The following is a 48,238-nucleotide window of genomic DNA, read 5'->3' on the forward strand; positions in this document are numbered from 1 at the left end:
CCATGATCGGAAGGCCGACAGACACGGTGAACGACGCGATCGCCACCATCGCGAACCGCACCGACTGGCACGCGACGCCTTCCTCGGCGCTGTCGGTCATCCGCGTGACGAGAGCGCAATAGGGAACGTTGTTGAGCGAATAGGAGAAGGCGAGCAGGAAATAGGTGATCGCGGCATAAGCGACCTTCCCGTCCTCTCCCAGATCGGGCGACTGGAAGGTCAGGAAGCAGCTAAGCCCCACCGGAATCGCGGTCCACAGCAGATAGGGGCGAAATTGTCCCCAGCGCGTCCTGGTCCGATCGGCCATGATCCCGATCAACGGATCGGATATCGCATCGAAAATGCGCAAGGACAGGAACAGGATGCCGACCACGCCGGGGGCGATCCCGAAGACGTCGGTATAGTAGAAGGTCAGGAAGTTGGCGATCAATCCGGTGATGATCGTACCGCCCGCGTCGCCAAAGCCGTAGGCGATTTTCTCGCCGAATGAAACGCCCGGCCTCGGTGCGTCACGCGGCACGATGGGGGCGGCGTCGCCCTGTTGCATGATCGTCGTCATGCTAGGGAATCCGCGAAAGCCTGCGCCACCAGGGCGCCGGCACGGACGAACACGGGCAACCGTTCGATCGGCGCGGCGCACCTGGTCGTCTTGCCGCCCGCCTCGGGCCTGCCGGTCCAGGCATCTATCCAATCGCCCTCGGGCAGCCAGACCTCACGCTCGACAATCCCGGCCGCCATGACGGGGGCCACCAGCAGGTCGGGACCGAACATATATTGGTCGTCCACCTCCCAACTGCGCGGATGTTCGGGAAAGTCGTAGAACATCGGCCGCATCGGCGGATCGCCCGTTTCGTGCGCGGTCCGCATCAGTTCTGCGACATAGGGCCGCAATCGCTCGCGCAGCGCCGCGAGACGACGGAGGATAGCAAAGACGTCTTCGCCGAAGCTCCAGAGTTCGTTGCCCGCGCCCGTGTCGCACTGCGCCACGCCGTCGCGGAACGGCTCGGCCGGCGGGGTGATCGGATCGCGATGGCCGTGCATCCGCAATACCGGCGTGAATACCGCCCATTGGAACCAGCGGATCATGAGTTCGTGAAACGCCGGATCCTCGACATGCCCGCCGTGGAAGCCGCCAATGTCGGTCGTCCACCACGGGATGCCCGCCATCGCCATGTTCAGCCCCGCGCTAAACTGGTTGCGCATGGCGGTGAACGAGCTGTGTATGTCACCCGACCACACCAGCGCGCCGTATCGCTGGCTGCCTGCCCAGGCGCAGCGCACCAGGCTGACCATCTCCGTCTCGCCTTGCCCGCTCAGCCCGTCGTGCAGCGCCTGGGCGTAATGGAACGGATAGGCGTTGCCGACCGCGAGCACTTCGCCCGCGTGATACCGGTAATTGTCGAAATCATAGGCGCCATATTCCGGCTCCGCCTCGTCCAGCCAGAACAGACGGACGCCCTTGTCACCGTAATTGCGCTTCAGCGTCTGCCAAAGAAAGTCGCGCGCGCCGGGATGCGTGACATCGAGGAAGCGCGTGTTGCCGAGAAATTCCTGCTGCACGTCGACCCCGCGGTTCGCGCGGACCAGATAACCCCGCTCGACCAGTGCCTGATAATTTTCGGAGCGGGCGTCGACGGTCGGCCAGACCGATACCATCAGTTCGGTGCCCATGGCCTTCAACTCGGCGCACATGGCGGCCGGGTCGGGCCATTCCCGACTATCAAACCGCCAGTCGCCCTGCACCGGCCAATGGAAGAAGTCGGCGACGATCACCGCCAGCGGAATGCCGTGGTCGCGATAGGTGCGGGCAACCGCCAGCAACTCGTCCTGCGTCCGGTAGCGCAACTTGCTCTGCCACAGTCCCAGCGCGAAGTCGGGCATCATCGGTGGGGTGCCGGTTACTTGTGCATATTGGCGCACAATCTGGGCAGGCGTGTCGCCGGCGGTGATCCAATAGTCGATCTCATGCGCGGCATGGGACGTCCATACCACACCATTGGCGGCGAAACAGGCTTCGCCGATCGCCGGGCTGTTCCACAACAGGCCATAGCCATGGCTGGACACGACGAACGGCACGCTCGCCTGCGAATTGCGTTGCGCCAGCTCAAGCACGCAACCGGCCAGATCCAGGTTCGGCTGTTGATACTGGCCCATGCCGTACAGCCGCTCGCCAGGCTTCGCCTCGAAGCGGACCGTGATCCTCGCCGCGCCGCCGGGCAGTGGCCGGAACTCACGGCCCGCCAACCCAAGTGCGCTGATCGTATCGACCGTTTCGCTGCCGATCGTCCAGAACTTGGCGACCGTATCGCGCTGACGCCATTTTTCTTCCAGCAGCAGGCGGCCATGGCCATCCAGGAAGCGCACACGCCCCTGAAGATCGAGTTCGGCGGTGATTCCACCATTGCGGATCCGGGCTACCGCGCCATCGCGCTCGATCGTCGGCGTGACCGGGGCGATGTCGAGCAATGCGCCGGGCGAGGCCGGGCGCTGTGCGAATGTGGAGGCGCGAAGTCGCAACCCGTTCGGGCCATAGGCTTCGATTCGGACCCAGTCGCCGTCATAAGTCCAGGCGATTGCTCGCTCTTCATGCGTCAGCGTTTCCACGCTTTCCTCCTCCCCGTCTCGGCCTGTTTGGTCCGTAAACGTTTACGGATTTGTGCGTTTCAACTAATCTCCTGTCAAGCCCCTTGCGTTGCCGTCGTTCGGCGGCGATCAGATGGACATGGACATTCGGGCTCTTGCGGGTCGTCTGGGCTTGTCGATCGGTACCGTGTCACGCGCGCTGAACGACCGCAAGGACGTCAGCCCCGTCACCCGCCAGCGCGTGCTGGAGGCGGCGGCGGCCTTTGGCTACACGCCCAATCAGTTCGGTCGCACGCTGCGAATCGGTCGTACCGCGTCCATTGGGTTCATGCTGACGCTGGAACATGACAGCGCGGTGCACGGCGATCCCTTCTTCATGGCGCTGATGGCAGGCGTGCAGGCCGGACTGGTCCCGCATGGCCTCGATCTGGTGATCCTGCTGGCCCGCAAGGGCGAGGATGGAGAGACGTTCCTGCGCCGTCATGTCGCGCGTGGGACAGTGGACGGCTGGGTTCTGTCCGGCACGCAGTATGAGGATGCACGCATCACCTTGCTATCGGAGCGCGGTATCCCGTTCGTCGCGCTCGGACGCACCGCGTCGGTCCAGGATTATGCGTGGATCGACCTTGATTTCGAGGGCGTGGTGGCGGAAGCGATGGCACTGCTACTGACCAACGGCCATCGCCGTATCGGCTTGGTGACCCCGCCGGTCGCGATCAACAACAGCCATGTCGTGGTCGCGGAATATCGCGCCGCCCTTGTGAAGGCCGGGCTGTCGATCGATGAGGCGCTGATCCATCGCGGCGATACCGACGAGCATGACGGCGAGGCGGCTACCCGGGAGTTGATGGCCCTCCGCCACCCGCCCTCCGCCTTGTTGCTGATGGGCGAGACAGCGCCCGTTGGCGCTTATCGTGCGCTGCGCGGGTTGGGGCTGGAGCCGGGACGGGATATTGCGGTCATTGGACTGCGCGACAATCCGATGTGTCAGGCCTTGTCACCTGACCTCACCTGTTTCACCCTCGACCTGAACGCGCTTGGTGTAGCGCTGGCGCACGAACTGGTTGCGGTCATCGCGGACAAGGGAGGCGGAACGCGCCAGAAACTGCAAATGCGATGGCCGCTGGAATTCCGGCTGCGACGCAGTCATGAGGTCAACAGGTTCATCTTGGATCGGGCGGGTGACCGCCCCTGACGCGAGGGGATTGAGGGCCTGTCACTTGCCCCCTGGCGAGGTGGTTTATACCAGTGTTGCCTTAAGTTGATGGCTCAAGTATTTGCAAATACGATGTTTTATGAACTGGCGCTGCCATGTAAAACCTGTCCCATAGCGCTTGCCTCGATTCATGGCGGGTGAACGCACAACTACTCCGCGGGACCAAACACCTAGTTCCAATCAGACCGGCGTGCTGAGCCGCTTCGCGAAGGTGGCGGCGATCAGTCTGCTCTCGGCTACCCCCAGATCGGCCGGGTTGTAGCGGTCGCTATGGGGCCTGTTGGGACAAATCCATCCCCTCAAGTCGTGGCTTGCTGGGGCTTTATGGGACATTTGGAAATAACGTGGTTGTGGACTTTGGTGGGCCCGGCAGGACTCGAACCCGCAACCTAGCCGTTATGAGCGGCCAGCTCTAACCATTGAGCTACAGGCCCCACCTGAATGCGTCCGTAGCGTGACGCGTGCGTATTTCGCAACGGCGGATCGATGATCCTTGCAAAGAAAAAGGGCGCCTCCACGAGGGAAGCGCCCTTTCCTGACATAGCAGTCGGCGCTTCGGACCCGAGGGTCCGAGGCAGCATTACTGCATGTTGTCGGCCTTGGCGTCGGCAGCGTCACGGACGTTGTCGGCGGCGGCGTTGATGTTGTCGGCAGCGTTCTCGAGCGAGGCAGCGGCAGCACCGTTCGAGGTGTTGTCGGCAACCGCTTCGAGGTTGTCAGCCTGCAGTTCCATGTTGTCGGCCAGCATGTCCGCGTTGTTTTCAACAGCGGCCGCTTCCGGCGACTTCGTGCAGGCGGCCACGGACATCAGGCCGGCGGCAGCGAGAACAAAGGCAATCTTCTTCATTCGAATGCTCCCAAGCATAAGCAATCATCGCGGCCGACCCGAATGCCGTCGCGAAGCGGCTCAAATAACGCGCGGTTCATCGCGGTCAATCCGCAAAATTCACATAACCGCAAGGTTCGCGACGAACCGATGGCAGGGATCGGGCTTTTTCAAGGCGTTGCCTTCGCCGAACGGTTGCCGTCGAGCCGACAGTTTATCGCGGTTTTACAGGGTCGATCGGTTCCGGCGCATTGGCCACGACGGCCAGCATGGCGGTCCAGGCGGCGACATTCTGGCGCAGCGCGGGCAACGCCACCCGGTCCAGCACGTCGTCGGGCGTGTGATGGGTATCGAAATAGTCCCATCCCGACTGGTTCAGGTCGATCGCGGCGGTGCCCAGTTGCAGGGTCGGGCCGATATCGGTGCCGTCGCCGCCAGGCGCGCTTCCCCGGGTGATGCCGAGCGGCGCCAGCGCGGTCTGCAACCGGTCGGCGACCGGCGTCGCCTCCTCCGGCAGGTTGACCTGGAAGCGCCAGATGCGATCGGCGCCGAAGTCGCTTTCCGAGGCGGTGGCGTGACGCTCGGCGGCATGGGCCTTGGCATAGGCCGCGCCGCCCATGCCGCCGACCTCTTCCGCGCCGAACCAGACAACGCGGATCGTGCGGCGGGGCGTGCCGGCCTCCATGATCCGCTTGGCGGCCGCGGTGGTGATCGCCAGGCCGCTGGCATCGTCGATCGCACCGGTGCCCAGATCCCAGCTGTCGAGATGGCCGCCGACCAGCACGATGCCGGCAGACGGATCGCTGCCCGGAACCTCGGCGATGACATTGCCCGATTCGCGCATCCCGACCATGCGCGGCGTCAGGACGAGTTTCATTCGGACCGGGCGCCCGCGTGCGGCGACCCGCTCCAGTTGCTCGGCATCTGGGACCGACAGCGCGGCGGCGGGGATGGGCTTCACGCCCTGGGGAAAGTTGGTGGTGCCGGTATGGGGGAATCGGTGATGATCGGTCCCGATCGAGCGGATCACGATCGCGAGCGCGCCCCGGCGGGCGGCCAGCGCCGGTCCGGTGAACCGCGCCGTGCCATAGGCGCCGTAACCCGCGCCGTCCTGCGTCCGGGGCATGGCATTGCCGATATAGACGATCTTGCCCCTGATCGCGTCATCGGGCGCAGCCTGGAAGGCGGCCATGCTGGGGAAGACGGCGACTTCGGCGGTCAGTCCGGCGGCGGGCGTCGCGCCCGAATTGCCGAGCGCCGCCAGGGTCAGCTTCTGTGGAAAGGGCGCCAGGATTTCCGCGCTCTCGGCCCCGCGCTCCCAGACCGGCATCTGATAAGGCTCGACCCGGACATTCTTGAAGCCGAGCGCGGTCAGCCTGGCAACGGCCCATTCGCGGGCCCGCGCCTCCGCCTCGGTGCCCGCCAGCCGCTGTCCGACTTCGGTCGTCAGCCCCTCGACGATGGTCCAGGCGACGTCATCGGTCAGCGCGGCGTCGCGCAGGCGTTCGACCTCGGGCGAGACGGCGGCGGGCAGGGGAGGCGGCGTGCGCTGGGCGAGTGCGAAGATGGGAGTGGCGAGGGCGGAGGCGGCCAGGGCCGCGAAAAGGAAGCGGTTCATGCGCCGGACTGTTGCCCAGTCGGTCCCGTTTGCCAACCGCCTGCCCACCGACTACATGGGCGGAAAATATCCAATAGTCGCAAAAAAGCACGGAGCTCCGCGCCGCCATGGCCGTCCAATATACCTATGTGATGAAGGGTCTGACCAAGACCTTCCCCGGCGCCAACAAGCCTGTCCTCAACAACATCCACCTCCAGTTCCTGCCGAGCGCGAAGATCGCGATCATCGGCCCGAACGGCGCGGGCAAGTCCACGCTGATGAAGGTGATGGCGGGCATGGACACCGACTTCACCGGCGAGGCCTGGGCCGCCGAAGGCGTCCGCGTCGGCTATCTGGCGCAGGAGCCGCAGCTCGATCCGGCCAAGGACGTGATGGGCAACGTCAAGGACGGCGTCCGCCCGATCGCCGATCTGGTCGATCGCTTCAACGCCATCTCGGCGGAAATGGGCGATCCCAAGGACGACACCGATTTCGACGCCCTGATGGAAGAGATGGGCGAGCTTCAGGCCAAGATCGACGCGGTCGACGGCTGGTCGCTCGACAGCCAGCTCGAACAGGCGATGGAAGCGTTGCGCTGCCCGCCGGGCGATGCCGATGTCACCCGCCTGTCGGGCGGTGAAAAGCGTCGCGTCGCGCTGTGCAAGCTGCTGCTCGAAAAGCCCGATATCCTGCTGCTCGACGAACCGACCAACCACCTCGACGCCGAAAGCGTGTCGTGGCTGGAAAACTATCTGAAGGAATATACGGGCAACGTCATCCTCGTCACCCACGACCGTTACTTCCTGGATAACGTCGTGAACTGGGTGCTCGAGCTGGATCGCGGCCGCTACTACACCTACGAATCCAACTATTCCGGCTATCTGGAAAAGAAGGCCAAGCGGCTGGAGCAGGAAGAGCGCGACGAGGCGGGCAAGCAGAAGGCGATCGCCGACGAACTCGCCTGGATGCGTCAGACGCCCAAGGCCCGCCAGACCAAGTCGAAGGCGCGTATCCGCGCGTTCGAGGAACTGATGGAGAAGCAGGAGAACCGCGTCGCTGGCAAGGCGCAGATCCTGATCCAGATCCCCGAACGCCTGGGCGGCAAGGTGATCGAGGCCAAGGGGCTGACCAAGTCCTATGGCGACAAGCTTTTGTTCGAAAATCTCGACTTCATGCTGCCGCCGGGCGGTATCGTCGGCGTGATCGGGCCGAACGGCGCGGGCAAGTCGACGCTGTTCAAGCTGATCACCGGCCAGGAACAGCCCGACGCGGGCACGATCGAGATCGGCTCGACCGTCAAGCTCGGCTATGTCGACCAGAGCCGAGACGAACTCGATCCCAACAAGAATGTCTGGCAGGAAATCTCCGACGAGCTGGAGGTCTTCCGCTTCGGCAAGCAGGAGCTGGGGACGCGCGCCTATGTCGGCGCGTTCAACTTCCGCGGCCCCGACCAGCAGAAGAAGGTCGGCCAGCTGTCGGGCGGTGAACGCAACCGCGTCCATATGGCCAAGATGCTGAAGGAGGGCGGCAACGTCCTGCTGCTCGACGAACCGACCAACGACCTCGACGTGGAAACGCTGCGCGCGCTGGAAGAGGCGCTGGAGACGTTCGCGGGCTGCGCCGTGGTCATCAGCCACGATCGCTTCTTCCTCGACCGCCTCTGCACCCACATCCTGGCCTTCGAGGGCGATAGCCATGTCGAATGGTTCGAGGGCAATTACGAATCGTACGAAGAGGACAAGCGTCGCCGGATGGGCGATGCCGCCGATCGTCCAACGCGTCTGGCCTATAAGAAGCTGACCCGCTGATCCCTGACATCACCGGCTCGCGCGACGCCCTTTCCGAGCGATCGGAAAGGGCGTCCTCATGTCCGGCTCCGGCGATCGGGTTTAAATGGATGGGACGAATCCCCATTTCGGCCGTTATAAGCATAGGGAAATAAAGGGTTCGGTCGGGAATGGCGGTAGTCGAGCAGGCGCAGGGCGAGGATCAGGAGATCGCCGGCGCGGGACAATTGCATTATCGGCTCCGTCAGCAATCCGTCCTGGCCGCCTTTGGTATCGAAGCGCTGCGGGCGCGCGATCTTGATCCCATGTTGCAGCGGGCCACCGAATTATGCGCAGAAGGGATGCGATCTTCTTTCTGCAAGTTCCTGGAATATAGGCCGGATCGCGATTCGTTGCTGGTCCGTGCCGGGGTCGGTTGGGGGGCGGGCGTGGTCGGATCGACCGAGATGCGGACCGATATGGGTTCGCCCGCCGGCTTTGCGCTCCAGACGGGGCAGGGGGTGATCTCCAACCATCTTGAGCAGGAAGAGCGGTTCCGCACGCCGCAGTTCATGGCGGAGCACAAGATTCGCCGCGCGATCAATGTCCTGGTCGAGGCGTCGGGCCAGCGCTACGGCGTGCTGGAGGTCGACAGTTCCGATGAGGGGCGGTTCGAGGAGGCGGACCTGGCCTTCATGCAGGGGTTCGCCAACCTGATCGGCGTCGCGATCGAGCGGCAGGAGGCCGAGCGTCGCCTCGCCGAGGCTGTCGAGCATCAGAGGCTGTTGACCCGCGAGGCCAGCCACCGCGTGAAGAACAGCCTGGCGCTCGTGTCGGCCATGCTCAACTTGCAAAAGCAGGAGGATGACGACCCCCGCGTGCTGCGCATGCTGAACGATGCGCAGGCGCGGATCACCGCGATCGCCCAGACGCATGATCAACTATGGCGCGGCGAGCGGGTGGGTATCGTCTCGCTCGACGATCTGGCCTGCGGCATCGCGCATCAGCTAGCCGAGCAGGCGCAGAACCATCACGTCCATTGTGAGATCGAGGCGATCGAGATGAACGCCGACACGGCGATTCCGATCGGCCTGATGCTGACCGAGTTGCTCACCAATGCGATCAAATACGCCTATGACGAGCGCGGCGGCAGGATCGACGTGGCATTGCATGTTCGCGACGCGCACCTCATCCTGTCGGTTCGCGACCAGGGCAGGGGGCTGCCGGCCGATTTCGACATGAAGGCGGCGTCGCGCCACAGCCTGGGCATGCGGATGATCGCCAGCCTCGCGCGGCAGTTGCGGGGTGAGGTCCGGTTCGAGGATGCCGCCCCCGGCACCTGCGCGACCCTGACCATGGCCTATCCGCAGGGGTGACGGGTCGGTCCGGCGTATGCCGGGATGTCAGCGCAGTCTCTTTACGAACGTCCGCCCATCCTCGCGCCGTTCGGTCTGGAAATTGGGGATCGCCTCGATCAGGTCGGAAAGCCGCTTGAACCCATAGTTGCGGGTATCGAAGCTGGATCGATTGCCCGCAAGCTGCCCCATCGCCGACAGGCTGGCAAAGCCCCGTTCGTCGCGTTTCACCGAATTATACGCATCGACCAGCAGCTTGAGCAGCTCTTCGTCGATCGGGCGCGGATTGCCCGCCGTCCGCTTCGACGGCTCGATCGAGGGCGGCAAAGAATCGGCGAGCGGCACGTCGGCGGCAACGGGCTTCGTCGTGGGAATGGCGGCGGAGCGGGTCGCCTCCGCGATCAATGCGCCGACATCGATGAAACGGCTGCACGCCTGCTTGAAGGCCTCGGGCGTGCGCGAATTGCCGAAGCCATAGACGGGGAAGCCGTCCTGTCGGATGCGTGTCGCCAGGGGCATGAAGTCGCTGTCCGACGACATGATGCCGAACCCGTCGATCCGCCCCCGGAACAACAGGTCCATCGCGTCGATCGTCATCTTCATATCGGTGGCGTTCTTGCCCTTGGTCAGGTCGAACTGCTGCTGTGGCTCGATGCCGTGCTTGACCATGACGTCGCGCCATCCTTTCAGGCCCGGCTTGGACCAGTTGCCATAGGCGCGGCGGACATTGACCGTGCCCAGCTCGGCCAGCACCGTCAATACGGGGTCGATGGCGGCGGACTGGGCATTGTCCGCGTCGATGAGCAGGGCGATGTTGCGGGTCAGGGCGTTCATGTCGTCCGTCTAGCAAAGCCGGGACGCTACGGCCATTGCGTCCGAATGCCTTATTGGCGATCGAATTTCGTGAGCTGGACACTGGGCATGTCGCCTCCCTTCGCCATCGAGGATCGGAGGTATCGTCCTCAATCTGATGGATAAGTTATAGAAATAACCTCATATTCCCGTTCGCCAGCGGGGAGGGTGACGCGGCGGAGATCCCCGACGGCGGCGCCCCGCAGCGCACGGGCCAGCGGCGCGTTCCAGCCGACGCGCCCCTTGCCCGCATCGGCCTCGTCATCGCCGACAAAGGTCAGTATGCGCTCCTGATCGTCTTCGTCGGCGATCGTCACGGTTGCGCCGAACCAGATTTTGGATCGATCCTCCTGCCGGGCGGGATCGACGACCTTGGCGGCCTTCATCCGCCTGGAAAGCCAGCCCAGCCGCCGGTCGATCTCGCGCAGGCGCTTGCGGCCATAGATATAGTCGCCATTCTCCGACCGATCGCCATTGCCCGCCGCCCAGGCGATGGTGTCGACCAGCTTGGGGCGCTCGACCGCGAACAGCGCCTCATATTCCTGACGAAGCGCGGCATAGCCGGCGGGCGTGATATAGTTGGGACGGTCCATGACCCCGCTCTATCGCGCCCGCCCCAGCGATCAACCCGGTCGAGAGGACTTGCCGAGATACCAGCTCAGCGGGGTCGGCCCCCGGCTGGTGGCGCGCGCGGGGTTCATCAGGTCATAGACGACCGCGTTCTCCAGCACCCGCTGCACATAGTTGCGGGTTTCCGAATAGGGGATCGCCTCGATCCAGTCGACGATATCGACGCTGCCGGTGCGTGGATCGCCGTTCAGGCGAAGCCACTTGTTCACATTGCCGCCGCCGGCATTATAGGCCGCGATGGCCAGCGGATAGCTGCCGAAATTGTTGCGGATCCGCTCGAAATAGCTCGCGCCCAGCCGGATCGACATATTGGGGTCGGTGGTGAGCGAGGCGGGGGAGTAGGCCAGGCCGATCTTGCCCGATTGCTCGGCGGCGGTGCCGGGCATCAACTGCATCAGGCCGCGGGCACCCGCCTGGCTGACGGCGGCGCGGTCGAACTGGCTCTCCTGCCGGGCGATGGCGTGGATGATCGTCCAGCTCGATTCGTAACCGGCCGGAACGGGCACGGTCGGGAAGCCCGCCGCCGAATAGTCGGTCAGCCCGTTCTGCATCGCGCTGCGCCCGACCATCACCGCCAGGTCGGGGCGATTGAGGCTGCGCGACAGATCGGCGGCGAGCAGATGGTCGGTTTCGTCCTCCGCATCGGCGGCGATCTGGCGGATGAACGCGGTCTGGTCCTGCCACTGGCCGATCATGCCCAGGAAACGTGCCGCCCGCACCGTCTCGCGCGCGTCGAAGGCCGCCTTGGCGGCCGGCGAGATACCGTTCGACGCGATGGCGGGGGGCGCGACGAGCGGGCGGCCCGTCCGCTCCAGCGCCAACTGGCCATAGAATTGATCGCGATACTGCGCCGCGCGATTGTAGAAGGCGGCGGACTCGGCCGAGCGACCCGCTGCCTCCGCCGCGCGTCCCGCCCAGTAGAAGCCCTTCGCCCGGGTCTGCGGCGACTGGCTGCCGCGACCATAACGGTCGAACAGCGTCATGGCGTCGGCCGGGCGCGCCAGCTTCATCGCCGTCTGGCCCGCGAGCCAGACCAGGCTGGTATAGTCGTCACGCTCGCCATAGGGCTTGGTCGACACATCGGTCCCCGCCGGATAGGCGTCGTCGACCTGCCGCGCGATGTCATAGGCGGTCTGGAGCTGATTGTCCGCCGCCGCCGCACGGGCGTTGACCAGCAGCGTCTCGTAGAATTTCTCGACATTGCCTGGGCGGGTGGTCAATTGCCGCGCCCGCGCCAGCCAGGCGCGCGCCGTCAGGCTGTCCCCCGTATTGCGCAGCCAGGCCGCACGGTCGGCGACATAGCCCGCGTCATTGGCATAAAGTTCGGCCGTGGAAGCGGACAGGGCGGCGGCATCCGCCGACTGGGTGCGGAAGGCGAGGCGCGCGGCGAAGATCGGCCGACGCGCGGTGCTGGTATAGCCCAGTTGTCGCGCGGCCGCGCTCGTCTGCCCGCTCCAGAGCAGGGCATCCATGCGCGCATCGTGATCCTCGGGGCTGAGAGCGGCCGCGAAGGTCGACATCACCAGCGCCTCGTCGGTGGGCGACAGGGTGCCGCGCCGCCAGGCTGTCCGCGCCGCCTGCGCCGCTTCGGCCGACGCGCCGGTCGCCAGCAGCGCGCGGGCATAGGCGACGCCGCCGGTGGCCGACTGGGGCGGGAAGCGACGGAAATAGGCGACGATGCTGGCCGGCGCGGACGTGAAATTCGCCGCCTGTCGCTCGGCCGCGCGACGGAAACCCGCCTCGCCAGGCCAGCGGGGGTGCGCCATCACGAACCCGGCATAGCTGTCGAAGGGCAGCGAATCGGTCTGTTGCAGCGCCCGCCACTGGGCCAGGGCGGCAACGATCGCGCCATCGGCGGGCGCGGGCATGCCCTGTGTCTCCGTGCCGGGGCTCATATTCGCCATCTGGGTGCGATAGCGGTCGAGTTGATCCTGCCCGCCCGGCGAGATCAAGGAGCCTGTCAGCGTCGCGAGGATCGCCCCCGCCTTCGTCAATGCCATCATAGTGGACAGAATAGGGCCTCTACCCGTACATGTCCTGAACAAATTGCTGATTTCGGCGCAACGGGAGCGCATTTCCTCTCATGTTTTCAGGGTCCATACCGGCGCTTGTGACGCCGTTCGACGATCAGGGCGATCATATCGGCGGAGCGTTCGACGAAGCCAGATACCGCGATTTCGTCGAATGGCAGATTGCGGAGGGCTCCACGGCGCTTGTCGCCTGTGGCACCACGGGCGAAGCCGCGACCATGCCCAAGGACGAGCATTTCCATGTCGTGCGTGTCTGTGTCGATCAGGCGCGGGGGCGTGTGCCGGTGATCGCCGGGGCCGGATCGAACGATACCATCGTCGCGATCGACAATCTGAAGGCCGCGCAACAGGCCGGGGCGGATGCGGCGCTGATGGTCCCGCCTTATTATAACCGGCCGAGCCAGGACGGCATCGTCCGCCATTTCGCCGAACTGGCCAAGAACGCACCGCTGCCCATCGTCCTCTACAATGTGCCCGGTCGTACCGTCACCGATATCCAGCCCGCGACGCTGATCCGGGTGGTGCAGTCGGCGCCCGACGTGTTCGTCGGTGTGAAGGACGCCAGTGGTGTCCTGGCGCGCGTATCGCATCATCGCTCCGCGCTCGGCCCCGATTTCTGCCAGTTGTCCGGCAATGACGATCTGTCGCTGGCCTTCAATGCGATGGGCGGCGTCGGCTGCATCTCGGTTACCGCCAATGTCGCGCCGCGCCTGTGCGCCGAGTTCCAGGCGGCCTGCGCGGCGAGCGAGGGTGCGCGCGCGCTCGAACTGCATGACCGGCTGTTTCCGTTGCACGAGGCCATGTTCGCCGATGCGTCGCCGGGGCCGGTGAAATATGCGATCAGCCGGATCATGCCGCATTTCCCGACCGGGGTCCGCCTTCCCATGACCTGGCCGTCCGAGGCGGCTCGGGCGCAGGTCGATGCGGCACTCGCCCATGCTGGATTGATCTGAACCGAAGAGGCGGGGTCGGTCGGCACCGGCCCCGCTTCCGCCGCAATTGTCGCCCACCTTCCCGCCAGGTATCTGGACAGGGAGATCGGGGTCGATGTGGGTCGCGGTGATGATCGCCATGCAGGCCGGTGCGGTCGCGGGGCCGGTCCTGCCCGTCCCGCGCCGCCCGGAGGCGCCCACCCGCTGTCCCGTCGGTGAGACGGGCGACGACGTCGTGGTCTGCGCCCGCTCGGCGGAAGAGGACCGGCTGCGGCCCGTCCCGGACTATTCCAAGCCGCTGTCCTTGCCCAAGGCGCGGACCGAGATTCCTGGAGTCGGCACCCTGTCGGGCGAGGTCGAGCAGGCCGGGGTGGGCGGTTTCCCCAGCAACCGGGCGATGATCCGACTCAAGATCCCGCTCGGCGGACGTCGCCGTCCATGAGGAGGTCGGCATCATCGCCACGTCGGGACACGCCGCCGCGATATGACGCGGAAACGGGACAATGCGTCGGCAGCGGCTTTTCAGGACAGATTTGAACGCCTACATCGGCCCATCCATGCGCCCGAAACCCCAGACATTCGACAAGAAGAAGATCGTCGCCGAGAACCGGCGCGCCCGCTTCGATTATGCCATCGAGACGACCTATGAGGCCGGTATCGCCCTGACCGGGACCGAGGTGAAATCGCTTCGTTTCGGCGAGGGATCGATCGCCGAATCCTATGCCGAGGTCCGCGGCGAGGAGGTCTGGCTGGTCAATTCCAATGTGCCGGAATTCAGTCATGGCAATCGCTTCAACCACGAGGCGAAGCGTCCGCGTAAATTGCTCCTTCATGAGCGCGAAATAAACAAGCTCCACGGTGCGGTGGCGCGCGAGGGCATGACCCTGGTGCCACTGATGATCTATTTCAACTCGCGCGGTCGCGCGAAGGTGGAGCTGGCATTGGCGAAGGGCAAGAAGGCGCACGACAAGCGCGACTCGATCAAGGAACGCGATTGGAAGCGTGAGCAGGGCCGTATCCTGCGCGATCGCGGCTGATGGCGTCGGCCGTGCCCACCATGTGGGGCCGCACCATGGGCTGGGTGCGGCGGAACATGCCGACCCGCGATTCGATGGAACGGAACCGGTTGCTCCGTCCGGTGGCGCACCGGGTGCTGGCCCCCGAACTGTGGCGCTTCACCCGCCGGTCGGTGCCGCGCGGCGTGGCGCTGGGCATCGTTGCCGGGTTTCTTTTCCCGGTCGCGCAGATCGCGATCGCCGCGGTGTTCGCCTTGCCGTTCCGCGCCAATGTGCCGGTCGCGGCGCTGACCACCTTCATCACCAATCCGCTCACCACGCCGATCCTGTGGCTGATCGCCTATCGGATCGGCACGCTGCTGTTGCGCAGCGACACGCCGATCAACACCCAGCCCGTGGCGGAGGCCGCGACGGGATGGTTGCAATGGTCGACCAGCGCCTTTCACTGGCTCTGGGAACAGGGCCCTGCCTTCGGCCTGGGGCTGTGCGTGCTGACGGCGGGCGGCGCGGTGCTGGGCTATGCGATCTCGGCGCTCGGCTGGCGGCTCTGGATCGCACGGAAATGGCGTAACCGTCGCAGAACAGCCGCAATTTAGCACGGCGTACCGATTTGACTGAGCGTATCAGCCCGCTACAACGGTGGCATCACTGTCCTATTCGGGAATTCAGATGCGCTCCGTCCTGATCGCTGTTCTTCTCTCCTCCACCGCCGCCACCGGCTTTGCCCAGACCTCCGCCCCGATCGACAAGGCGGCCGTCGGCCCGGTCAAGCCGGGGGCCCGGAACGGCCCCGAGATCGGCGATTTCGGCTATGACATGGCGGGGCGCGATACCTCGGTGAAGCCGGGCGACGACTTCTTCGATTACGCCAACGGCACCTGGTACAAGAACACGACGATCCCGACAGATCGGTCGAGCTATGGCATGTTCCACGTCCTGCAGGACCGCTCGCTGGAACAGACCCGCACCATCCTGGACGAAGCCGCGAAGCGTCCGGGTGACAAGCCCGGCGATTTCTATGCCAGCTTCATGGACGAGGCCGCCGTCAACGCCAAGGGTGTCGCCCCGGTCAAGCCGTGGCTGGCCGCACTGCGCGCCACCCGCGATCGCACCGCGCTGGCGGTGGAGATGGCCAAGCTCCAGCGGCAGGGCGTCGGCGCCCCGTTCGGCGTCTATATCGGGCAGGACGACAAGGCCCCCGACACCTATATCGCGAATTTCGGCCAGAGCGGTCTCGGCCTGCCCGACCGCGACTATTATCTGAAGGCCGACGATAAGCTGGCGACGATCCGCACCGCCTATCAGGCCTATCTCGCCAGGATGCTGACGCTGGCGGGTGAGCCCAATGCCGAGGCGCGCGCGGCGGCCGTCTTCAACTTCGAAAAGGCCCTGGCCAATGTCCACTGGACCCGGATCGAGAGCCGCGACGCCGACAAGACCTATAACAAGTGGCTGGCGGCCGATTTCACCGCCAAGGCCCCCGGCTTCCCCTGGGCGCAATATATGCAGGCGCTCGGCGTCTCCGGCCGCCCGGCCTATCTCGTCGCCCAGCCGAGCGCGGTGACCGGCGAGGCGAAGGTCTATGGCGAGACGCCGCTGAATGTCCTTCAGGACTATGCGATGCTGAAGGTGCTGCGCAGCTACGCGCCGTATCTGTCGAGCGATTTCGACAAGACCAACTTCGCTTTCTACGGCACGACCCTGTCGGGCACGCCCGAGCAACAGGCGCGGTGGAAGCGCGGCGTCACCCTCGTCTCCAACGGGCTGGGCGAGGAAGTCGGCAAGCAATATGTCGCCAAATATTTCCCGCCGGAATCGAAGGCCGCCGCCGATGCGCTGGTCAGGAACCTGATCTCGGCGATGGGTGACCGGCTGCGCAATCTGGAATGGATGGCGCCCGAAACCAAGCAGAAGGCGCTGGCGAAGCTCGCCGCCTTCACGCCGAAGATCGGCTATCCCGACAAGTGGCGTGATTATTCCGCGCTGCAGATCCAGCGCGGCGACCTGGTCGGCAATGTCGCGCGCTCCAATGCGTTCGAGTACCAGCGTGACCTGAACAAGCTGGGGCAGCCGATCGATCGCGGCGAGTGGTTCATGACGCCGATGACGATCAACGCCTATGCCAACCCGCCGATGAACGAGATCGTCTTCCCGGCGGCGATCCTCCAGCCGCCCTTCTTCGATCCGAAGGCCGACCCGGCGGTGAACTATGGCGGTATCGGCGCGGTGATCGGGCATGAGATCAGCCATCACTTCGACGATCAGGGGCGCAAGTACGACGCCACCGGCAAGCTGACCGATTGGTGGACGCCGCAGGACGTGGCGCGGTTCAAGACCTTCACCGATGCGCTGGTGAAGCAATATGACGGCTATGAGCCGCTGCCGGGTCAGCATATCCAGGGTGGCCTGACCCTGGGCGAGAATATCGCCGATCTGGCGGGCCTGACCGTCGCGCTCGACGCCTATCACAAGTCGCTGGGTGGGAAGCCCGCGCCGGTGATCGATGGCACGACGGGCGACCAGCGTTTCTATTATGGCTGGGCGCAGGTGTGGCGGACCAAGTGGCGCGATGCCGCGCTTCAGCAGGCTTTGCTGTCGGACCCGCACTCGCCGGGGCACCAGCGCGTGCTGACCGTCCGCAATCTCGATCCCTGGTATGCGGCATTCGGCGTCCAGCCGACCGACAAGATGGCGCTGACCCCGGAAAAGCGCGTCCGAATCTGGTAATCGCCTTTGGGCCGGGCGGTGGTCGGGCGCGGATGCAGGAACGCGCTTGACCGCCGGGCGGTCGCCGGATGAAGAGTTTCATCATGGCGATCGCGTCCCCCGAACGTTTCTCTCCCGTCCGTGTCGCGGCCGTCCTGTCGATTGCCAGCGGCGCGATGGCGGCGGCCCTGCTGTTCCTGGCGATCCGAAGCTGGATCGTCGCGGCGGGATTCCTGGCGGCGGCGCTCATCGCGTTCGGTGTCGTGCTGACCTACCGGGCGCTCCGCCCAAGGGTTGAGCAGGCGCGGCGCACGATCGACTGGGATTTCGCCCGCGTCGTGGCCGACGCCAGCCCGGATGCGATCGCGGTGACCGATCGGGCGGGGCGGCTGGTCTGCGCCAACGACGCCTATGCCTCGCTGTTTCCGATGATGCCGACGCCGCCGGGCGTGCCACTGGACCCCACCTATGTCGAGGCGCTGGCGCAGGCCGGGCGTACCGCGTGGCGCGACGGGCTGGGCCGTGCGGACCGGATTGCGGTGATGGGGACCGAATTGTCCGTCGTGGTCACGCGGGCGGGGGACGAGGGCGACCTGCTCGTCTGGCGTTTCGCGGTGGCCGCCGAGCAGGATCTGGCCGAGATGGTCGAGCGGCTGATCGGCGGGATCCATGGCGACCGGCTGGGCAGTGCCGGGATCATGGCCGCGCTGGTCGCGCCCGATGGTCGCGTCCGGGCCGCCAACAGGGTGTTGTGCGCCCGCGCGATGGGTGGCGAAATGCGGTCGATCGTCGGCCGCGACTTCGCGACCTTCCTGGCGCACGATCAGAATGGGCAGGTCCGCTTTTCGGCGGAGGTGGCGGCCGGCTCCGGCCACGCGCTGCGTATCCTGCAAATTCCTTTTGTCGAAGGCGAGGGCGCGCCGATGCTGGTCGTCCTGCTCGATGAGGAAGAACCGCTCGTCGCACCGATCGGCACCAGCGTGGGCAGCCATGTGCGGGGCCTCGTCTCGCTCATGCCCTTCGGCATCGCGCTGGTCGATCGTGACGGGCGCTTCCTGCAGATGAATTCCGCCTTCATGCGTGCGGCGGGCGTCAACGCCTCTTCGCCGCCGCTCTACCCGGGCGATCTGGTCGTGCGCGAGGACAAGGCGGCGGTGGCCGACGCGATCCGGCGTTTCGCAAGCGGTGCGACCCATTCGGCCGATATGGCGGTCCGGCTGAAGGAGCATCCCGAGGAGCCCGTCGCCCTGACGATCGCGGGTGCGCGGGGACTGGGCGATGCCGCCGTCCTGCTCAGCCTCAAGGACAATTCGGAGGAGAGCCGCCTGAAGCGCGAAGTCGCCCAGGCGACCAAGATGCAGGCGGTCGGACAGCTCGCCGGCGGTGTCGCGCATGATTTCAACAATATCCTCACCGCGATCATCGGTCATTGCGACCTGATGCTGATGCGCCATTCACCCGGCGACAGCGACTATGACGATATCCAGCAGATCCGCACCAACTCGAACCGCGCCGCCAGCCTGACCCGGCAATTGCTCGCCTTTTCCCGTCAGCAGACACTGCGCCCGCAGATCCTGCAACTGCCCGATGTCGTGTCGGAGGTGTCGAATCTGCTCAAGCGGCTGCTGGGCGAGCGGGTGCGGCTGGACGTGACCCATGGCCGCAACCTGGGGCCGGTGCGCGCCGATCCGGGCCAGTTGGAGCAGGTGGTCGTCAATCTGGCGGTCAATGCGCGCGACGCGATCCTGGAGAATGAACCGGCGGGCGGCGGCATCCTGACCATCCAGACGCGCGCCGTGTCGATGGCCGATGCGCGGGCGATGGGGAACGACATCCTGCCCGCGGCCGACTATACCGCGCTGATCATCAGCGACAACGGCACCGGCATTCCGCCGGAAATCCTGGGCAAGATCTTCGAGCCCTTCTTCACCACGAAGGAACTGGGCAAGGGGACGGGGCTCGGCCTGTCGACCGTCTATGGGATCATCAAGCAGTCGGGCGGCTATATCTTCGCCGACTCGCCCGCCGGGGGCGGCGCGCGCTTCTCCATCTATCTGCCAGTCCATGCTGCGCCGGCCGTGCCCGCCGTCCGAACCGCCGCCGGCAAGCCCGCGCCCAAGGCGGCCACGCCCTGGGGGTCGGGGACGATCCTGCTGGTCGAGGACGAGGATATGGTCCGTGCCGTCGCCGAGCGTGCGCTGACGCGACAGGGCTATACCGTGATCGCGGCCGAAAATGGAGAAGCCGCGTTGGAGATGCTCGACCGCCACGGCAAGCCCGACCTGCTGATATCCGACGTGGTGATGCCCACCATGGATGGACCGACCATGGTCGGTCATGTCCGCAAGCGATACCCCGACCTCGCGGTGCTGTTCATGTCGGGCTATGCCGAGGAACAGTTGCGCAAGTCGATCACCCTGCCCAATGTCGGTTTCCTGCCCAAACCCTTCTCGGTCCAGCAGCTTGCCGAGGCGACGCAGGCGGCGTTGTCGCAACAAGCCGCTGGCGGATGACACAAACCATGATATGGCAGTGTCGATGACAGCAGAGCCCGTGCAGATCCTCATCGTCGAGGATGAACCCCTGATCGCCATGATGCTGGAGGACTTTCTCGACGTCCTCGACAAACAGGTCGCGGGCACCGTCGATAGTGTCGATGACGCGCTGGCCCGCGTGGCAGAGGGGGGTATCGACGCCGCGATCCTCGACGTCAACTTGCGGGGCGGCCAGAAGAGCACTCCGGTCGCCGAAGCGTTGGCGGAGCGCGGCGTGCCCTTCGTCTTTGCCACCGGCGGTTCGGACGACTCGGTGGACGAGCGGTTTCGCGATCGCCCCCGCCTGCAAAAGCCGTTCACGATGGACGGCGTGGCCAAGGCACTCAGTTCGCTCTGAACCCCGACGGAATGGCAGGGACGCCATTCCGATCTCGCGTCTGCGAAATTTGCTTGCGTCGAAGGGGCCTGTCGCGACATAGGGCTGCGCCATGACACGCCAATTCGACAAGTCCCGCCTGCCGTCCCGCCACGTTTCCGTCGGCCCGGAGCGTGCGCCGCACCGCAGCTATTATTACGCCATGGGTATCCAGGAAGAGGATATCGCCAAGCCCTTCGTCGCGCTGGCGAGCGCGGGCAACAACTCGGCACCCTGCAACACCACGCTCGATGCGCAGGCCGATGCCGCGCAGGGCGGGGTGATCCGTGGCGGCGGCATGCCGCGCCGGTTCAACACCATCACCGTCACCGACGGCATCGCCATGGGTCATCAGGGGATGAAGGCGTCGCTGGTCAGCCGCGAGGTCATCGCCGATTCGGTCGAACTGTCGGTCCGCGGCCATTGCTATGACGCGCTGGTCGGCTTTGCCGGGTGCGACAAGTCCCTGCCCGGCATGATGATGGCGATGCTGCGCCTGAACGTGCCGTCGATCTTCGTCTATGGCGGCTCGATCATGCCGGGCCGCCATCAGGACCGCGACGTGACCGTGGTCGACGTGTTCGAGGCGGTGGGCCAGCATGCGGCGGGCAATTGTCCGCTCCACGACCTGATCGCGCTGGAAAAGGTCGCTTGTCCGGGCCACGGTGCCTGTGGTGGCCAGTTCACCGCCAATACCATGGCGTGCGTGGGCGAGGCGATCGGCCTGTCGCTGCCCAACAGCAACATGATGCCCGCCCCGTTCCTGGATCGTCATGGCATTGCCGAGGCGGCGGGGGAGCAGGTGATGGAGCTTATTGCCCGCAACCTGCGCCCGCGTGACATCTGCACCCGGGAGGCGTTCGAGAATGCCGCGCGCGTCGTCGCCGCGACCGGCGGATCGACCAATGCGGGCCTTCACCTTCCCGCGATGGCGAACGAGGTCGGGATCGATTTCGATCTGTTCGACGTCGCCGAGATCTTCAAGACGACGCCCTATATCGCCGACCTCAAGCCCGGTGGCCGCTATGTCGCCAAGGACATGTATGAGGCGGGCGGCGTCTATATGCTCATGAAGACCTTGCTCGCAGGCGGCTATCTGCACGGCGATTGCATCACCGTCACCGGCAAGACGCTGGCCGAGAATATCGACGAGGTGACGTGGAACCCCGACCAGAAGGTCATCTACGATGTGAAGACGCCGCTCAGCCCGACCGGGGGCGTCGTCGGCCTGCGCGGTTCGCTGGCGCCCGAGGGCGCGATCGTGAAGGTCGCGGGGATGAAGCGCCTCCAGTTCGAGGGGACAGCGCGCGTCTTCGACTGCGAAGAGGAAGCCTTCGCCACCGTGGAGGCCCGCGGCATCACCGAGGGCACCGTCCTCGTCATCCGCTATGAAGGGCCGAAGGGCGGTCCGGGCATGCGCGAGATGCTGTCCACCACCGCCGCGCTCTATGGACAGGGGCTGGGCGAGAAGGTCGCGCTGATCACCGATGGCCGCTTCTCGGGCGGCACGCGGGGCTTCTGCATCGGGCATGTCGGGCCGGAAGCGGCCGATGGCGGTCCGATCGCACTGGTCGAGGATGGCGACACCATCCGTATCGATGCCGAGGCTGGAACGATCGACCTCGACGTGGCGGAGGATGTCCTGGCCGAGCGGCGCGCCCGCTGGGTGCCGCGCATGAACGATTATCAGTCGGGCGTGTTGTGGCGCTATGCCCAGAATGTCGGTCCCGCGCATCAAGGCGCCGTCACCCACCCCGGCGCCAAGTCCGAGCGCCATGTCTATGCGGACATCTGATCCGCTTCTCCTGACGGCGACGCTGCTGCTGGCGGGCTGCTCCGGCGGCACCGAGCAGCAGCAGGCGTCGGGAGACGGGCAGGCTGTCCAGCCGAAACAAAATCCGGGTCTGGCGATCGACTGCGCGCTGGCGGGGGCGCAGTCCTTCGCGCGTGATTGCACCGTCGAGCAGGCGGACGGCGGCGATGCGGTGATCCTGACGCTGCGTCATCCCGATGGCGGTTTTCGCCGATTGCAGGTAACGCATGATGGGCGTGGCGTGGCCGCCGCCGATGGCGCTCTGCCCGCACGGATATCGGTCGAGGGGGATCGGGAGATCGGCATCGTTGTCGGCGATGATCGATATCGCCTGCCCGCCACGATCGGTGCGAAATGATCCCGATCGAGGGGCGCCCTGTCCTGACCGCCGCGCGGATGAGGGCGGCGGAAGCGGCGGCGATGGCGGCCGGCACGCCGGAAACCGAATTGATGCGCCGTGCGGGCGAGGGGGTCGCGAAGGCGGTCGCGCGGCTGGCGGGTGGACGGGCGGTGCTGATCCTCTGCGGGCCTGGCCATAATGGCGGCGACGGCTTCGTCGCGGCGTCGGCCCTCGCGCGGCAGGGGTGCGCGGTGCGGGTGGCGGCCTTTGGTTTGCCCCGTAGTGACACGGCAAGATGGGCGCGCTCGCTCTGGCAGGGGTCGGTCGAGTCGCTCGACAGCGTGGAGCCCGCGCCGGTTCTGGTCGATGCGGCATTTGGAACCGGGCTGTCGCGCGCGCCGGACGATGGGGTCCTGTCGGCGCTTCGACGCCTGGCGGATGCGGCCTGGCTGCGGATCGCCATCGACCTGCCGAGCGGGATTGAGAGCGATCGGGGCATCCCGCTGGCCGACCATGCCGGCTGTGACGTCACGCTGGCGCTCGGTGCGCTGAAGCCCTCTCATCTGCTTCAGCCCGCGCGAGGACATATGGGCGAGGTTCGCCTGATCGAGATCGGCCTGTCGATCAACAGTGACTGGCGCGCACAGCATCGCCCGACGCTACCCATGCCCGATGCCGGGTCGCACAAATATAGCCGGGGCATGGTCGCGATCGTCGGGGGCAGCATGGCGGGGGCGTCCGAACTGGCCGCGACCGCCGCACTCCGCGCGGGGGCCGGATATGTCCTGCACCTGAGCGATGCGGCGGAGAAGGGCGGTGCCCCTCATGCCGTGGTCCGCCGGGCCTTTGATCCCAGTGCGATGGACGACGAACGGATCGGTGCGCTGGTCATCGGCCCGGGCCTGGGCCGAGACGACAAGGCGCGGGCACGGCTCGACGCGGCGCTGGACAGCGGCCGTCCGCTGGTAATCGATGGCGATGCCCTGAGCATCTCCGATGTCGCCGACCTGAACCGGACCGGCGGTACACGGATCCTGACCCCCCATGGCGGCGAGTTCGCGCATCTGTTCGGCGCATCGAGCGACGCCAAGCCCGATCGGGCCCGCCGCGCGGCCGAGGCGACCGGGGCGATCGTCGTCTTCAAGGGTGCGGATACGGTCATTGCGGCACCCGATGGGCGGACCATCTTCTGCCCGCCCGCCAGCCCCTGGCTGTCCACGGCGGGGACGGGCGATGTGCTGGCGGGGGCGATCGGCGCGATGCTGGCCGCCGGACTGGAACCGCTGGCGGCGGCTGAGGCGGGCGTGTGGCTTCATGCCGAGGCCGCGCGGCGTTGCGGGCCGGCTTTCATCGCCGATGACTTGGCAGATGCGCTTTCCGCCGTCAGAGGCTGAGGGCATGAGCGATATCATCATCCGCGTCGCCGCGCGTGGCGACGGCGTGACCGAAAATGGCCGTCACGCCGCCTTTGCCGCCCCTGGCGACACGTTGTCGACGGACGGCAGCGTCTTGCCCGGCCCGCATCACCAGACGCCGCCCTGCGGCCATTTCCCCCGCTGCGGCGGATGCCAGCTCCAGCATCTGGACGATGAGAGCTATGCGGGGTTCGTCAGCGATCGGATCGCCTCGGCGCTGGATGCGCAGGGGCTGGCCGTACCGCTTCGTCCTGCGCATCTCTCGCCACCCCACAGTCGCAGGCGCGCGACGCTCCATGCCGAGGCCAAGGGCGGGCGCGTCCAGATCGGCTTTTCGGAGGAAAAGAGCCACGCCATCGTCGACATGGCGGAGTGCCATATCCTGGACCCCGAACTGTTCGCGCTGGTCGCGCCTCTCCGTGGCCTGCTCCAGCGGCTGGGCTTCAAGCGGCGCGGCGACGTGCACCTGGCGCTGGCCGATCAGGGGGCCGATGTGCTGGTCACCGGCTTCTCGCCCGACGGGCTGGAGGCGGCGGAGACGATCATCGGCTTTTGCCAGCGACACGGCGTCGCGCGGTTCGCGGTCGATGACGGGCTGGGGCCGGAAACCCGCTGGGAGCCGGAGCCGGTCACGATGACGCTCGGCGGGGTCGCCGTGCCGCTTCCGCCAGGCGCCTTTCTCCAAGCGACGCGTGACGGTGAAGAGATGCTGGTCGCGGCGGTGCGCGAGGCGGTCGGCACGCCGCGTTTCACGGCCGACCTGTTCGCCGGGCTGGGTACGTTCGCGCTGGCGCTGCCGGGCAAGGTCTATGCGGCCGAGGGCGCGCGGGACGCCATCCTTTCCCTCAAGGCCGCGGCCAATGCGCATGGCCGCCCGGTGTTTGCCGAGCATCGCGACCTCTATCGCCGGCCGCTGACCAAGGTCGAACTGGATCGGTTCGACGCGATCGTGCTCGATCCGCCGCGAGCGGGTGCGCGCGACCAGGCAGAGGCGCTGGCCGTCGCCGATGTCGCGGCGGTCGCCTATGTCTCCTGCAACCCGTCGAGCTTTGCGCGTGATGCCCGTGAGATGGTCGATCGTGGCTGGCAGCTCGAATGGGTGCAGCCGGTGGGTCAGTTCCGCTGGTCGACCCATGTCGAACTGGCGGCGCGGTTCGTGCGTCAGCCCTCGTCTGGATAATCGGCGCGCACGAAGAACAGCCCGTCCGACGGTGCGTTGAGCCCCAGCTTGCTCCGGTCCCGCGCCGCCAGTGCCTCCGCCACGTCGTCGGACGTCCAACGGCCCATACCGACCAGCGCCAGGCACCCGACCATCGAGCGCACCTGATGGTGAAGGAAGGAGCGGGCGGCGGCACGAATGAAAATCCGGTCGCCGTTCCGCTCCACCGACAAAAGGTCGAGCGTGCGTACCGGGCTGTCCGCCTGGCAATGCGCCGACCGGAAGGTGGTGAAGTCGTGCCGCCCGACCAGCATCGCCGCACCATCGGCCATGGCATTCGCGTCCAGCATTTGCGGCACCTGCCAGGCCAGCCCGACCTCGTGGGTCAGGGGCGCGCGTCGGTTGATGATCCGGTATTCGTAGGAACGCCGGATGCACGAGAAGCGCGCATGCCAGTCGGGCGCGACTTCGACGCATTGCAGGACCGCGACGGGCGCTGGCCTCACCCGCGCATTGATCGCCTCCATCAGGCGGAAGGCACCGATGTCCTTCTCGATATCGACATGCGCGCGCATCGCCAGCCCATGGACGCCGGCATCGGTGCGCCCGGCCGCATGGACGGCGGTCCGCTCGCCGGTGACGGCATGGATCGCATCCTCCAGCGCCTGCTGCACGCTGGGTCCATGCGCCTGGCGTTGCCAGCCCATGAAGGGGCGGCCGTCATATTCGACCGTGAATGCGAAACGCGTCAAAGCCGCGTTCCCGCGGGTATCGCGAAACCCCGGAGCAGATCGTCGGCGCTCGAAACTCCGCGCCCGGCGCGCTGGACGGTGACGGGGCGCAGGGCCCCTTCGCCGCAGGCGATGCCCAGCCGATCGTCCAGCACCTCGCCTGGCTCGCCATGGCCATCGATGCATTCGGCGCTCAGCACCTTGATCCGCTCACCCAGGCACTCGAACCAGGCGCCGGGCGCGGGATTGAAGGCACGGACCTGGCGCTCCACCGCCACGGCCGTCCGGGTGAAGTCCAGCCGCGTCTCGGCCTTGTCGATCTTGGCGGCATAGGTGACGCCCTCGGCCGGTTGCGGGCGCGGGGGATAGCGGTCGGGATCGGCGAGAACCCGGACCATCAATCGGGCCCCCATCTCGGCCAGTTCGTCGGTCAGTTCGCCGGTCGTCTTGCGCGCGATCTCCGTCGAATCCTCCAGCCGGACGGGTCCGGTGTCGAGCCCGGCCTCCATCTGCATGATGCCGACCCCGGTCACCGCATCGCCCGCCAGGATCGCGCGCTGGATCGGGGCCGCACCCCGCCAGCGGGGCAGGAGCGAGCCATGCACGTTCAAGCAGCCCAGTTTCGGTGCCGCCAGCACCGGCGGCGGCAGGATCAGGCCATAGGCCGCCACCACGGCGACATCCGCCTCGAAGCCCGCGAATCGCGCCTGTTCCTCGGCCGAACGCAAGGTCGTCGGCGTCAGGACCGGGATGTCCAGCGCCTCCGCCGCCTGATGCACCGGCGAAGCGACCAGTTGCCGACCGCGCCGTCCGCCGGGGCGCGGCGGCTGGCTATAGCTGGCGACGATATCGTGTCCGGCCTCGACCAGCGCCCGGAGGACGGGAACGGCAAAGCCCGGCGTGCCCATGAAGATGATCCGCATGCCGCAAGCCTCTCTGCGCTGGCGGGAATGCGCGCAAGCCCCTATCTGTCCAGATATGGCTTCCCCCGAGATCGAGGCGCTGACCCAGGCGCTGGCGCGCATTCCCGGCCTTGGTCCACGCTCGGCGCGGCGCGCGGTCCTTCACCTGCTCAAGAAGCGCGAGGCGGCGCTGACCCCGCTTCTGTCCGCGCTGGCGGCGGTCGAGGCGCGGCTGGAAACCTGTTCGACCTGCGGCAATATCGACACCGCCAATCCTTGCGCGATCTGTTCCGATCCGCGCCGGGACGCGGGCGCGTTGTGCGTGGTCGAGGAAGTGGCCGACCTCTGGGCGCTGGAGCGCTCACGGCTCTTTCCCGGGCGCTTCCATGTGCTGGGCGGGCGCCTGTCGGCGCTGGAGGGCGTGCGGCCCGAGGACCTGGCGATCGACGCGCTGGTCCGCCGGATCGAGGGAGGCGGGATCGACGAGGTCGTGCTGGCGATGAACGCGACGCTGGAGGGGCAGACGACCGCGCACTATATCGCCGAACGGATCGAGCGGTTTCCGGTGCGGGTCACGCAATTGGCGCATGGCCTGCCCGTCGGTGGCGAACTGGATTATCTGGACGAAGGCACGCTGGCCCAGGCGTTGCGCGCGCGCCGTCCCGTGGCCTGACGCCCCGGCTTGACGGTCCGGTGGCGGCACCGTAGCGGAACCGTCATGGCCATTCTTCCTATCGTCGAAGTCCCCGACCCCCGCCTGCGTCTCGTCTCCAAGCCTGTGGAGACGGTGGATGATTCGATCCGCCAGCTCGTCGCCGAGATGATCGAGACGATGTACGACGCCCATGGCATCGGCCTGGCGGCGATCCAGGTCGGCGTCGACAAGCGCATCCTCGTCATCGATCTTCAGGAGGAGGAGGATGAGGAAGGCAAGCCGATCAGGAATCCGCACGCCTATATCAATCCCGAGATCCTGTCGGTCAGCGACGAACTGTCGACCTATAATGAAGGCTGCCTGTCGATCCCCGAGCAATATGCCGAGGTGAAGCGGCCTGCGCGCTGTCGGGTCAAGTGGCTGGACGAGAAGGGCGAGGCGCATGAGGCCGAGCTGGACGGCCTGCTCGCGACCTGCATGCAGCATGAGATCGACCATCTGAACGGCGTCCTGTTCATCGATCATGTCAGCCGGCTGAAGCGCGACATGCTGATGCGTAAGCTGAGCAAGATCCGCAAGGGCGGCTGAGGCCTCTCCAAATGCCTGTCGAATGGGCCTGTTCGGACAGGCTCGTTCGATCTATGTTCCGACCTGTCCCTCGATATGACAGGTTGTGATGATGCCCGAATTGATCGCCGTTGCGTTGCTGGCCCTGCTGCTCGGGGGGCTGGTCGGCTGGCTCGCCGCGCGACGCAAGGCCGACGGGCTTTCGGCCGAACTGGCGACCGCCAGGGCGCGCGCGGCGGAGGTCGACCCGCTGCGCACGGCACGCGAAACCGCCGAGCGTGAAAAGCAGGACGCCCTGCAGGCGCTGGCCGAACTGCGTGGGCGGGCGGCCGATCTCGACATGATCCGCGCGGCACGTGATGCCGTGGAGGCCGAGCGCAATGCGGCGCTGCGCGATCTTGCTGAACTGCGCGCCCGGGCACAGGAACGCGAGGCGGCGCACGCGCAGGCACTGGAGGCGCTGGGCAAGGCGCGCGAACAGATCAATACCCAGTTCGGCGAGGCGGCGGCGCGCGCCCTGGAGACGGCGCAGCGCCAGTTCCTGGAGCGCGCCGAGGCTCGTTTCCGCCAGTCGGAAGAGGCTTCGGGCCAGACGCTCAAAGCGCTGCTGGATCCGGTTCACCAGCGGCTGCAACGCTATGAAGAGGGCGTGCGCAAGGTCGAGGACGAACGCCGCGACGCGTTCGGCGAGTTGAAGGGCCAGATCGAGGCGATGCGGATCGGCCAGGAGCGCGTCTCGGGCGAGGCGGCCAAGCTGGTCAACGCGCTTCGCAATGCGCCCAAGGCGCGGGGGCGCTGGGGCGAGCAGCAGTTGCGCAACGTGCTGGAAAGCTGCGGCCTGTCCGAACATGCCGATTTCCAGACCGAGGTCAGCGTGGCGGACGGCGAGGGCGGTCGGCTGCGCCCCGATGCGATTGTTCGCGTTCCGGGCGGCAAGGCGCTGGTCATCGACGCCAAGGTCTCGCTCAACGATTATCAGGATGCGTTCGGCGCGGTGGACGAGGTGGAGCGACTGGCCGGGCTTTCGCGCCACGCCGCCGCGATGCGCGCGCATGTCAACGGGCTGGGCAACAAGAGCTATTGGAACCAGTTCGAGGATGCGCCCGACTATGTAATCATGTTCGTGCCGGGCGAGCATTTCCTGTCGGCGGCACTGGAGCATGATCCGACCCTGTGGGACTTCGCCTTCGACAAGCGGGTGCTGCTGGCGACGCCGACCAACCTGATCGCGATCGCGCGGACCGTGGCGGCGGTGTGGCGGCAGGAGAAGCTGGCGCAGGAAGCGCGGCAGATCGGCGCGCTGGGCAAGGAGCTTTACGCGCGCCTCGCGGTCATGGGCGGGCATGTGTCGAAGCTGGGAAAGAATCTCGATACCGCGATGACGGCCTACAACGCCTTTGTCGGCAGTCTGGAAAGCCAGGTGCTGACCAGCGCCCGCCGGTTCGAGGCACTTAATATCGACACTGGCGGCAAGAGCATCGAGTCGCCGCCCCTCGGCGAACAGGCGGTGCGGCCGCTTACCAAGCTGATCCCCGTCGCCGAATTGACCGACGCGGGCGAGGAGTAAGAATCCGAGGGGGACTCGCGGAGCGGCGCTTGCCCGGCACGGTGCGCCAGGTGCGTGGTTGGTGCGCTATGCCAGTCTGGCGCGTGCGACGGTCCGCCAGAGTCGCTCCAGCGGCCCCTGTCCGAAATGCGCGATACAGGGTTTCGACCAGGTCAGCATCAATGCCCATAGCGGCGGCACCATCAGATAGAGCGTCGCGCGATCCCAGCGGGCGAACTGTCCTAAACCATGGCCATAGAAGAGGAAGGTCATGATGAGGCTGGTCGCGATATAGTTGGTGAAGGCCATTCGGCCGGCGGCGGCGATACGTCCGGTCCACCAGTCTTCGGGACGGATGAGCAGGATGATCAGCGCGGCATAGCCGATGGTCCCGATCAGGCGGAACGGTGCGGCCAGGAACAATTCGCTCAGGGTGACCGCGCGAACGTCATAGCCGCTGGCCATGATCCCGGCCGACAGCAGCGCATAACCCGCGAAGGACAGGGCGAGCCCGCCAATGGCCCAGCGGCGATAAAGACGTCGCGGCCAGCCGCCGGTCAGAAAGCCCGATTTGAACGCCGCCATGCCCAGCAGCATCGCTCCCAGCGTCTCGGGACCGATCATGAGGAGATCCCAGAGCGGATTGCCGTTATGCGCAAGCCGAAACGCTGTCGCCATTTCCCATGATCCGCGCATGGCGGTGATCTCCGGCGTCAGGACCGCGACACCGGGCGTTCCGAATGCCGCTTGATAGGCGTTCCAGAGCGCCTGATCCCGCGGCGTGGCGCGCGCCGCCGATGCGAGCAGTCCAAAACATTCCAGCCAGCCCTGCGCCATCGCGACGCCGGTGACGATGATCGCACTGATTACCAAATGGCGTGGCGTGAGCCCGACAAAGGCGAGGGCCACCACGCCGACCAGCGCGTAATGTGCCAATATGTCACCCGTCCAGATAAAGCTCAGGTGGATCAGGCCCAGGACGAACAGCACCCCCATCCGGCGGAGATGCAGTGCGGCGCCATTGCCGCCCGCCGCGTCGGCGCGTTGCAGGACCAGAAGCATCGACGCCCCGAACAATAGCGAGAACAGGCCGCGCATCCGTCCGTCGATCAGAACCTCGGTGGCGATCCAGGCGGCGATGTCGACCGGACGATGTGCGCCCCACGCCATGGGGTTGGAATAGGCCGGGGCGGGCAGGGCGAACCCCGGCATATTCGCCAGCAGGATCGCCATTACCGCCACCCCGCGCAAGACGTCCATGGTCAGCAGCCGACCGCGCGTCGTGATCGCGCCGGCGGAAAAAAGGGGGCTTTCGTTCAAGTCATGCTCCACGGATCGAACCCGATTACCCCTTGGCGCCTTCGATGCAACCGGCCATCCTCGCGAAGCATTGCTAGGCGATGGGATTGTCACCTCGTCTGACCGGCCGCGTCACGGCCCGCGCGCATAACTCGCCTTCGGCCTCGGCCTTTCTTCGCAAGGTGGAGCCTTTTTTCGCGGGAAACGAAGTGACCGGTGGCCCGCTGCTGCTCGCGACGCTGTTGGCGCTGGTGCTGACCAACAGTCCGGCACGCGACATGTTCGAGGACTTCTGGGACAGCCCGCTCCGCATCGCTTTCGGCGTTCGCCAAGTCTCGCATAGCCTGGCCGAATGGATCGACCATGGGTTATTGCCGCTGTTCTTTGTCATCATCGGCGCGGATGTGAAGCGGGAACTGGTTGGCGGATCCCTGTCGCAGTGGCGTAGCGCGGCGTTCCCGCTGGTCGGCGCGATTGGCGGGATGCTGGTGCCGATCGGGCTGTACCTGGCGGTCACGGCCGGAACGCCGGCGACAGCGGGCTGGGGCACGGTCATTACCACCGACACGGCGTTCGGTCTCGCGCTGATCGCCCTGTTCGCGACGCGCTTGCCCATGGGGGTGCGGGCGTTGATGCTGGCCTTTGCGGCGGTGGACGATGTCGGGGGGCTGCTCGTCATCGCCTTCGCCTATAGCGATGCGATCGACCCTCGCGGGCTGATCACGGCGGCGTTTGCGCTGGCGGGGATCATCGGATTGCGGCGGGTCGGCTGGGTTTCGTCGGTTCCCTATGTCCTGCTGGCGCTGCTCCTATGGGGTGGCGTGCTCGAATCGGGAATCCACGCGACGATCGCGGGGGTGTTGATCGGGCTGACCGTCCCGGTCGCGCCCCGGCTGGCCCAGGGACAATTCGCGCAGCGTGTGCAGCGGCGGGTGGATGACTTCCAGCGCGCCCATGGCGCCGCCGAGCGCGCGGCGGATGGTGAAGAGGGGCAGGCGCTACGCGAACGCGCCGAGGAACGGCTGGGCTATCTGCACGAGATGGCGGCGGCGACGACGGTTGCGAGCAGCCGGTTGATCGAGGTGCTGACGCCCTGGGTCAATTATGTGGTGTTGCCGCTCTTCGCGCTGTCGAATGTGCGCATCCATGTCTCCGCCGATCTGATGGGCATGATCGGAAGCCCGCTGGTGACCGGCGTGATCCTGGGCCTGGTGGTGGGCAAGCCGTTGGGATTTCTTGGCTTTACCTGGGCGGCCAGCGCTTTGGGGCTGGCCCGGCGGCCCGATCAGGTAAGCTGGCCGATGGTCGTCGGGGTCGGGGCGCTCGCCGGGATCGGCTTCACGATTTCACTGTTCATCGCCGGTCTGGCGTTCGGCGACAGCGAGATGCGCGAGGCGGCGTCCTTGGGGATCCTGGTCGCCTCGGTGCTGGCCGCCGCCGCCGGCTATGCCGTGCTGCACCTCTGCGCGGAGCCCCGGCACCAGGCCGAGGCTCCGACCACGACTTAGGCGAGGGCGGCGTCTGCACCCATCAGCGTGGGGAAGAAGCCTTCATGCGCGCGGCGCAGATCGTCGAGGGCCACGACGAAATCGCCGTCCTCACGCTCGAAGATCAGGCGGGTGCCCGCAGTGCGGCCGATCCGCTCCACCTCGACCCCGGCCTGATGCGCGTTGGCGAGGAAGTCGATCAGCGCGGTATCCTCGACGGTGGCGACATACAGGCCCTGATCCTCCGCGAAAAGCTGGCGGCATGCCTCGCCGCTCTCCGGGAACTGGATCAGCGCACCGATATTGCCCGCCAGCGCCATTTCGGCGACCGTCACGGCCAAGCCGCCGTCCGACACGTCATGGACCGCCGTCAGATGTCCAGCGGTGATCGCGTCGCGCACCAGGTCGCCGGTCCGACGCTCGGCGTCGAGATCGATCGACGGGGGTGGCCCGGCCTCACGGCCTTCGATGCCATGCACTTCGCGAAGCCACAGCGACTGGCCGATCTCGCCCTTGGGCGTGCCGATCAGGACGATGACATCGCCGGTGCCCTTGAAGGCGATCGTCGCCGACTTGGACCAGTCGGCGAGCAGGCCGACGCCGCCGATCGCCGGGGTCGGCAGGATCGCCGAGCCGCCGCCGGTCGCCTTCGACTCGTTGTAGAGCGAGACGTTGCCCGACACGATCGGATAGTCGAGCGCGCGGCACGCCTGGCTCATGCCGTCCAGGCAGCCGACGATCTGGCCCATGATCTCGGGCCGCTGCGGATTGGCGAAGTTGAGGCAGTTGGTGATGGCGAGCGGCTTGGCACCGACCGCGGTGATGTTGCGCCACGTCTCGACCACCGCCTGCATCCCGCCCGTCACCGGGTCGGCATAGCAATAGCGCGGAGTGCAGTCGGTGCTCATCGCGAGCCCCTTTTGCGTGCCATGGACGCGGACCACGGCGGCGTCGCCACCGGGACGCTGCACCGTGTCGCCGCCGACCATGTGGTCATACTGTTCCCAGATCCACCGGCGCGAGGCGATGTCGGGCGAGCCCATCAGCTTGAGCAGGTCCGCCGCGGGGTCCTTGCAGCCAGGCGAGGCGATCGCGGCAGGCACCTCGGTCGGGACATGCGGACGGTCGTAGAGCGGCGCGTCATCGGCCAGCGGGGCGAGCGGGATGTCGCAGACGACCTCGCCCTTGTGGCGCAGGACCATGCGGCCGGTCTCGGTCACATGGCCAATGACCGCGAAGTCGAGTTCCCATTTGCGGAAAATGGCTTCGGCGAAATCCTCGCGGCCGGGTTTCAGAACCATGAGCATCCGCTCCTGGCTTTCCGACAGCATCATTTCATACGCCGTCATGCCCTCTTCGCGCTGGGGCACATCGTCCATGATCAGTTCGATGCCGACGCCGCCCTTGGACGCCATCTCGACAGAGGAGGATGTCAGGCCGGCCGCGCCCATGTCCTGGATCGCGACGATCGCATCCGAGGCCATGAGTTCCAGGCACGCCTCGATCAGCAGCTTCTCGGTGAAGGGATCGCCCACCTGCACGGTCGGCCGCTTGGCGTCCGCGTCCTCGCCGAAATCGGCCGAGGCCATGGTCGCCCCGTGGATGCCGTCGCGCCCGGTCTTCGAGCCGACATAGACGATCGGATTGCCGACGCCCGAGGCGGCCGAATAGAAGATCTTGTCCTGATCAGCGACGCCGACCGTCATCGCGTTGACGAGGATGTTGCCGTCATAGGCCGGGTGGAAATTCACCTCGCCGCCGACGGTCGGCACGCCGACGCAGTTGCCGTAACCGCCGATGCCGTGCACCACGCCCGAGATCAGGTGGCGCATCTTGGGATGATCCGGCCGCCCGAAACGCAGCGCGTTGAGGTTCGCGACCGGCCGCGCGCCCATGGTGAACACATCGCGCAGGATGCCGCCGACACCCGTCGCCGCGCCCTGATAGGGCTCTATATAGGATGGGTGGTTATGGCTCTCCATCTTGAAGATGGCGGCCTGGCCGTCGCCGATGTCGATGACGCCGGCATTCTCACCCGGACCGCAAATCACCTGAGGCCCTTCAGTGGGCAGCTTCTTCAGGTGGATGCGGCTGGACTTGTAGCTGCAATGCTCCGACCACATGACCGAGAAGATGCCGAGCTCCACGAGATTGGGCTCGCGGCCGAGCGCGTTCAGGACGCGCTGATATTCATCTTCGGACAGGCCGTGGTCGGCGACGATCTGGGGCGTGATCTCGGTCATGGCCCGCGCCTTTAGCGAGGTGTCGCGGGTTCGTCACTATCGCTCTTCGCGAAGAGGCTAACCCAGTCGCATCGCCACCGCGATCGCCACGCCGGACAATGCCAGCGCGCCCGCGATCCAGCCCGCGCCGAGGCGGATCGCGTCCTCGATTCCGGTGGTCGACAGAGACGGGGGCTCGCTTTCGAGCTTTCGCGTCGTCGCGCGGATCAACCGGGGCAGGTCATCCCCCAGCCGATCGAGTTCCAGCGCCAGGGCCGCTGCGCGCCGGGTCCATCGCTCTGGCGACAGCCTGGCCTCGATGATTCGCGTGCTCGCCCGGCGAAGCGCGCCGGACAGTTCGAAATCGGGTTGGATCCCGCTCAGCACGCCGTCGATGGTGATCAGGGCCTTGAACAGCAGGAGCATGTCGGGTTGCAGGACGATCCGCTCTTCCCGCAGCACGGGAAAGATGTCGCCCAGGATCGCCGCCAGCCGGAGCGTTCCACCACCATGTCGCGCGACCAGCCGATCGGCCACGGCCTGGAAGCGATCGGGTGGGATATCATCGGTTTGCGACCAATATTTCATCGTCTCCGCGAGCAATGTCGGATCGCTGTTGGCGATCGACTGGGTGAAGGCGATCACCTCCTCGCGCCGACGCGGACTGACATGGCCGATCAGCCCCAGGTCGAGCATCGCGATGCGGTTGCCCGGCAGGCAGAGCAGGTTGCCGGGATGCGGATCACCATGGAAACGCCCGTTGATGAGCGTCATCTCCAACACGATGTCCGCGCCGATCGAGGCGATGGCGGCGGGATCGATTCCCGCCTGGCGAAGAAGCGCCGCATTGCGGGGCGGGACGCCGTCGATGAAGTCCATCACCAGCAGCGTCTCGGATGTATGGGCCCAGTGGATGGTCGGCACGACGACGCGGCGGTCGTCGGCGAAATCCTCGCGGAGCCGGTCGGCGTTGCGGCCTTCGTTGGTGAAGTCCAGCTCTTCCAATATGTCGCGGCCGAGTTCGCGGACCATCCGCGCCGCGCCATAGCGACGGGCCTCGGCATTGGTCGCCTCGACCATCGCCGCCAGTTGCGTCAGCAGCCGGAGATCGGCCTCCATCAGTGGGCGAATGCCCGGGCGGCGAATCTTGAGCGCCACCTCGGTTCCATCGTGAAGCACCGCACGGTGGACCTGTGCGATCGACGCGGCGGCCAGGGGCTCTGGATCGAAGCGGGCGAAGGCGCTTTCGGGGGGCTCGCCCAGCGCGGCCTCGACCTGGGCGCGAAGCTGCTCGAACGGCAGGCGCGGTGCGGCGCTGTGCAGGCGTTCGAACTCGGCGATCCATTCCGGCGGCAGGAGATCGGCCCGCGTCGCCAATATCTGGCCGAGCTTGACCCAGACCGGCCCCAGCGCCTCCATCGCCTGCCGCGTGCGGGCGGGCAGGTCGAAAGGCAGGGCATCTGGATCGCGCCGCGCGGGATCGAGCCCCAGCCGCGCAAGCAGCACGTCGACGCCGAAACGCGATGCGGTGGCGATCACCTCGGCCAGTCGGGCGCGATCGCGCGCCGCCACCCGGATCGCGTCGAGCAGCATCGGGTCAGCTATACGGTGGCTGGGTATAGCCTGCCGGGCTCAGCGTGAAAATCTCGCAGCCCTCGTCCGTGATGCCGATCGAATGCTCGAACTGCGCCGACAGCGACCGGTCGCGCGTCACCGCCGTCCAGCCATCGTCGAGCAGCTTCACATCGGGGCGACCGATATTGATCATCGGCTCGATCGTGAAGATCATGCCGGGTTTCAACTCGGGGCCGGTGCCCGGGCGGCCGACATGGACGACCTCCGGCGCGTCGTGGAACAACAGCCCGAGGCCATGGCCGCAGAAATCCCGGACCACGCCGTAACGGTGCTTTTCGGCATGACGCTGAATGGCATGGGCGACATCGCCCATATGATTGCCGGGCTTGGCCTGCTCGATGCCCAGCATCAGGCATTCATAGGTGACCTCGACCAGCTTGCGCGCCTTCAGGGGCACGTCGCCGATCAGGTACATGCGGCTGGTGTCGCCATGCCAGCCATCGACGATCGGGGTCACGTCGACATTGACGATATCACCCGACTTCAGCGTCTTTTCCGACGGGATGCCGTGGCAGACGACATGGTTGATCGAGATGCAGGTCGAATGTGTATAGCCGCGATAGCCCAGCGTAGCGGGTACACCGCCGCGTTCCAGGATGAACTGGTGGATCAGCCGGTCGATCTCGGCGGTGGAGACGCCCGGCACCATATGCGGGACAAGCATGTCGAGCGTCTCGGCCGCGAGGCGGCCTGCCTTGTGCATCCCGTCGAAAGCCTCGCGGCCCCACAGCTTGATCGCGCCGGTTCGGCCTTGCGGCGCGTCGGCGGAAACGGTCACATAATCGGTCATGACGGGCGATATAGCGTGGCGCGGCGGTTTTTGCGAGGCTATGTCCCGCACCATGGAATCTGCCTCTTCCCCCGAGCGTGTCTGGACCGCGGCTTTGATCGTGATCGGCGACGAAATCCTTTCGGGGCGCACCCAGGATCGCAATGTCGCGCAGCTTGCCACCTGGCTGAATGTCCAGGGAATCAGGCTGGCCGAGGTGCGGGTCGTCGCCGATCGGACCGACGCGATCGGGGAGGCGGTCAACGCGTTGCGCGTCCGCAACGATTATCTGTTCACGACCGGTGGGATCGGTCCGACCCATGACGACATCACGGTCGATGCCATCGCCGAGGCGCTGGGCGTTCCGGTGATCGAGCATGAGGAAGCGCGCGCGATACTGGAGCGCTATTATGTCGATCGGGGCGGCCTGACGGTGGCGCGCGCGCGGATGACGCGAACGCCACAGGGGGCGTCGCTCATCCCCAATCGCGTGTCCGGCGCGCCGGGCATCCGAATCGGGAATATCTTCATCATGGCGGGGGTGCCCCATATCACGGCGGGCATGCTCGATGCGCTGACCGGCACGCTGGAGGGCGGTCGTCCGGTCGTGTCGCGCACCATCGGCTGCTGGGTCGGCGAAAGCGAGGTTGCCGAGCTGCTGAGGTCCGCAGAGAAGGCGCATGATGGTGTCGCGATCGGCAGCTACCCCTTTTTCCGCGAGGGGCGCACGGGCGCCAATTTCGTGATTCGCAGTCCCGATCCGGTCCTGGCGGATACCTGCCTGCGCCACCTGACCGCCGAACTGGAGGCGGCGGGGCACCGCGTCATATCCGACGGCATCTGACCGACCATCCAGTTTTGGGGCAGGGTGCCGGTTTTCGGACTTGTCGGACAGGGGGCGGGAGCGGCACTGCAAGCCTGTTGGGGGCATCGCAGCGATGCGAATGTCCAGATGGCTGACAGGGTGGGGGCTCGCCATATGTGGATTGCTGTGATTGCAACAAGGGATCGGGGTGCTGCGGATCGGGTGAGGGCGGCGCGTTCCGCGGTGGGGCGTTGACCGTGACCGATCGTCCCATTCTCGTGACCGGCGCGGCCGGGTTCGTCGGCCACGCCACCGCGCATCGCCTGCTGGAACGGGGAGAGACGGTGATCGGCGTCGACATCGTCAACGACTATTATGATCCCTCGCTGAAAGAGGCGCGGCTGGCCACCTTCCAGGGCAAGGACAAATTCACCTTCCATCGCATGGACATCGCCGATGCGGAGGCGATCCGCGCACTGGTTGCCGATCGCGGCATCACGCGGGTCGTCCATCTGGCCGCACAGGCGGGCGTGCGATACAGCATCGACAACCCGTTCGCCTATGAACGCTCCAACCTGGCCGGGCATCTGTCGATCATGGAGGCATGTCGGCACCAGCCGGCGTTCGAGCATCTCGTCTATGCGTCGTCCAGCTCGGTCTATGGCGACAAGCCGATGGGGGGAGCGGGTTTCAGCGAGGACGAACCGTCCGTCTCGCCGGTTTCGCTCTATGCCGCGACCAAGCGCGCCTGCGAGTTGATGAGCCAGTCCTATGCGACGCTCTATGGCTTTCCCCAGACGGGCCTTCGCTTTTTTACCGTCTATGGCCCCTGGGGGCGGCCCGACATGGCCTATTTCTCGTTCACCCGGAAGATCCTGGCGGGCGAACCGATCGAGGTATACGGCCAGGGGAAGATGGCGCGCGACTTCACCTATATCGACGATATCGTCGATGGGATCCTCGGCGCGCTCGATCACCCGCCCGAACGCGGCGGTCACCGGGTGCTGAACATCGGCGACAGCCACCCGGTCGGCCTGATGGACATGATCTCGACGTTGGAGAAGGCGATCGGGCGTGAGGCGGTGAAGATCATGAAGCCGATGCAACCGGGCGACGTCACCGCCACCTATGCCGATGTGTCGAAGCTGCACGCGCTGACCGGCTATGACCCCAAGGTTCGTCTGGACGAGGGGCTTGGGCGTTTCGCGCGGTGGTACAAAGGCTATTACGGCGAGTGATCGAACGAGGCCGGGTGGTCGTCTGTCGACCGCCCGGCTGTCCGGTTACCGTCAGACCGTGTCTTGCCGCCGGGGGGCATACCAGAGCATCGGGTCGTTCATCGACTGGACGCTGATCCAGCTATAGTCGACCTGCGACCAGCCCGTCACATAGGGCGAGCGTCCGTCGAGAACCACATCCTCCTTCTCCGTGCGCGCGATCAGGACAGTATGCAGGCCGGAGGCGCGCGAATAGACCACCGCGAACGCCAGCCGGTCCGAGGGGAAGCCCGCCGCGACCAGTTCGGCACGCTTTTCGATCGCCACGTCCTCGCAATCGCCGACTGCGCCATCGCCGACGCCGCTGCGCCGCCACAGCTCGCCGACGCCATAGATTTCGGCATCGGAGCGCTGGCGGACTCGGCCGTTCACATGCCGATTCACCTTCTTGAGCAAGGTCTTCAACGCGGCGTCCGACAGCGTGGTCGGCACCTCCGCCGCCGCGCGGGCGGGTGGGGGTGGTTCGGGCAAGGTGAACGCGCAAAGCTGCGTCGAGACGGACGCCAACATGCTGGCGATGGCGCTTGGAGCGCAGGGACCGGGGCTGCCCCATAGCGACGCATGCGCCAGTGTGGGCGGTGAGCGGCCCGCGGCCGGCGCAAGGTCGAAGCTTTCGTCGCGCCGCCATGCGATCGCCGGTATCAGGGCAGGCGGATCGAACCCCTGCCAGGGGGAGGGGACGCCGATCGGCGTGGTGGTGGCGGTTGAACAGTCGAGCCGTGGCGTTGGTTCGATGTCGCCTGCAGGAATCACCAGATGGGGCGCAAGGTCCAGGCGGCGATCCCAGGGCGTGCTCATGCAGCCGGAAGGATGCGACGCCGTCGAAAGCGCGGCGGTGGAGGGGGTGCTCGACACCAGAGCATCACGCTTGACGATGGCCGCAATCGGATTGCCGCCGGGCAGAGGCTCGGCCGTCCGTTCGCTCAGGCCTGCGGTGACCATCGTGGCGCTGGCGACGACGGGGCGGGTCGGCGAGCAGAAGCCGGGCTCGACCCCGCTTTCGCACATCTCGACAAAGCCGCGCGGCGCTGCCGTTGCCTGACCCGGCTGGATGAAACCCCCGGGCGCGCTCCTGGCTTCTGCACCCGTGGCGCTCAGCGTCGTCACCGCCAAGGCAAGCAGCGCGGATTGCGTGGTCGCTCGCGCTGATAAAGAAACCATGCCGATCTCCTCGAAATCGAGGAAGACCGTGCTGGATCAGCCGTTGCAGGCAGGTTCAGGGGATAGGTTTACGCGCCATTGACCATTTTCAGGGGCAAGGCACGAGGCCGCTCATGAAATGCCGGCCCCGGCGACGCGCCGGGCGGTTCGCCGGTTCGTCAGGTCAATCGAGGAGCGCGACCAGTATCGCGGCGACCGGCACCCAGCAAAGGACGCCCAGGCCCACCAGGGCGGCCAGCTTGGCGGGGCTGATCGTGCGGGAACTGCCGATTCTTCCCCGGCGCATGGCTTTGCCATCGTCGAGATCGGCGGCCACGATTCGCTGCGGCTGAAAGGACACCGGCTGGGCGGTGGAGGCCGTTGTAACGGTGTCCTGAACGTCGGGCATCGCGGTAACCTTGCTCTGTGGTTTGCGGCTTATGTAACGAATAAGCTTTCCAGGCCGTTAAGGCACCCTGACAAAAATGTCGCTGTCCTACACGAACATACCATGAACATAAGGGGGCGTTCGAAAAGGGAGGGAGTCGCATGCGGTTGTTCAGGATATCGATCGGGGTCATGGGCCTGATGGCCATGACCATGGCGGCGAACGCGCAGGAGGTGCGTTTGCCCGCGCCGTTCGTGCCCGGTCAGGCGGTCGGCTACGGATCGGTGGGCGGGCCATGGCAGCCGGTTACGCCAGCGACGCCGATGCCGGTCATCTCGCAGCAGGAATCGTTTCAACTGGTGTCGGCCAACACCCCGATGGGCTTGGCCACGCTGGCGGGCGGTGCTTATGTCCTGACCCAGGCGTGCCAGACCTATGGATCGGTCGCGATCCGGTATCGCGGGCCTGACGGGGTTACGATGACGACGATGCTGACCAAGACCGCTGCCGATACCATGGGGGGTACGGTCCTGAGTTTCGGCAGCGGTTCCGTCGTCGATGCGGCGCTGAGTGGAACCACGGGGTGTAACATCGTGCTGGCAAGGATTCCGCAATGAGCCGGTTGCTGTTTCAGGCCCTGCTCCTGCTTTTGACGATAGTCATGCCCGGGCTGGCGACGGCGCAGAGTCCGGGATCGGCCAGCCCCGTGGCGACAGGGGGTGGCGGCGGACCGCGTTTCGTCTTTGGGCCATCGCCCTGGCGTTTCTCGGTGGCGCCGGGATTTTTCGCGCCATCGGCCAGTCAGTTGAACGAAACGGTCGATCAGTGGCTGCCCGCACTGCCCGACGGGGGCTGGGTCGTGTTCGCCAATTTCGCGCTTTCGACTGGTTCGGCGGCGAGCAGTCCGGTTGCGCGTGAACGCAATCCCGGCAATGCCAACGTCATCGACTGGGCGGTCGCATTCGAGCGGCCGGGCGGCGGCGGCGGGGTGACTCCGCTGAGCTTCTTCGACGGCGGGTCAAGTGCGACGATGCCTGATGGCGGCTTCGCGATGCTTTGGGTTCCTCCAGGCGCCGAGCCGCGATGGTTGCGCTATTCGATCACGACGCCGTCGGGCGGTCGCCGCCCGCAAGGGGGCAATCCTTCCCCGGCGGGGCTGGCGCTGACGAATTTCTACGAGGTCCGGCGGTGGAAGGCCGCCAATGCTTCCGCCGAACGCAATGGCGGCGCTATCTCGGGGACCGCCATCTATGCCTCGAACGGGGTCATCGGTCCGGTGCAGTTGCTGGTGCCGTTCAAGGGGCAGGCGTCCGTCCTTTTGCTGGCCGACAGTATTGGCCAGCAGGCCGACGACCCGCTCTATCTGGCGTCGCCGCGCAATGTGGTCGGCGGCATCGCGCGAGGGCTGGACGAGGCGGATGGCGGGCGGATCGGCATCGGCAATTTCACCAGTCACGGCGCGAGCATGATCGATTTCATGCGTTTGGATCCGGGCTATTTCGCGGCGCGCCATGCGATCCTCCGGTTCGCGCGGGATCGGCTGAACGGTGGGCGGATGTGGCCGATGACGGCGATCTGGTCCGAACTGGGTCGCAACGACCTCGCCCCCGGAGCATTGGGTTTGACGGGCACCGAGGGCGATGAGGTGACGTTCGCGGCGATGGAGGACCGTTATCGGGCCTGGTGGAACTGGCTCACGGCCCATTTTCCAGGCGTGCCGATCCTGCAATCGACGATCACGCCCAAGTCGAACAGCAGCGATCAATGGACGAGCCTGGAGGGGCAGAGCCCGCGAGAGGCGACCCCGACCATTCTCGACAGGGTCGATGGCTGGTTGAAGACGCAGCCTGCCCGGCTGGTGCAGGTGGTCGATGTGGCTGCGCCGGTCCGCGCGGCCCCGGATGGATCGGCCATGCCCAAATGGGCTATTCCGCCTTACTCCGCGAGTGGCGGCGGCACCCTGTCAGCGGCGATCACGACCTCCACCAGCGCAACCAATGGCGGGGCGGTGATCACCGGCTCGGTCGCGCCGCAGATCGGCGAGAATCTTGTCATCGAACCCGGCACGACCAATGCCGAGGCGATCACCGTCCGGGCGGTCAGCGCCAATGGCGACGGCACCTGGACAGCGCGTGGGCTCGGCAACTCGCTGGGCCAGCCGCTGAACTTCGCACGCGCCCATCCGGCGGGCGCGGTGGTGCGGAGCGCCTATACATCCGACGGCGTGCACCCCGCGACAGCCATGCACCTGCTGATGGCGGAGACGGTGAAGGTGGCGAAAAGGGGGCCGCTGTCCGCCGTGCAGTCCACGCCCTGACGGATCAGGCGGCGTCGGGCGGGACGACACGGCGTCCCGCCCATGATCCGGGGGCCGTGCAAAACGGATCGCTTGGCTCAGATATTGCTCGTAATGGCAATTCTAGATGTGCCGTGGGTTGATCATTGGGGAAAGAGCAATGGGGATCAGGCGCGACGGGCTAGGGTGGCAGCCCAGACCAGCCAGAAGACGCCCGCCGTACCCGGTTCGGAAAACTGGACTTCGGTAAAAGAGCGACTGATCACGAAGATCAGGATGGTGAGCGCCAGGGTCGCTGTCGGCCCCCGGCGGCCCAGCGCCTTGATGGTGGCGCGAAGCAGACCGCTGACCGCCAGCACGGCGATCGCCAGAAAACCCGGCAGCCCGAGTTGTAGCCGCAGATCCAGCCAGGAATTGTGGGAATGCGGCGGCGTGTAGCCGACCACGCGCCAGATCGCGCTGCGATCGGGCGATTCGATGCCCCAGAAGGCATAGCCATAACCGAAGATCGGACGGGCGGAGATCTTGTCGCGCACGGCATCCCAGATGTCGGTACGCCCGGTCAGCGTCGCGTCGCGTCCGGTGAGCAACCGCGAGATGTCGGGGTCGGCGGCAAACAGGAACAGCCCGGCTCCGATGAACATCACGACACAGATCAGCGCGACCGGCGCCATATCTCCGGGCATGCGCCGCATCCCCTCGATAAATCCGGCGAGGGCCAGCGAGATGACCATGCCGATCAGCGCGGTGGCCGAATTGGCCATCACGACCATCACCAGGCAGGCCCCGATCGCCGCCAGTCCGATCCGCCAGTTGACCGAGCGCGTGCCCAGCGCGAAGCTGGAGATGATCACGCCCAGCGCATAGCTGTAACCGGCGGAGTTCTTGTGCGAAGTGGCGCCGCGCCACGCCGCGCTATATTCCCCGACCATGTTGGCGCTTCTCCCCACCGAAGGCAGGGCGATGCTGATCGCGATCGACAGGGTGGCGGATATCAGAAAGGCGATCGCCATCAGGCGGAGCATCTGCCGCACGGGCAGGATCTGGGCATAGAGCACGCCGAACGCAACGAGCGGCAAAAGGCGCAAGGCGCGCTGAAACGCAAATTGCGGATTGGCGGCCATCGTGATGCTGGCAAAGGCGATCAGCAGATAGAGATAGGCCATCGGCTCGTGCACCGGCCGCTGTCGTTGCCGCAGCGCCAGATACATGCCGAGGCTGGCGATGGAGAAGATCAGCAGCAGGACCGGGGTAATGGGATAGGGCAGGACCTCGACCTGGTTCTCGCTGCCCCAGGAGCCGAAATAGCTTTCGGGCGGATAGAAGGTCCCGATCAGCGGTACGACCAGGATGAAGACCAGCATCGCCTGAAACCAGCCATTCGGCCGGTCCGGGGCGACGGACATGCCATCGGTCGTGGTGGCGATGGGTGCGGGAGTGGACAGCGAGGAAGCGGTCATGATCATCCGTTGTTCAACATGACCGTCGCTGCCTGTCGCCTTCTGTCGAGAAGATGACGCGCCAGCGCGACGGCACGGGGTTCGACCAGAAGATGGAAGGCCAAGCCCGCCAGGACGGCGATCGCGGCCAGCATCGTGCCGACCAGCGGAAGGGGGAATGGCCGTGCGCCCAGCCTGATCAGCAGGCTGGTGCCAAAGGAAATGGCCAGTACATGGATCAGATAGATCGCAAAGGAGGCCTCACCCAGTCGGATCCAGAAGCCGGGCAGGCGTAATGTCCGCGTCCGCTCCCACTCAACCGCGCCCAGGACGAACAGACAGGCCGTACCGCCGAAGACCAGCCGCCCGCGCAGGGGATCGTCCTGGAGGTGCAGGCCGACCAGCATCGCGATGAGAAACAGGGCGGCACCGGCCGCCGTGACGAGGCGAGGGGCGGGCACGCGGTGACCCTGCAGTACCAGCGCCACGCCGACGCCCGCGATGAACTCCAGATTATAGGGGCTCAAGACAAAACCCAGTGGAAAGGGCAAGGCGACACCGCGCACCGCCACCGCCATGATCGTCGCGGCCCAGATGGGGAACAGCCACAAAGCGCGCTGCCCCATCGCGATGATGAGTGCGAAGACGGCGTAGAACATGATCTCGTAGGTCAAGGTCCAGGCCACGCCCAGCACCGGATGGACCGTGTTCGGAAGCAGCAGGAAGGACAGCAGGATGTTGACCGGCTGCCGCTGATGATCGCGACCAAGGTTCGGAAACGCCAGATACAGGAGGAGCAGGGGGATCAGGATCGCCCAATAGGGGGGGAAGATGCGCAGGAACCGCCGCCGGGCGAAGCGGCCCAGGCGATCGGCATGGCCGATATCCGCCTGGTGGATCCAGGTAATGATGAAGCCGCTGAGGACGAAGAAGAAATCGACGCCGACATTGAAGTTGCTCAGATGGCCGCCGAACGGCTGCGCACCGAAAAAGCGTCCCTCGGCCATGATCGAGCCGACATGATGCAGGACGACGAGCAGCGCCGCGACGCCGCGGCCGCCTTCGATCAGCAGGAAACGCTGGCGCGGTGATCCCCGGGTCATGCCGTGACGCTCCCGGGACGGCGGCGGACCATGTGGACATAGGCGAGCAGGCGCTGCCGGGACTCCGTCGGAACGCCCAGCGCCAGGAAGGGCACCAGGATCGCCCAATAGCCGATATGATGCCAGAAGAGGCCGATCGCGGTGGCGAGCCACCATAGCATGGTCAGACGATAATTGGGGGTTCCGATCGCCCGCGCGATGATCAGGTGGAAGGCGAAATAGACGGGGATCGTCGCCAACTCACCGATCCCATAGGCATAGAAACCCATGCGCGGCGCAAGAAGGGCGGCCACGCCCGCGAACAGCGAGAGATGGACGACGTTCGCCACGCCCAGCACATGATTGCGGTTCAGGATGGAAATGACCGCCGAATGGACGTTGAACGTCGCGATGCTGAGATAGGATAAGGCGACAAAGGGATAGAGTTCCATCACCGGCGCCCAGCGATCGCCGAAGACGATCGGCACGGCAATGCCCCCGAACCAGCCAAAGCCCAGCAGGATCGCGCCGACCGCCAGGGTCTGCAGCTCCATGCCTTCGCCCACCGCCTTGCGCAGGCGGGCGGTGTCATGCTGCACCTTGCTGAGCACCGCGACCGACAGGCGCCACGCGACCGTCTTGGCGATGCTGAGCAACTCCAGGATGCCGACGGTCATGCCGATGATGCCGACGGCCTGCGCCCCCAGCAGCGGTCCCATGATGAGCGGGTTGACCAGCATCCGCGCCTGCCAGACCCAGTTGGCGAACGAGAAGGACGAGGCATAATGCGCCATTTCGCGTGCCACCCGGGCATCGAAGCCATAATGAGGGCGCACCCGTGCCCGGTAATGGGCAAGCAGGCATGAGGTCGCTTCCTGGAACAGCCAGGCACAGGCCAGCGCCACCGCGCCATATCCCGCGAGCGCCATCGGCACGCCGACCGCATAGAAGATGAGCTGCGCCGTCACCTCGACCTGTGCGATCGACCGATAGTCGAGATTGCGTTCCAGCCGTGCGGTCGCGGCGACCGTGGTCAAGGTGAAGGGCAGGGCGCAGGCGAGAACCGACAGCACCGTCCCCGATCCCTCGACCGTGGTCCAGCCGGCAATATGGAGCGATACGAACTGAAGCGCGACGCACAGGCACAGGGCGATGCCAAGAAGCACCGTATAGGCGGTCCGGTAGATATTCTCCGTCACCGGCCCGGCATGGCGGAGCAGATAGACGCCCACCCCGGCCTGCCCGATCAGCAGGGCATAGGTATAGATGTTGAAGGCCGTCACGTAAGAGCCGTAGCGCGTCGGCCCCAGGACGCGGGTGATGACCAGCACGCCGATCATCTTCAGGACCACCGACATGGCGTGACGAGCGGCAAGATAGCTGCCTCCGGCCACCGCCGATCGACGCAGATCGACCTCGGGCTCCGGTGGTGCGGCGGATACCGCTTCGGAATGGGTGGTGGACGTCATGATGGGATCCGAATCAACGAAGGGTCACGATGCGGCCGCCGCGCCGTTCGATTTCGGCCAGCACCATGGGAAGCAGCTCCAGCGTATGTTCGGGCCCGTCGTGCAACAGGATCACGGCACGGTCGCCGGAATGGCGGAACAGACGCGCATAGCTGATCCCGGCGGGCGCATTGCTCCAGTCGTCACCCGCCCAGTCCCAGCCGACCTCGCGCAGTCGTAGTGGCGTCAGCGTCGCCATCCAGCCGGCGGGAGGTGTGTTGGGCACGCCCGGCCCACCAGGGAAACGGAAGATGGAGCTGTGATAGGGAATGCGCGCATTGGCCAGCGCGTCGACCAGGGCGGCGTTACCCAACGCGATCTCCATCCTCCGGCCATTGTCGTTGAGCTGCGCGAAATTGGCGTGGGTGTAGGAGTGCGTTCCGGCCCCATTGCCCTGTCCGATGATGCGCGCGACGAGTTCTGGATGTGCTTCGATTTTCTGGCCGACCAGCATGAAGGTCGCATGCACGCAGTAGCGGCCGAGGATGTCGAGCAGCTTGGGCGTCGTTGCGGGATTGGGGCCGTCATCGATCGTGATGACATATTCGCCCTTGGCGAGCGGCAGGGCGGGCAGATGCTGGCTTGTCCCGAACCCCGCTCCCGTTGCCGGCAACCCGATGGTGCGCCCGGTCAGCGCGGATGTGCAGGAGGGTGGTTCGGCGGCCCGGGCGGCCGAACCACCTGGGGAGGGGCCGGGCGCCCGGGTCCAGGGGAAGGTCAGGGCCATCATCACGGCAGATGCGGCTGTCAGGAGGATCGCGATGATCAACGTGCGCATGACATCCCCCGATTGCGCCCCCCCGCCGCGCCTCACCGCTTATTAACCGTCTCCTTGCACTGCAACAATCGGTGGATGGGGCGCTGATCCTGCGGCTTTTCCCCAATCGGGACGGCTTGTGAGATTCATCACCTCGGGGAACAGGGGGCGTCGATCGAAACGCCGCGGATCGATCACCGTCCCGTGCGAAGTACCATCATGTGTGACTCAGTCCAGCTCTACCCGCCATGTCATATCGCCATGAACTGCGACGCTATGGATAGTGAACAAAGGCGAAGTTGGCATCCAGCCCGGTTGCCGGGAGCAGGCGTTCGTGATGGAGCGGGTGAAGGGATTCCGTTCCATGATTTGGCCACACTGAAACCCGCAGAAAACAGCGGTTTCTGGTTCGTCCGAACCCTATGTGCTACAGTTTGGTGCCCAGTTCAGTGCACCTTGCGGTCGTGCCCCCCGGGGTGGTGTAGCTGAGGGGTGGCCATCGGCGATCTCCGGCCAGGCCGGGATGGTCAGGCGGCCATGGCTGGCAGCGTGACGGCGGTATCATCGCTCAACTGCGCGACGCTTTC

Annotated in this window: 41 protein-coding genes and 1 tRNA gene (1 of these 42 only partly in view); 22 read left to right on the forward strand and 20 right to left on the reverse strand. The window is 66.1% G+C overall.

Translation table 11 applies throughout. The annotated features are described in order from the left end of the window. Together ABDV78_RS02135 and ABDV78_RS02140 are read right to left on the reverse strand one after the other, a co-directional pair. On the reverse strand, nucleotides 1-559 hold the beginning of the coding sequence (locus ABDV78_RS02135) for an MFS transporter (RefSeq protein ID WP_343525539.1). 830 nt of this gene lie to the left of the window's left edge; only the first 559 of its 1,389 coding nucleotides appear in the window; it begins with the start codon at nucleotides 557-559; its stop codon lies beyond the left edge, outside the window. Next, nucleotides 556-2,604 (reverse strand): glycoside hydrolase family 31 protein, encoded by a 2,049-nt coding sequence (locus ABDV78_RS02140; RefSeq protein ID WP_343525540.1) that lies wholly within the window; start codon nucleotides 2,602-2,604, stop codon nucleotides 556-558. Before ABDV78_RS02140 ends, ABDV78_RS02135 begins: the two co-directional genes overlap by 4 nt. Before the next feature lie 118 nt (nucleotides 2,605-2,722). On the opposite strand from ABDV78_RS02140, the gene ABDV78_RS02145 reads away from it, so the two are divergent. Continuing rightward, a complete protein-coding gene (locus ABDV78_RS02145; RefSeq protein ID WP_343525541.1) occupies nucleotides 2,723-3,778 on the forward strand; it encodes a LacI family DNA-binding transcriptional regulator in 1,056 nt (351 codons plus the stop codon). A gap of 379 nt (nucleotides 3,779-4,157) precedes the next feature. On the opposite strand, the gene ABDV78_RS02150 is transcribed toward ABDV78_RS02145, so the two are convergent. From ABDV78_RS02150 to ABDV78_RS02160, 3 genes are all read right to left on the reverse strand, one after another. Next, nucleotides 4,158-4,233: transfer RNA gene (locus ABDV78_RS02150), tRNA-Ile, on the reverse strand. Nucleotides 4,234-4,379: 146 nt separating this feature from the next. Continuing rightward, on the reverse strand, nucleotides 4,380-4,646 hold the full coding sequence (locus ABDV78_RS02155) for a hypothetical protein (protein WP_343525542.1): 267 nt from the start codon (nucleotides 4,644-4,646) through the stop codon (nucleotides 4,380-4,382). A gap of 193 nt (nucleotides 4,647-4,839) precedes the next feature. Continuing rightward, nucleotides 4,840-6,243 carry a M20/M25/M40 family metallo-hydrolase gene (locus ABDV78_RS02160; protein ID WP_343525543.1) on the reverse strand — a complete coding sequence of 468 codons (1,404 nt, stop codon included), beginning with the start codon at nucleotides 6,241-6,243 and terminating at the stop codon, nucleotides 4,840-4,842. A gap of 107 nt (nucleotides 6,244-6,350) precedes the next feature. Here ABDV78_RS02160 and ettA point away from each other — a divergent pair, with 107 nt between their 5' ends. After that, on the forward strand, nucleotides 6,351-8,030 hold the full coding sequence (ettA, locus tag ABDV78_RS02165; RefSeq protein ID WP_309695939.1) for an energy-dependent translational throttle protein EttA: 1,680 nt from the start codon (nucleotides 6,351-6,353) through the stop codon (nucleotides 8,028-8,030). A 149-nt stretch (nucleotides 8,031-8,179) separates the two neighbouring features. Continuing rightward, nucleotides 8,180-9,364: a histidine kinase dimerization/phosphoacceptor domain -containing protein gene (locus tag ABDV78_RS02170; RefSeq protein ID WP_343525544.1), complete on the forward strand. Its 1,185-nt coding sequence runs from the start codon at nucleotides 8,180-8,182 to the stop codon at nucleotides 9,362-9,364. Nucleotides 9,365-9,391: 27 nt separating this feature from the next. Here ABDV78_RS02170 and ABDV78_RS02175 read toward each other — a convergent pair whose 3' ends face one another. From ABDV78_RS02175 to ABDV78_RS02185, 3 genes are all read right to left on the reverse strand, one after another. Further along, nucleotides 9,392-10,177 carry an NYN domain-containing protein gene (locus tag ABDV78_RS02175; RefSeq protein ID WP_343525545.1) on the reverse strand — a complete coding sequence of 262 codons (786 nt, stop codon included), beginning with the start codon at nucleotides 10,175-10,177 and terminating at the stop codon, nucleotides 9,392-9,394. A 128-nt stretch (nucleotides 10,178-10,305) separates the two neighbouring features. Beyond that, nucleotides 10,306-10,788: a transcription elongation factor GreB gene (gene greB / locus ABDV78_RS02180; protein WP_343525546.1), complete on the reverse strand. Its 483-nt coding sequence runs from the start codon at nucleotides 10,786-10,788 to the stop codon at nucleotides 10,306-10,308. A 30-nt stretch (nucleotides 10,789-10,818) separates the two neighbouring features. Further along, on the reverse strand, nucleotides 10,819-12,828 hold the full coding sequence (locus tag ABDV78_RS02185; protein ID WP_343525547.1) for a lytic transglycosylase domain-containing protein: 2,010 nt from the start codon (nucleotides 12,826-12,828) through the stop codon (nucleotides 10,819-10,821). 80 nt (nucleotides 12,829-12,908) lie between these two features. Here ABDV78_RS02185 and dapA point away from each other — a divergent pair, with 80 nt between their 5' ends. From dapA to ABDV78_RS02240, 11 genes are all read left to right on the forward strand, one after another. After that, nucleotides 12,909-13,808, forward strand: a complete 900-nt coding sequence (gene dapA / locus ABDV78_RS02190) for a 4-hydroxy-tetrahydrodipicolinate synthase (RefSeq protein WP_343525548.1) — start codon at nucleotides 12,909-12,911, stop codon at nucleotides 13,806-13,808. A gap of 94 nt (nucleotides 13,809-13,902) precedes the next feature. Further along, a complete protein-coding gene (locus ABDV78_RS02195; RefSeq protein ID WP_343525549.1) occupies nucleotides 13,903-14,229 on the forward strand; it encodes a 5'-nucleotidase in 327 nt (108 codons plus the stop codon). Between the two features lie 115 nt (nucleotides 14,230-14,344). Further along, the gene (gene smpB / locus ABDV78_RS02200; RefSeq protein WP_007403364.1) at nucleotides 14,345-14,824 is read left to right on the forward strand and encodes an SsrA-binding protein SmpB; all 480 of its coding nucleotides are present in this window, start codon (nucleotides 14,345-14,347) and stop codon (nucleotides 14,822-14,824) included. Then, entirely contained in the window at nucleotides 14,824-15,399 is a 576-nt protein-coding gene (locus tag ABDV78_RS02205) for a DUF2062 domain-containing protein (protein WP_343525550.1), read from the forward strand. Before smpB ends, ABDV78_RS02205 begins: the two co-directional genes overlap by 1 nt. Nucleotides 15,400-15,472: 73 nt before the next feature. After that, the gene (locus ABDV78_RS02210) at nucleotides 15,473-17,530 is read left to right on the forward strand and encodes a M13 family metallopeptidase (RefSeq protein ID WP_343525551.1); all 2,058 of its coding nucleotides are present in this window, start codon (nucleotides 15,473-15,475) and stop codon (nucleotides 17,528-17,530) included. An 83-nt stretch (nucleotides 17,531-17,613) separates the two neighbouring features. Next, a complete protein-coding gene (locus tag ABDV78_RS02215) occupies nucleotides 17,614-20,022 on the forward strand; it encodes a response regulator (RefSeq protein ID WP_343525578.1) in 2,409 nt (802 codons plus the stop codon). A 25-nt stretch (nucleotides 20,023-20,047) separates the two neighbouring features. Then, the gene (locus ABDV78_RS02220; protein WP_343525552.1) at nucleotides 20,048-20,401 is read left to right on the forward strand and encodes a response regulator; all 354 of its coding nucleotides are present in this window, start codon (nucleotides 20,048-20,050) and stop codon (nucleotides 20,399-20,401) included. A 91-nt stretch (nucleotides 20,402-20,492) separates the two neighbouring features. Then, complete coding sequence (gene ilvD / locus ABDV78_RS02225) at nucleotides 20,493-22,214, forward strand: dihydroxy-acid dehydratase (protein WP_343525553.1); 1,722 nt, start codon at nucleotides 20,493-20,495, stop codon at nucleotides 22,212-22,214. Next, entirely contained in the window at nucleotides 22,201-22,590 is a 390-nt protein-coding gene (locus ABDV78_RS02230; RefSeq protein WP_343525554.1) for a hypothetical protein, read from the forward strand. Before ilvD ends, ABDV78_RS02230 begins: the two co-directional genes overlap by 14 nt. Next, nucleotides 22,587-23,966, forward strand: coding sequence for an NAD(P)H-hydrate dehydratase (locus ABDV78_RS02235; RefSeq protein WP_343525555.1), 1,380 nt, complete (start codon nucleotides 22,587-22,589; stop codon nucleotides 23,964-23,966). Before ABDV78_RS02230 ends, ABDV78_RS02235 begins: the two co-directional genes overlap by 4 nt. A 4-nt stretch (nucleotides 23,967-23,970) precedes the next feature. Next, the gene (locus ABDV78_RS02240; protein ID WP_343525556.1) at nucleotides 23,971-25,167 is read left to right on the forward strand and encodes a class I SAM-dependent RNA methyltransferase; all 1,197 of its coding nucleotides are present in this window, start codon (nucleotides 23,971-23,973) and stop codon (nucleotides 25,165-25,167) included. On the opposite strand, the gene truA is transcribed toward ABDV78_RS02240, so the two are convergent. Together truA and fmt are read right to left on the reverse strand one after the other, a co-directional pair. Continuing rightward, nucleotides 25,149-25,898, reverse strand: coding sequence for a tRNA pseudouridine(38-40) synthase TruA (gene truA, locus ABDV78_RS02245; protein WP_343525557.1), 750 nt, complete (start codon nucleotides 25,896-25,898; stop codon nucleotides 25,149-25,151). The two genes, ABDV78_RS02240 and truA, sit on opposite strands and share 19 nt — an antisense overlap. After that, nucleotides 25,895-26,800, reverse strand: a complete 906-nt coding sequence (gene fmt, locus ABDV78_RS02250; protein ID WP_343525558.1) for a methionyl-tRNA formyltransferase — start codon at nucleotides 26,798-26,800, stop codon at nucleotides 25,895-25,897. The genes truA and fmt overlap by 4 nt, the downstream gene beginning before the upstream one ends. 55 nt (nucleotides 26,801-26,855) lie before the next feature. Between fmt and recR the strand changes: the two genes are divergently transcribed. From recR to rmuC, 3 genes are all read left to right on the forward strand, one after another. Further along, the gene (recR, locus tag ABDV78_RS02255) at nucleotides 26,856-27,452 is read left to right on the forward strand and encodes a recombination mediator RecR (RefSeq protein WP_343525560.1); all 597 of its coding nucleotides are present in this window, start codon (nucleotides 26,856-26,858) and stop codon (nucleotides 27,450-27,452) included. A 45-nt stretch (nucleotides 27,453-27,497) separates the two neighbouring features. Continuing rightward, nucleotides 27,498-28,022, forward strand: a complete 525-nt coding sequence (def, locus tag ABDV78_RS02260; protein WP_343525561.1) for a peptide deformylase — start codon at nucleotides 27,498-27,500, stop codon at nucleotides 28,020-28,022. 91 nt (nucleotides 28,023-28,113) lie between these two features. After that, nucleotides 28,114-29,568 carry a DNA recombination protein RmuC gene (gene rmuC, locus ABDV78_RS02265; protein ID WP_343525579.1) on the forward strand — a complete coding sequence of 485 codons (1,455 nt, stop codon included), beginning with the start codon at nucleotides 28,114-28,116 and terminating at the stop codon, nucleotides 29,566-29,568. Nucleotides 29,569-29,634: 66 nt separating this feature from the next. Here the strand turns inward: rmuC and ABDV78_RS02270 are convergent, their stop codons facing one another. Further along, on the reverse strand, nucleotides 29,635-30,867 hold the full coding sequence (locus ABDV78_RS02270) for a DUF418 domain-containing protein (protein WP_343525562.1): 1,233 nt from the start codon (nucleotides 30,865-30,867) through the stop codon (nucleotides 29,635-29,637). 80 nt (nucleotides 30,868-30,947) lie between these two features. Between ABDV78_RS02270 and nhaA the strand changes: the two genes are divergently transcribed. After that, nucleotides 30,948-32,354 (forward strand): Na+/H+ antiporter NhaA, encoded by a 1,407-nt coding sequence (nhaA, locus tag ABDV78_RS02275; protein WP_343525563.1) that lies wholly within the window; start codon nucleotides 30,948-30,950, stop codon nucleotides 32,352-32,354. Here nhaA and purL read toward each other — a convergent pair. The 3 genes from purL to map are packed head-to-tail and all read right to left on the reverse strand — an operon-like array spanning nucleotide 32,351 to nucleotide 36,980. After that, on the reverse strand, nucleotides 32,351-34,576 hold the full coding sequence (gene purL, locus ABDV78_RS02280) for a phosphoribosylformylglycinamidine synthase subunit PurL (RefSeq protein ID WP_343525564.1): 2,226 nt from the start codon (nucleotides 34,574-34,576) through the stop codon (nucleotides 32,351-32,353). The two genes, nhaA and purL, sit on opposite strands and share 4 nt — an antisense overlap. A 57-nt stretch (nucleotides 34,577-34,633) precedes the next feature. After that, entirely contained in the window at nucleotides 34,634-36,148 is a 1,515-nt protein-coding gene (locus ABDV78_RS02285; protein ID WP_343525565.1) for an AarF/UbiB family protein, read from the reverse strand. 4 nt (nucleotides 36,149-36,152) lie between these two features. After that, nucleotides 36,153-36,980 (reverse strand): type I methionyl aminopeptidase, encoded by an 828-nt coding sequence (gene map / locus ABDV78_RS02290; RefSeq protein ID WP_343525566.1) that lies wholly within the window; start codon nucleotides 36,978-36,980, stop codon nucleotides 36,153-36,155. A 52-nt stretch (nucleotides 36,981-37,032) separates the two neighbouring features. Between map and ABDV78_RS02295 the strand changes: the two genes are divergently transcribed. Then, on the forward strand, nucleotides 37,033-37,803 hold the full coding sequence (locus ABDV78_RS02295) for a molybdopterin-binding protein (protein ID WP_343525567.1): 771 nt from the start codon (nucleotides 37,033-37,035) through the stop codon (nucleotides 37,801-37,803). A 218-nt stretch (nucleotides 37,804-38,021) separates the two neighbouring features. Then, on the forward strand, nucleotides 38,022-39,002 hold the full coding sequence (locus ABDV78_RS02300) for an SDR family NAD(P)-dependent oxidoreductase (RefSeq protein WP_343525568.1): 981 nt from the start codon (nucleotides 38,022-38,024) through the stop codon (nucleotides 39,000-39,002). A 51-nt stretch (nucleotides 39,003-39,053) separates the two neighbouring features. On the opposite strand, the gene ABDV78_RS02305 is transcribed toward ABDV78_RS02300, so the two are convergent. Further along, nucleotides 39,054-40,202 (reverse strand): transglutaminase-like cysteine peptidase, encoded by a 1,149-nt coding sequence (locus ABDV78_RS02305; protein WP_343525569.1) that lies wholly within the window; start codon nucleotides 40,200-40,202, stop codon nucleotides 39,054-39,056. A gap of 163 nt (nucleotides 40,203-40,365) precedes the next feature. Beyond that, the gene (locus ABDV78_RS02310; RefSeq protein ID WP_343525570.1) at nucleotides 40,366-40,590 is read right to left on the reverse strand and encodes a hypothetical protein; all 225 of its coding nucleotides are present in this window, start codon (nucleotides 40,588-40,590) and stop codon (nucleotides 40,366-40,368) included. A gap of 140 nt (nucleotides 40,591-40,730) precedes the next feature. On the opposite strand from ABDV78_RS02310, the gene ABDV78_RS02315 reads away from it, so the two are divergent. Together ABDV78_RS02315 and ABDV78_RS02320 are read left to right on the forward strand one after the other, a co-directional pair. Then, the gene (locus tag ABDV78_RS02315; RefSeq protein ID WP_343525571.1) at nucleotides 40,731-41,186 is read left to right on the forward strand and encodes a hypothetical protein; all 456 of its coding nucleotides are present in this window, start codon (nucleotides 40,731-40,733) and stop codon (nucleotides 41,184-41,186) included. After that, the gene (locus ABDV78_RS02320) at nucleotides 41,183-42,886 is read left to right on the forward strand and encodes a hypothetical protein (RefSeq protein ID WP_343525572.1); all 1,704 of its coding nucleotides are present in this window, start codon (nucleotides 41,183-41,185) and stop codon (nucleotides 42,884-42,886) included. Before ABDV78_RS02315 ends, ABDV78_RS02320 begins: the two co-directional genes overlap by 4 nt. A gap of 146 nt (nucleotides 42,887-43,032) precedes the next feature. Here the strand turns inward: ABDV78_RS02320 and ABDV78_RS02325 are convergent, their stop codons facing one another. Genes ABDV78_RS02325 through ABDV78_RS02340 form a run of 4 tightly spaced genes read right to left on the reverse strand, consistent with a single transcriptional unit; the run spans nucleotide 43,033 to nucleotide 47,672 of the window. Next, nucleotides 43,033-44,325 carry an O-antigen ligase gene (locus ABDV78_RS02325; protein ID WP_343525573.1) on the reverse strand — a complete coding sequence of 431 codons (1,293 nt, stop codon included), beginning with the start codon at nucleotides 44,323-44,325 and terminating at the stop codon, nucleotides 43,033-43,035. Nucleotides 44,326-44,327: 2 nt separating this feature from the next. Further along, nucleotides 44,328-45,407 carry an acyltransferase gene (locus ABDV78_RS02330; protein ID WP_343525574.1) on the reverse strand — a complete coding sequence of 360 codons (1,080 nt, stop codon included), beginning with the start codon at nucleotides 45,405-45,407 and terminating at the stop codon, nucleotides 44,328-44,330. Then, a complete protein-coding gene (locus ABDV78_RS02335; RefSeq protein WP_343525575.1) occupies nucleotides 45,404-46,855 on the reverse strand; it encodes an oligosaccharide flippase family protein in 1,452 nt (483 codons plus the stop codon). The genes ABDV78_RS02330 and ABDV78_RS02335 overlap by 4 nt, the downstream gene beginning before the upstream one ends. A gap of 13 nt (nucleotides 46,856-46,868) precedes the next feature. Further along, entirely contained in the window at nucleotides 46,869-47,672 is an 804-nt protein-coding gene (locus ABDV78_RS02340) for a polysaccharide deacetylase family protein (protein ID WP_343525576.1), read from the reverse strand. Nucleotides 47,673-48,238 lie beyond the last annotated feature (566 nt).

The organism is Sphingomonas sp., assembly GCF_039594485.1.
Lineage (GTDB): Bacteria > Pseudomonadota > Alphaproteobacteria > Sphingomonadales > Sphingomonadaceae > Sphingomonas.

What these genes read in the sequence shown, in the direction of transcription:
- ABDV78_RS02145 (WP_343525541.1), top strand. Translation starts at nt 2,723, where the DNA reads ATGGACATTCGGGCTCTTGCGGGTCGTCTGGGCTTGTCGATCGGTACC.
- ABDV78_RS02155 (WP_343525542.1), bottom strand. Translation starts at nt 4,646, where the DNA reads ATGAAGAAGATTGCCTTTGTTCTCGCTGCCGCCGGCCTGATGTCCGTG.
- ABDV78_RS02160 (WP_343525543.1), bottom strand. Translation starts at nt 6,243, where the DNA reads ATGAACCGCTTCCTTTTCGCGGCCCTGGCCGCCTCCGCCCTCGCCACT.
- ettA (WP_309695939.1), top strand. Translation starts at nt 6,351, where the DNA reads ATGGCCGTCCAATATACCTATGTGATGAAGGGTCTGACCAAGACCTTC.
- ABDV78_RS02170 (WP_343525544.1), top strand. Translation starts at nt 8,180, where the DNA reads ATGGCGGTAGTCGAGCAGGCGCAGGGCGAGGATCAGGAGATCGCCGGC.
- ABDV78_RS02175 (WP_343525545.1), bottom strand. Translation starts at nt 10,177, where the DNA reads ATGAACGCCCTGACCCGCAACATCGCCCTGCTCATCGACGCGGACAAT.
- greB (WP_343525546.1), bottom strand. Translation starts at nt 10,788, where the DNA reads ATGGACCGTCCCAACTATATCACGCCCGCCGGCTATGCCGCGCTTCGT.
- ABDV78_RS02185 (WP_343525547.1), bottom strand. Translation starts at nt 12,828, where the DNA reads ATGATGGCATTGACGAAGGCGGGGGCGATCCTCGCGACGCTGACAGGC.
- dapA (WP_343525548.1), top strand. Translation starts at nt 12,909, where the DNA reads ATGTTTTCAGGGTCCATACCGGCGCTTGTGACGCCGTTCGACGATCAG.
- ABDV78_RS02195 (WP_343525549.1), top strand. Translation starts at nt 13,903, where the DNA reads ATGTGGGTCGCGGTGATGATCGCCATGCAGGCCGGTGCGGTCGCGGGG.
- smpB (WP_007403364.1), top strand. Translation starts at nt 14,345, where the DNA reads ATGCGCCCGAAACCCCAGACATTCGACAAGAAGAAGATCGTCGCCGAG.
- ABDV78_RS02205 (WP_343525550.1), top strand. Translation starts at nt 14,824, where the DNA reads ATGGCGTCGGCCGTGCCCACCATGTGGGGCCGCACCATGGGCTGGGTG.
- ABDV78_RS02210 (WP_343525551.1), top strand. Translation starts at nt 15,473, where the DNA reads ATGCGCTCCGTCCTGATCGCTGTTCTTCTCTCCTCCACCGCCGCCACC.
- ABDV78_RS02215 (WP_343525578.1), top strand. Translation starts at nt 17,614, where the DNA reads ATGGCGATCGCGTCCCCCGAACGTTTCTCTCCCGTCCGTGTCGCGGCC.
- ABDV78_RS02220 (WP_343525552.1), top strand. Translation starts at nt 20,048, where the DNA reads ATGACAGCAGAGCCCGTGCAGATCCTCATCGTCGAGGATGAACCCCTG.
- ilvD (WP_343525553.1), top strand. Translation starts at nt 20,493, where the DNA reads ATGACACGCCAATTCGACAAGTCCCGCCTGCCGTCCCGCCACGTTTCC.
- ABDV78_RS02230 (WP_343525554.1), top strand. Translation starts at nt 22,201, where the DNA reads ATGCGGACATCTGATCCGCTTCTCCTGACGGCGACGCTGCTGCTGGCG.
- ABDV78_RS02235 (WP_343525555.1), top strand. Translation starts at nt 22,587, where the DNA reads ATGATCCCGATCGAGGGGCGCCCTGTCCTGACCGCCGCGCGGATGAGG.
- ABDV78_RS02240 (WP_343525556.1), top strand. Translation starts at nt 23,971, where the DNA reads ATGAGCGATATCATCATCCGCGTCGCCGCGCGTGGCGACGGCGTGACC.
- fmt (WP_343525558.1), bottom strand. Translation starts at nt 26,800, where the DNA reads ATGCGGATCATCTTCATGGGCACGCCGGGCTTTGCCGTTCCCGTCCTC.
- recR (WP_343525560.1), top strand. Translation starts at nt 26,856, where the DNA reads ATGGCTTCCCCCGAGATCGAGGCGCTGACCCAGGCGCTGGCGCGCATT.
- def (WP_343525561.1), top strand. Translation starts at nt 27,498, where the DNA reads ATGGCCATTCTTCCTATCGTCGAAGTCCCCGACCCCCGCCTGCGTCTC.
- rmuC (WP_343525579.1), top strand. Translation starts at nt 28,114, where the DNA reads ATGCCCGAATTGATCGCCGTTGCGTTGCTGGCCCTGCTGCTCGGGGGG.
- nhaA (WP_343525563.1), top strand. Translation starts at nt 30,948, where the DNA reads ATGGGATTGTCACCTCGTCTGACCGGCCGCGTCACGGCCCGCGCGCAT.
- purL (WP_343525564.1), bottom strand. Translation starts at nt 34,576, where the DNA reads ATGACCGAGATCACGCCCCAGATCGTCGCCGACCACGGCCTGTCCGAA.
- ABDV78_RS02285 (WP_343525565.1), bottom strand. Translation starts at nt 36,148, where the DNA reads ATGCTGCTCGACGCGATCCGGGTGGCGGCGCGCGATCGCGCCCGACTG.
- map (WP_343525566.1), bottom strand. Translation starts at nt 36,980, where the DNA reads ATGACCGATTATGTGACCGTTTCCGCCGACGCGCCGCAAGGCCGAACC.
- ABDV78_RS02295 (WP_343525567.1), top strand. Translation starts at nt 37,033, where the DNA reads ATGGAATCTGCCTCTTCCCCCGAGCGTGTCTGGACCGCGGCTTTGATC.
- ABDV78_RS02305 (WP_343525569.1), bottom strand. Translation starts at nt 40,202, where the DNA reads ATGGTTTCTTTATCAGCGCGAGCGACCACGCAATCCGCGCTGCTTGCC.
- ABDV78_RS02310 (WP_343525570.1), bottom strand. Translation starts at nt 40,590, where the DNA reads ATGCCCGACGTTCAGGACACCGTTACAACGGCCTCCACCGCCCAGCCG.
- ABDV78_RS02315 (WP_343525571.1), top strand. Translation starts at nt 40,731, where the DNA reads ATGCGGTTGTTCAGGATATCGATCGGGGTCATGGGCCTGATGGCCATG.
- ABDV78_RS02320 (WP_343525572.1), top strand. Translation starts at nt 41,183, where the DNA reads ATGAGCCGGTTGCTGTTTCAGGCCCTGCTCCTGCTTTTGACGATAGTC.
- ABDV78_RS02325 (WP_343525573.1), bottom strand. Translation starts at nt 44,325, where the DNA reads ATGACCGCTTCCTCGCTGTCCACTCCCGCACCCATCGCCACCACGACC.
- ABDV78_RS02330 (WP_343525574.1), bottom strand. Translation starts at nt 45,407, where the DNA reads ATGACCCGGGGATCACCGCGCCAGCGTTTCCTGCTGATCGAAGGCGGC.
- ABDV78_RS02335 (WP_343525575.1), bottom strand. Translation starts at nt 46,855, where the DNA reads ATGACGTCCACCACCCATTCCGAAGCGGTATCCGCCGCACCACCGGAG.
- ABDV78_RS02340 (WP_343525576.1), bottom strand. Translation starts at nt 47,672, where the DNA reads ATGCGCACGTTGATCATCGCGATCCTCCTGACAGCCGCATCTGCCGTG.